The organism is Streptomyces sp. NPDC052109 (assembly GCF_040680195.1).
Taxonomy (GTDB): domain Bacteria; phylum Actinomycetota; class Actinomycetes; order Streptomycetales; family Streptomycetaceae; genus Streptomyces.
The window spans coordinates 113,899-163,113 of the sequence record NZ_JBFAWF010000021.1 but is presented as its reverse complement, the minus strand read 5'-3'; the positions used below and the strand labels follow the sequence as shown (position 1 = coordinate 163,113).

The window sequence follows — 49,215 nt, the reverse complement described above, 5'->3', positions numbered from 1 at the left end:
ACCCCCACCGCCGTCTCGTTCCACTCCACCAACACCCGACGACGCTCACCCGCATCCAGCACCCCGACCGCACCCAACGCGATCTCCGAGCCGCCCGCGGCGGCACGCTCCAGGGCGACCAGCAGGTTCCACGTCGTCGTGCACAGCAGGGAGATGACGAGCCGCGGGTCCACGGAAGGCGCCACGTCGACGGTCACCCGCATGGCGTCATCGTCGTCGTCGACGTTCACCGCGAGCGGGTAGTTGGTGTACTCGCGGTAGTAGCGCAGTTCGACGCCGTCGAAGAGGGCGCCGCTCTTGCTGACGGAGCGGTCGTTGTGCCGAAAGTTGAACATGGAGGCGAACAGGGGGCTCTCGCCGTCCACGCCGCTGGCGTTCTGCGCGACGGCGAGCGGTGCGTGCTCGTGTTCGAGCAGTGCGGCCAGCTGGCTCCGCACCGCGCCGACGGCGGCGAGCACACCCAGGTCTCCGGTCTTGACGCGCACCGGCAGCAGGTTCATGAAGGGACCGAGCTGCCGGTCCGCCTCGGCGTCGGCGTTCATCCGGCCGAACAGCGCCGTGCCGAAGACCACGTCGTCGTGGCCGCTCACCGCCGCGAGCACCCGTGCCCAGGCGACATGCATCAGCGTCGCGGGGCTGGCGCCGACCTTACGGGCCACCCGGCGGAGCTTGCGCTCCAGGTCGGAGGCGATCCGGGTCTCGGCCTCGACCGTCTCCGTCCCGGGGCCGCGCGTCTCGAACAGCCCGAACGGCGCGGTCGGTTCGGTGACATCTCCCAGCAGCTCGGAGAAGAAGCGTTCGTGCGCTCCGCCGTCGAGGCCGGCCCGGGCCTGCACAACGACGTCGCGGAAGGGCAGCGGCTGCGGCAGCTCGGTGCCCCGCCCCTGCATGATCGCCTGGATCTCGGCGAGCAGCACCTCGACCGTGGTGTGGTCCTGGACCAGGTGGTGCAGCCGCAGCAGGGCCAGTCGGCGGCCGTCCGCGGTCTCCGCCGTGTGAAGTCCGAGCAGCGGGGCGCGGGTGAGGTCCACCGTGCGGTCGACCGCCGCCGCCAGTTCGGCCACGGGGTCGGTGGGCTGCGGGGCGAGGGACACCTCGGTCACCGGCAGCTCGGCGCGCCGCCACACCACCTGGACGGGTTCCGGCAGCCCTTCCCAGACGATCGCCGTGCGGAAGATGTCGTGCCGGTCCAGCACCTGCTGCAGCGCACCGGCGAAGGCGTCGAGCCGCCCTCGGGAGTCGAATTCGAGCACGAACGAGGCCAGATAGGTGTCGTCGTCCCCGTCGGCCATGAGGTGGTGGAACAGCAGGCCTTCCTGCAGCGGAGCCAGCGGGTAGACATCGGCGATGTTCGGCGCGCCGCCCTCGACGGTGGCCACCACGCGCGCCACCTCGTCGGCCGTGAGGTCGACGAGCGGCAGCATCTCCGGGGTGATCTCGACCGCGTCGGCGGGGATCAGGTTGGCCGGCACGGCGACCTCCCCGGCGCCCACGGAGCGGGCGAGGCCGGCCGGCGTCGGGGATTCGAAGAACGCCCGCACCGAGACGGACACGCCGAGCTTGCGGATCTTCCCCACCAGGCGGATCGCCATCAGGGACTGGCCGCCGAGCTGGAAGAAGTTGTCGTCGACACCGACCCGCTGCAGACCGAGGACCTCCGCGAACGCGGCACAGAGGATCTCCTCGCGCGCGTTGGCCGGGGCACGGCCGGTTCCGGCCCGGGCACCGAAGTCGGGAGCGGGCAGGGCCTTGCGGTCCAGCTTGCCGCTCATGGCCAGCGGCAGGGCGTCGAGGACGACGACGGCGGTCGGGACCATGTGCTCGGGCAGCTGCCCGGCCGCGAACGACCGGACCTGCTCGGCCAGGTTCTCGGCCGCGCCCTCGGGCACCACATACCCGACGAGCTGCACGTCGCCGGGTGTGTCCTCGCGGGCGATCACCGCGGCCCGGGCGACGAGCGGATGGGTGGTGAGGACGGCCTCGACCTCGCCCGGCTCGATCCGGTATCCGCGGATCTTCACCTGCTCGTCGGCACGACCCAGGTACTCCAGCTCGTCCTCACGCGTCCGACGTACGACGTCGCCGGTGCGGTACATCCGCGCGCCCGTCTCGAAGGGGTTCGCCACGAACCGCTCCGCCGTCAGCCCCGGACGCTGCACATAGCCGCGCGCCAGCTGCACACCCGCGATGTAGAGCTCGCCGGCGACACCGGGCACCACCGGCCGCAGGCAGTCGTCGAGAACGTAGAGCCGCATGTTGGCGATCGGCCGGCCGATCGGCACCGAATCGCCGAGCCGCTGTCCGGCCCGGACCTCGAACACGGAGCAGCCGACGACAGCTTCGGTCGGTCCGTACTCGTTCACCACCACGGACTCCGGAGCCCGCTCCAGCCAGTCCCGCACCACGGGACCGGGCAGGGCCTCGCCGCCGACCACCCAGGTGGCCGCCGCGGTCTCGACCTGAGTGCCCGTCAGTGTCGCGGAAAGCATGGGCAGATGTGCGGGGACGGCCTTCACCAGACCGAAGTTCCCGCCTGTCCGCAGTACGTCCGCGAGTCCCTCGGCACCGCCCTCGCGGCTCACCACGACAGGCGCTCCGGATATCAGCGGTATGACGACGCTGGTCACCGTCAGGTCGAAGGCGAGCGAGGAGTGCAGCGGCGCACCGCCCTCCGTGCCGTACGAACGGGTCGCCCACTGGGCGTAGTTCGCCAGCCCGGCGTGTGTGACGGCCACACCCTTCGGGCGGCCCGTCGATCCCGACGTGTAGATCACGTAGGCCAGGCCGTCCGCCGTCAGGGGTTCCTCGGGCGCCGTCGCGGGCAGGGCGGCCAGCCGTGCGGCCACCGGTGCGCTGTCCAGCGCCACGATGCCCCGGACGCCCGGAAGTTCGCCGAGCCGTGCCGTCGCGTCCGTGAGTGTGACGGCCGCGGCGCTGTCGGCCAGCAGATGGGCGATGCGCTCCGCCGGGTACTCCGGGTCGATCGGCAGGTAGCAGGCTCCTGCCTTCCACGCCGCGAGGATCGCCACGACCGCGTCCACGCCCCGCGGCAGGCAGACGCCCACCACGGACTCCGCGGCGGCCCCCTCGTCGAGCAGGAGGTGCGCCAGGCGGTTCGCGCGGGCGTCCAGTTCGGCGTACGACACCTCCGCGCCGTCCGCGACCACCGCCACGGCGTCCGGCGTGCGGGCGGCCTGCGCCGCGAACAGCTCCGGCACCAGGCTCGGACCGAAGTCGGCTGCGGTGTCGTTCCACTCGACGAGCACCCGCCGGCGCTCGTCCGCGTCCAGCAGGACGGAGCGGCTGACGCGTTCGTCGGCCCCGGCGGAGACGAGCCAGGTCGCCAGGGCGAGGAAGCGGCGGTACACCTCGTCCCCCGGCGCGAGCCCGGCCGCGTCGGGGTTGACGTCGACGGCGATCTCCAGTCCGGACCGGTCGTAGACGTCGATCCGGGTGCCGTCGACCGGCCCGCTGGCCAGGTTGTGCGCGGTGACGGTGCAGTCCCCGAACGGCAGTGCGTAGATGTCGAAGGACATCACGTTGATCATCAGGTCCCACAGGTCGCCCTCGCCGAGCGCCGCGTCGTGGAGCATCTCCTCGTAGCGGTAGCGCTGGTGGCGCAGGCCCTGGAACACCGCGCGGGTCGTACGCCGCACGAGGTCAGAGACGGTCGTGTCCGGGGTGATCTCCACCCGGATGGGCAGGACGTTGTTGGTCATGAGCGGAATCGCGAGATCACGTGTTCCGACGCGACCGCTGACCGGCACACCGACGACCACGTCCCGCCGGCCGGTGAGGTGGTGCTGGTAGAGCACGGCGGCGCTGATCATGAGTCCGGCGAAGTTGGTGCCCAGCCCGCGGGCCGCCGCCTTCAGGGTGGCGCCGACCGAGTCGTCGACGTCCTTCATGAACCGGACGGGGGCCCGCTGGGCCCGCCCCGCGTAGCTCCCGCCGAGGCCCTCGGCCTCCGGCAGCCCGGCCAGGACGCCTTGCCAGTACTCCCGGTCCGCCTCGTAGTCGGCGGAAGCCCGGTAGTCGCGTTCCGCCTCCATGAGCACGGTGCTGGACGGGAGGGCGGCCTCGTCCACCGAGCCGCCGTTCAGCAGGGCGTTGTAGATCTGCGAGAGCCGGCCGACGATCAGGCCGATGCTACGGCCGTCCAGGATGACGTGGTAGGCGCGCTGGTACCACAGGGTCAGCCGGGGGCCGGCCGTGAAGATCCTGATGCGGTAGAGGGCGCGGTCGGCCGCCCCCCGCTCCTGGCGGATGTCCTCCCACATCAGCCGCTCGGCGGCCGCACGCGGGTCGGCCTCGCCGCTGACGTCGACGACGTCCACCGGGTAGTCCGCCACCTCGTGGAAGTACTGCTGCGGCTGTCCGTCGACCTCGCGGATCCGCAGCCGAACGGCGTCCGCCTCCTCCATCAGGCGCCGCGAAGCCTGTACCAGGACGCCGAGATCCACGGCTCCGTCGAGCTCCAGGTACTCGCCGCCGTTGAAGTACGGGTTCTCGGGCGCGAGCTGATGGCTGTACCAGATCGCGAGCTGACCGGCCATCAACTCCCGGAGTCCACCCTCAGACGTAGCCATTCCCGCGCACTCCATTCGGTTCGACTTATCGGCCGGCAGGCGAAAGCACAAACCTCAAGCAGTACGCCGGTTCGACCGACACCCTGCGATGCAGTCATGAGGCGGGCCAGCCGGAACTGAATACTCGGCGTCCCGATGGAATCGCGAATGCGGACCTCTGCCGCAAAAGGCGTCCTCGACGCCGAACACGCTTCCCCCGGCACGCTCTCTCCACCGCCCGGGACGTGATCCACTATGGCTCAGGGACGCTGATGCGATCAATGAGCCGGGACCGTCCGAACGGCCCTGCCAAGCACGTGACATGGCAGGTCCGGGCAAGGACGTTCAACTGCGCCGCCGCGCCGGTTGAACACGGCCCCCACGTACGGCCCGAACACGGTTGACAGGTCGCAGGAAGGCACTTCCGCGTGCTTCGGCCGAGAGATCGGACGGCATTCCGCCAGCCCCTGGACCACATGCATGATATTTCGGTCTCGAATTCCGACGAACCTGTGAGGCATTCCATGCACAATGCGCCGGCCGAAACGGCCCCGCCGATCAATCTGGTGGACCCCGCACTGTATTCGCACGGCGATCCCTTTGTGCAGTGGCGCTGGCTCCGGGCCAACGATCCGGTGTACTGGCACCCCGCCACGGACCTGCCCGGCTTCTGGGCGCTGACCCGCTACGAGGACGTGCGCACCGCCTACCGGGACGCGGAGACCTTCAGCTCGGCCCAGGGAATCCTGCTCCGGCCGGCCGAGCACGGTACCGACCCCGGCGGCGGCCGTACCCTGGCCCTCACCGACGCGCCCCGCCACCGCCGGCTGCGCGGCCTGGTGGACGAGTGGTTCTCGGTGCGGTCGGTGCGCTCGCTCGAGGCGGAGATGGCGGGCATCACCAAGGTAATCGTCGACAAGGCACTTCAGCAGGGCGGTTGCGACTTCGTGGCGGACGTCGCCGCTCGCGTTCCGCTCTATGTGATCTGCAAGATGATGGGGGTGCCGGAGTCCGACTGGGAGTACCTCTACGACCTGACCAGCCAGGCCTTCGCGGCCGGCGACCCGCTGGACCGCCGCTTCGCCCATCTGAACATCCTCGGGTACTTCGAGACGCTGCAGGCCGAGAAGGCGCGGCGGCCGACGGACGACCTGGTGAGCGTGCTGGCGACGGCCACCGTGGACGGTGAGCGGCTCGGTGCGGAGGACGTCATCCTCAACTGCGACAACCTGCTGGTCGGCGGCACCGAGAACACCCGGATCTCCGCGGCCGGGGGCATGCTGGCCTTCCTCGAACACCCCGAGCAGTGGCGCAAGCTGGTCGAGGACAGGGAGCTGCTGCCGTCCGCGGTCGAGGAGGTCCTGCGCTGGACCTCGACCGCCACGCACATCATGCGGACGGCCACCCGGACCACCGAGATCCACGGCAAGTCGATCGAGGCGGGTGACCGGGTCGTCTTCTGGCTGCCGTCGGCCAACCGCGACGAGACGGTCTTCGACGACCCCGACACCTTCACCGTCACCCGCAAGCCCAACCGGCACCTTGCCCTCGGGTTCGGCGAGCACTTCTGCCTGGGCAGCGTGCTGGCCAAGGTGGAACTTCGGCTGCTGTACGGCGAATTGCTCGACCGGTCGGTGCGGGTGGAGGCGGCCGGCGAGCCCACGCTGTTGGACTCGATCGTCGTCAACGGCCCCGAGCGTCTCCCGGTCAGGCTGACCACGGCCTGACCCGGCCCATGGAGTGACACGACGGACGAAGGGCCGCCGGCAGAACCGGCGGCCCTTCGTCCGTCGTGCGCCTAGCGGTCGGCGATCAGCGGGGTGAGGGCGTCCGCGAGCGGGCCGATGGCGGGGTGGTCCCAGAGCAGGGTGGGCTCGACCTCGATGCCGTAGCGGTCCTCGATGTCGGCGCACAGGCCGAGCACATACACCGAGTCGAGGCCGTATTCGGACAGCGGAGCCTCGAAGTCGATGTTCTCTGCGGGGACCCGGACGCTCGCGGCCACGCAGCCGCGCAGCCACTGACGGATGTCTTCCGTGTCGACGGCGTCCGCGTGGTCGGTGGTCTCGGCCATGGAATCTCCCTGGTTGTCGGTTGTGAGAGTCGTCGTGTCGTGTGTGTGGGGTCGCGGATCCGACCGGATCACGCGCCGGTGGGGCGGGATGCGTGGTCGAACGTGAGGCCGGCGTCGTGGCGCCGGAGGAGCTCCGCGTACAGGCGCTCGGTGAGCGGCTCGGGCAGTGGCTCGTGGTGGCGCCCGGCGTGGGCGCCCAGCCGGTGCAGCGCGGCCAGGACCCAGGCGGGCTCGGCGCCCAGGCCCTGCCCGTCCTGCGGCCTCTCCCACCACAGGCCCAGGCAGGCCGCCGCGGCGAGCGCCGACGCCCACCGGGTTGTCAGGTCGAAGGCCTCGGGCGCTGCTGCGGGGCCCAGCTGGTCGGGGGTGAGCAGCGCGGCCTCGGCGGACAGCGCCCGCACCTCGGCGGCGTACTCCGCAGCCTGTACGGCGATCGCCCGGTCCTCGCCGGTGCGCCGCTCGGCTCCCTGGAGGAGGGTGCGGGAGAGCGGATCGCGTCCGCCGGCGGTGATGGCCAGAGCGCCGAAGTCCATCGGCGGCAGGGCCTCCCCGGGCCGGAAGGTGGCTGCGGGCAGGGCCGGGCCGTCCTCCTTGCTCCAGGTCCGTCGGGCGGTCAGCGGCAGTTGAGGCAGCAGCGCGGACTGGCAGGACACCCGCGAGGCGTGGCCGAACGCCGAGGGCAGCACGTCACGCTGCAGCTTCTGGAACAGCGGCTGCTCCGCGTCGCGCAGGTAGAACTGCGAGCCGAGCAGGTCGCCGAGCCGACGTACGGCCGCCATCAGCAGTGCGGGGACGAGGAGTTTGACCGCCGAGGCGTAGACGGAGCACTGGGCGGGGGCGGTGTGCGCGGCGCGGGCGGCCACCGTGACGAACGCGTCCGCCAGCAGCAGGTCGGCGAAGGCTTCGGCGAGCACCGTCCGGGACAGGGCCAGGTCGGCGGCGCTCCCGCCGTACAGCCGGCGGCCGAGGGCGCCGCGCAGGGCGGTGCGCAGCGCGGTGTCAAGCAGGCCGGCGGTCATGCCGGGCAGGGCGATCCGGGTGATCTGGAAGGAGCGCTGGGCGGTCTCCAGTCCGTGGCCGCCAGTACCGACCACGGCTTCGGCCGGGACGGGACAGTCGGTGAACTCGATACCGCCGAGCGGCACTCCCCGCATTCCGGCAGTGCCGAAGCGAGGCAGCCGGGTGACGGTCTCGGGGGGCAGCCGGTCGGTCTCCAGCAGCAGCTGTGAGTGACTGCGGCTGCCGGGGGCGTCGCTGGTGCGGGCGAAGAGCACGATGGCCTCGGCCCGGGCGATGTTGGCCACCACCTCCTTGCGGCCGTTGAGGAGCAGCCGCCCGTCCGGACCGGGCAGCGCGGAGACCTCGGCGCGGGCGAAGTCGTTGCCGTGGGCCAGTTCGTGGTAGCCGCAGGCCACCCGATCGCCGGAGAGCAGGTGCCCGGCGAGCCGCGCCTGCTGCTCGGCGCTGCCCGCGGTCCAGACGTTGACGGCGGCCATGAAGGAGCCGACGCCGTAGCCGAGGCCCAGGCAGGGGTCGCGCCGGTAGACGGCACGCATGACGGCTATGAGCTCCTCCGGCCCGGTGAAGCGGCCGCCCAGGGCCTGCGGGACGAAGTGGGCATTCAGGCCGAAGGCGGTGAGCATCTCCTCGCCGGCCGCGAGCGGGGTGTCCTGGGCGTCGGCGGCGAGCACCGCGGTGCGGCCGACCGGGTTGGCGGGGTCACCGGCGTCGCCGAACAGGGCCTCCAGCCGGTCGCTCGGGGCGGCGGCTGCGGGGAGGGGGCTCCCCGCAGGGTCGACGAGGGTCATCGGACCGGTTCCTCCACGGAGTGCGCGAGTGGCGGGACGAGGGGCTCGTAGGCGTCGGAAGGCGGACGGTGGCCGGGCACCAGCAGCTCCAGGCACCGCTCGAGGGCAGCGGTCAGGGTCACCGCGCGCTCCCGGCCGCCTGGAGAGGCGAGCAGGTGGAGGGCGGCGCCGCCGGCGAAGCACAGCTCGAAGCGCCGAGCGACGGCGAAGGCCGCGGCCGGAGCGTTCCCCGCGCTCGGCGGCAGTTCGGCCATCGCGTCCGCGAGCGCCCGCGTCTGCGCCGAAAGCGCGGTGGCCAGTTCGCCGGCGCGCTCCGGCAGGGAGCCGGCCGCGGCCGGCGCGGCGATCCGCCCGGCGACGTCCGGCACCGCCTGCACAATGCTGCAGCCCGTGCGGCTCACCAGGCGCAGGGTCCGGAAGTCGAGATCGGGCAGCGGGGTCTTCCCGGTGACCGCGGCGAGGCCGGCCGCGTCGTGGGCGCCGGTGCGGATCATCCTGGCCAGCAGGGGGAACTGGGCGATGAGCAGTGAGCGGTTGACCGCCGTGCTGCCGTCGAAGACAGCCACGATCCGATGGTCGCGTTCCAGCTTCTGGAAGGCGCCGTCCGCGTGCTGGTCCGTCAGGAAGCCTCGGGCACCCATGACTTCGGCGAGGTCGTCGACGGCCTGCTGGACGATCCAGGGCACCCCGGCCTTGACCGCGGCCGAGACGGTGCTCATCTCGCCGGTGAGCCCTTGGGCGCAGCGCGCCGCCAGCAGGGTCGCGGCGTCGGCGAGGGCCAGTGAGGCGGCGGCCCGGCCCAGCGTGCGCCGGGCCAGCGGCAGAAGCAGCAGCCGGGTGCCGTACAGGGCGCGCCCGGCGGCGAACTCGGTGGCCAGGCGCAGCGCGTGCTCGCCGGCGCCCAGGGAGAGCGCCACGCACATGGTGCGGGTGAGCTGCAGCGCGCTGAGGACGATGCCCAGGCCGTCGCCGGTCCTGCCGATCAAAGCGTCGGCAGGGACGGGCGCGTCGTTCAGACGGATCCCGCTGATGTCCGCGCCGCGGATGCCGTGGGTGGGCTCCTTGGGCAGGGGCTGCCAGGCACCCGCCGGAAGAGTGGACTTGTCGACCAGGAAGAGACTGAAGCCGCGCGGTCCGCCGTCCGGGCCGGTACGCGCGAGGACGCAGAGAAACCGGCCCCGGGTGGCGTTGTTGATCGGCCACTTCTCGCCGGTGAGCCGCCATCCGCCGCCCGGTGCGGGCGTCGCGGTCAGGTTGCCGGCCAGCAGGTCGCTGCCGATGCCCGGCTCGGTCAGGCCCCAGGCGACCACCGCGTGCTCGTCGAGCACCAGGGCGGCAAGGGCCCGCTGCTGCTCCTCGGTCCCGGCGATCCAGGTCGACACGGAACCGAGGAAGGTCTTGCCATGGGCCACGGCGGCAGTGAGGTCGCGGGCGGCCACCACACGCAGGGCGTCGACCAGTTCGGGCAGGCCCCCGGGGGCTCCGCCGAGCCGGGCCGGTACGTAGGCGCGGGGGAAGCCGGCCGCGTCCAGCAGGGCACACTCCTGGTCGGGGAACGCCTCCGCGGCATCCAGCTGCGCGGTGCGCCGCCCGCTGAACGGGCCGCCCGCCGCGGCCGCCACGTCCATCGCCTCGGCCAGCCGCGCGGAAACGCCGACGGGCCACTGCGGCACGTGCGCGCTCACCCGGCCGCTCCCGCCAGGGCCGCGCTGACGCCGGGGGCCAGGTCCGCGTACAGCGGCGAAAGGTCCCCCGCCAGGAACAGGCCGCGCATCTCGCCGCGTTGAACCTTGCCGCTGGTGGTCTTGCGCACGGCGCCGGGCCGCAGCAGCACGATGCCCGCGGCGTGCACGCCGAACTCGCGGTGCACGGTGGCGCGCATGGCGACGGCGAGCTCGCGCAACTGCTCCTCGGTGAACCGGCCGCGGACCTCGTGCACCACCACGACCTCCTCCTGCGGCACGGGCACGGTGAAGGCGGTACCGGCCAGGGACGCCAACTGCCGGTGCTGCAACCGGAGTTCGTGTTCGATGTCGTGCGGGTAGAGGTTGCGGCCGTGCACGATGAGCAGGTCCTTGGTGCGGCCGGTGACATAGATCTCGCCGTCGACGAGCGCGCCGAGGTCGCCGGTGCGCAGATAGGGTCCGTCGCCGTCGGCGGTACGGGCGTGGAAGATCTGCTCGGTCGCGTCCGGGCGGTGCCAGTAGCCCCTGGCGGCACTCGGTCCGCGCAGCCAGATCTCGCCGGTCGTGCCGTCGGGCAGCACGGTTCCCTGCTCGTCGACGATGCGCACGTCGAAGTCCGGTACATCGCCGCAGCCGACGAGTTCGCGCACCGGGGCCCCCGGCTCGGGGTCCTGTACGAGGTGCTTCTCCAGCGCCTGCGCGTCGACGGCCCGGAAGACCGGCGGCCGTGTCGCACGGGCGGAGATGAACACGGTGGCCTCGGCCATCCCGTAGGAGGGGGCGAAGTGCTCGGCCCGGAAGCCGGCCGGGGCGAAGCGTTCGGCGAACTCCCGCAGCGTGCTGGCCTGGATCGGCTCGGAACCGTTGCAGGCGAACCGCCAGCGGGACAGGTCGAGTCCGGCTGTCTGCTCCTCGGTGACCCGCCGGGTGCACAGTTCGTAGGCGAAGTTGGGCGCCGCGGAGAGGCCGATGTCGTAGCGGTCGATCAGCCTCAGCCAGTGGTGCGGACGTTTGAGGAAGGCCATCGGCGACATCAGCACGACCCGGCTGCCGAGGAAGAGGCCGGGCAGCGTCTGCGCCATCAGGCCCATGTCGTGGTAGAGGGGGATCCAGCCACCGAAGTTGGTCTCCTCGCCGAAGCCGAGGGCCGCACCGAAACTGGCCGCGTTGTGCAGCAGGTTGGCGTGGTCGACCATGACGCCCTTGGGGTCGCCGGTCGAGCCGGAGGTGTACTGCAGCAGCGCCAGGTCCTGGACGGTCGCGCCGTGGTCGCGCCAGCTCGCGCCGTCGCCGAAGTCGGGGGCGTCGCTGGCGGCGACCGGCAGCTCGAGCCCGCTGTCGGCGGCCCACTGCTGCGCCTCGTGCAGCTGGCCGAGGTCGGTGAGGGCCACGCTCAGATCCGCGTCGCCGGCGATCTTCGTCACCCGGCGCTGCTGGTACTGGAACTGGCCCGGCATCGGCGAGGGGACCGCGACGACCCCTGCGTACAGGCAGCCGAGGAAGGCGGTGACGAAGGGCAGCCCGGCCGGGTGCAGCAGCATCGCCCGGTCGCCGGGCGCACATCGCTCCTGCAGCCAGGAGGCCACCCGGCGGGCCTCCGCGTCGAGTTGGGCGTAGGTCAGGCTCTGGGCGCCGTCGGGCGCCTCGTGGTCGGCGACGTAGGTGACGGCCGTCCGGTCTCCCCGCTCTGCCGCGTGACGGCGCAGCAGATGGACCACGCTGGTCTCGTGGGTCAGGTTCACTGGGCTCTCCTCTCCGCGCGGGCCGCACCACAGGGGCGTGCCCGCGTACCGGTCGTAGCGGCCCGGGCTGCGCAGCGGAGGACCGCACCGGGCAAGCGGGGAAGGACTGGCCGGCACCGGAACACCGGGGGGATCCCAGCGGAGCACTGCGCACCGGTGTCGTGACGGACGTCGCGGAACGTCTCCGCGCTACGGGCGGAAGGGCTCGGCCATGGCGACCGCGATGCGGCGCGGGCCGGTGAACGGCTCCCGGCCGTGCGAGGTCAGCATGTTGTCGATGACCAGCACATCGTGCTGTCGGTAGTCGAAGCGCGCGGTGGCGCCCCGGTAGCACTCCCGTACGTGGGCGATCACGTCGTCGGGGATGCTGCCGCCGTCGCCGAAGTAGGTGTTCGTCGGCAGGTCCGGCTCGTCGAACATCTCCAGCAACCCGTCGCGGATCACCTCGTCCAGGGTGGTGACGTGGAAGAACGCCGCATGGTTGAACCAGACCTGCTCGCCGGTCACCGGGTGGGTGTGCACGGCCTGCCTGACAGCCGTGGTGCGCAGGCCGTCGCCCGGCAGCCAGGCCGCCCCGATGTCGTTCGACGCGCAGTACGCCTCCACGGCGGCGCGGTCGTCGGTGTTGAACACATGTTGCCAGGACAGGCCGATCCCGGGGTGGAAGTTGCGGACCACCTGCCAGCCCCGCCTGGTGAATTCCTCGCGCACCGAGTCGTCGAGCCCTGCGAGCACCTCGCGGGTGCCGGCCAGCGAGGTCGCTCCCAGTGTCAGCGGGGGCTGTACGCAGTAGAAGTACAGCGCCATGGGCCATGACCGCTGGTAGGAGTTCTCGTTGTGGAGAAAGATCTCCTCGTTCGGCGGGTAGTCGGTGGAGGTGTACACCTGGCCCTGGATGGCATGGCGCGGTGAGGAGCGCTCGGTGTAGGTCAGCGGATCACCCGACAACCCGCGGACGACGGAGTCGAAGGCGGTCACGTCCGGAACCGAGAAGCCGCGCAGGAGCAGGGCCCCGTGGTCGAGCAGGGCGGCCCGCAGCTCGTCCCGCTGCGCCTCGACCCGCTCGGCGAGACTCTCGTTCCCGTCCGACTCGATCACGAGTGGAAGTGCTCGGCTCTGACTCATGCGTCGGGTGGTCCCTTTCGAATCGGTGCGCGACGCGCCGGCATGGCCGCACGCGGATGCCGGCCGACGTGGCGGGTGTCGTCCGCGGAAGCCCGGTATCCATGTCATCGACGACCGTTGGACAGGAGCGCGAGCCGTGGGTCTGGCGCGTCGGCGGGGCGGGGCGGGCCAGGGGCTCGGCTCTCCCGGAGTGTGCCCCAGCGGGCCGACGGGCCGCCACCTCCGCCGTGCTGATCAACTGCGGCCCCGCCCCGGTTGAACGCGGGCCCCGGTCCGGAACACCGCACGGCCGGCGGCCACCCCCTGGGTTCGCGTCGTCACGCGTCGGAACGACGGACAGGGACCTGCGCCCCCTTGACGTCCAGCAGTCAGGGCCGCAGGAACGCGAGCCCTGTGGTCCCCGACCGGTCCACGCAGGGCGGCCGGGTGGGACGCTGCGTCGCGGGTGCGGGTGCGGGCTCGGCGTCCGGGGCTCGGGAAGACCGCGACGGGGGCGAGCGCGAACAGGCCCGGCAGGCCCACGCAGACGAGAGCACAGGTCCCCGGGAAAGAACAAGAGGCTGTTCCGGGTCTCCCCGAAACAGCCTCCGACCTGCGTCTTCACAAGTCGGGACGACAGGATTTGAACCTGCGACCCCTTGACCCCCAGTCAAGTGCGCTACCAAGCTGCGCCACGTCCCGGTGCCGTTTGACCTGGGGTTTCCCCGGTCGAAACGCGCATGGAAACAATACCGCACTCCGCTCGGTGGTCGCGCACCCGTTTCCCGGTTGACCTCAAGTTTGGTTGAGGTTGCACGATCTTCGGCATGACGACGACGGCGGCCGAAAGCCGCACCCACGGGTACGAGAACCTGCCCGGCCTGATGAGTCTCATGACCGGCGACGAGAAGCACGGACCGGCGGCCACCTCCACTCTCGACGTGTTGTGGGTGCTCTACGACCGGGTGCTGCGGGTGACGCCGGAGCGGCTGGCCGATCCGGCCCGGGACCGGTTCCTGCTGAGCAAGGGGCACGGCCCCATGGCGTACTACGCGGTGCTGGCCGCGAAGGGGTTCCTGCCGGTGGACCGGCTGCCCGGCTTCGGGTCGTACGACTCGCCTCTCGGGCACCACCCGGACCGGGTGCTGGTGCCGGGCGCCGAGATCGGCAGCGGCTCGTTGGGGCACGGGCTGCCGATCGCGGTGGGCAGCGCGCTGGGGCTGCGGGCGCAGGGGCTGCACGACCCGGCGGTCTGGGTACTGATCGGGGACGCCGAGCTGGACGAGGGCAGCAACCACGAGGCGATCGGCTTCGCCGGGCCGGCCCGTCTGGAGCGCCTGCACACGATCGTGGTCGACAACTCCTCGGCCAGCCACGCCCTGCCCGGCGGGATCGCCGCCCCGTTCGCGGCGGCGGGCTGGTCGGCGGTGACCGTCGACGGGCGCGATCACGAGGCGCTGTACACCGCGTTTACCGCGCCCCATCCCGGGCGGCCGCACGTGGTCGTGGCCCGCGTCGAGCCGAAGAACGCCTGACTCTCCCCGCTCATCGGAAAGGGCACCCTACATGGACACCATGCGTGACCGTTTGGCCCCCGTCGTCTCCCGGCTGCTGGACGAGGACCCGCGGGTCGCGGTGGTCCTAGCCGAGATCGGCAAGGACGGCTTCCGCGAGGCCATGGTCCGGCATCCCGACCGTGTCGTCAACGTCGGCATCCGCGAGCAGCTGCTGGTGGGGGCGGCGGCGGGGATGGCGCTGACCGGGCTGCGGCCCGTGGTGCACACGTTCGCCAGCTTCCTCGTGGAGCGGCCGTTCGAGCAGGTCAAGCTGGATCTCGGGCATCAGGACGCCGGGGCGGTGCTGGTGAGTGCGGCCGCCTCCTTCGACTGGCCGGCCGGCGGCTACACACACATGGCCCCGGGCGACGTGGCGCTGCTGGACACCCTGGACGGCTGGACCGTGCATGTGCCCGGGCATCCGGACGAGGCCGAGACCCTGCTGCGCCACGCGGTCGCCGCGGGCGACGACAAGGTGTACGTACGGCTGTCCGTGCAGGCCAACCGGCAGGGACGGGTGATCGGCGGCAAACACCTCGTCACGGTCCGCGAGGGCCGCCGCGGCGTGGTCGTCGCAGTCGGCCCGATGCTGGACCCGGTCCTCGCCGCCACGGAGGGCCTGGACGTGACCGTGCTGTACGCGACGACGGTACGGCCCTTCGACGCGGCGGGGCTGCGCCGGGCCACGGAGGCGGCCGGCACCGACGTCGTGCTGGTCGAGCCGTATCTCGCGGGCACCTCCACGACGGCGGCGAGCGAGGCCCTGTCCGACGTGCCGCACCGGGTGCTGGGCCTCGGCGTGGGCCGCCGGGAACTGCGCCGTTACGGGACCATCGAGGAACACGTGGCCACGCACGGTCTGGATCCGGCGAGCCTGCGGGCACGGTTCGGACGCTTCACGGGGTAGCTGCGGGCAGTCGTGCCGCCGGGGCCGGCACCGGTGGGCGCTCGGGGACACCCCCTGGGGAAGGCACCCGGCAAGCACCGGGCGAGCGACCCGACCGCGGCCGGCACCAGCGCGGGGCATCCGCACGGGCCTGTGCGCTCAGTGCGCCTGTGCATCCGCCCGGACCAGGTCCCGTATCGCCGGGACAGCGAGCAGGGCCACGGCCACCGCCAGGCTGGTCGCGGCGGCGATGAGCAGGACGTGACCGGCGCCCAGCGCGTCGGCCGCCGGGCCTGCGAGGGCCTGGCCCACGGGCATCATGGCGAGGGAGCCCGCCACGTCGTAGGCGTGGATGCGGTTGAGGACGTCGGGCGGGACCTGGGTCTGCACGCTCGTCGCCCACATCACTCCCCAGAACGACATCCCCGCGCCGGCCACGGCCGCTCCGGCGGCCATCGCCGGCACGCCGAGGCCCGCGCCGACCGCCGCCGGAAAGCCGAAGAAGGCGAACAGGGAGAGCGCGCCGGCACGCAGCATCCGGCGGGGCCGCAGCCGGAGGGCGAGCAGGCCGCCGACGACCGTGCCCGCGCCGAGGGCGGAGTTGACCAGGCCGTAGGCTCGCGGACCGTGCTGCTGAACGACCTCCGTGGCCACGAGCGGCACGGTCGGGCCCCACACGGCGATCATGTACAGGCACCAGACGGCGATCACGCCCCACAGCCAGGTCCGCGACCGGAACTCCCGCCAGCCCTGGACCAGATCGGCCCGGAAGGCGCGCATCCCGCGACCGGTGGCGGCACGGGCGCCCTCGGGCAGCGGTGGCAGCCGCAGGAGCAGCAGGCACAGGGCGCTCGTCGCGTAGGTGGCGGCGTGCGCGGCGAACACTCCGCCGGGTGAGGCGAAGCCGACGAGGAGGCCGGCGACGGCCGGGCCGGCGAGCTGGGCGGCGGACTCGGCGATCCGGATGGCGCCGTTCGCGCCCTGGATGTCGGCGGCCAGCCGGGGCACCGTACTGGCCACGCCCGGCTGGAACACCGCTCCCGCCACGCCGTTGACGACACCGATCGCGCAGACCTGCCACAGCACCACGTGCCCGGCGAAGAACAGGCCGGCGGCGAGGGACTGGGTGACGAGCCGGACCAGGTCGGCACCGATCATCAGCCTGCGGGTGCTGAACCGGTCGGCGATCACCCCGCCGAAGACGACGAGTCCGGCGAACGCGGCCGCCGTCGAGGCCATGGCGAGGCCGACGGCGCCCGCGCCGTACCCGTGCTCCAGCAGACCGGCGGCGAGCGCCACGGGCAGCATGGTGTCGCCGAGCCGGGCGACGGCCCTGGCCACGAAGAACAGGGCGAAGTCCCGCGACCAGACGGTCTGTGCGCCGGCCTCGGGCCGGCCCGCCCCCCTCGCGCTGATGTCGTGCCGTGCGTCCGTACCCGTCATCGCGGATGCTCCCTCCCCGCCGCCCCCTGCGGTGTCGCGCCCCGTCTGCGCCGCGCGGGATCATGCCACGCCCCGGCTCGCGCGCACGGGTATTTTCACTCCCCGGGCGGCAGTCCCAACTCGGGATGGGCGTCGAGGAGTCGGGGCGGGGCCGCCTGACGCCAGGAGTCGGTGAGGATGTCCCGCAGCTCGCCCTCGTCCTCCAACGCGCCGAGTCTCGCCCGCACCCAGGCGAACTGGGCCTCGTGATCGGCGATCCAGAACTTCTCCGGCTCGGCCAGCACCAGTTCGTCGCGTTCCTCCTTGGGGCAGCGCACGGCGATGGACGTCTCGTCCTCGGGCAGGGTCGCGAACATCTTCCCGGCCACCCGGAACGTGGGCATGCTCCAGGCGGTCTTCTCCGTGGTGTCCGGCAGGGACAGGGCGATACGGCGTACGTCTTCGGCATCCGGCATGCAACGCACCGTAGACCCTGGCACTGACAGTCACCCTCCGAGCCGCTTGAAATACAGCGTCGTCGGCCGCAGCTCGCCCGCGGGGTTCGCCGCGTAGTCGGGGATGACGCCGGCCCGGGTCCAGCCGGCTGAGCGGTAGAGGTGCTCGGCGGGGCTGCCGGTCTCGGTGTCGAGGTGGAGCAGGGTGATGCCGGAGGCAGCGGCGGCGGCCTCGGCGGTGTCGAGCAGCCGGCGGCCGAGTCCCCGGCCGCGTGCCGAGCGGTGCACCATCAGTTTCACGAGTTCCGCGCGGTGGCGGCTGTTGGGCTTGTCGGGGTGGGCCAGGCTCACGGTGCCGGCCGGTCGGCCGGTGGCGTCGAGGGCCGCCCACACGGTGAGCCGGCCCGCCTCCGCCGCCTCCGCCCGCTCCCGCCACCAGGCGGCGGCCTCCTCATGGGCCGGCGGAGCGAGAAAGCCGACCGAGGCGCCGCCCGCCACGATGTCGGCCAGCAGCTCCCCCAACTCACCGGCCTGCTGCCGCACTTGCGCCGCGCTCCAGCGCTCCACCCTCACGGTCGCACCACCGCCAGCACGTACCGCGCCTCGACGGGGCCGGCGCACCGGAACCGGGTCGGGCCGAAGACGCGCATCCGCAGGCAGTCTCCGGGCTCCAGGTGATGGACGTGTTCTCCGTCGGTCACCTCCAGGGCGCCGTCGAGCACCCACAGATGCTGTTCCAGACCGGTCACGGGCGGGCGGTCGTAGGAGATGTCGGCGCCCGGCGCGAGGCGGCCCTCGACCAGTTCGCCGCGGAGTCCGGCATGCGGCGGGGACACCGACCTCCGGACGAAACCGGAGTGGGGGTCCTCCCATGTCCGCTGCTCGGCGGCCCTCACCAGCGGCGCGGGTGCCGCCTCGACCTCGCTGAGCAGCTGTGACATGGTGCGGCCGTAGACATGGCAGAGGCGGTTCAGCAGGGCGGCGGTGGGACTGGTCTCCGCGCGTTCGGCGCGCGACAGGGTCGACCGGCTCACTCCGCTTCGCTCGGCCAGCTCTCCCAGGGACCAGCCGTGCTGGGTGCGCAGTTCGGTCAGCCGGGCGCCGATCCGGGTGTCGAGGGCATCCTCGGGGCTTCTCATATCCGGGACGCTATCCCGGATATGAGACGCGCGGGTTACGGAAGCCTCACGTCCCCTGCCCCGCCTTCGCCAGCGCCTCCAGCACCGGCCGGATCAGCGGGTGCCCCTCGGCTCCGCGCCGTACGGCGGCGAAGACGCGGCGGGTGGGGGCCACGCCGTCGACGGGGCGCACGACCACACCGGTGAGGTCCATGCCGTTCAGCGCGGAGCGCGGTACGAGGGCCACGCCCGCGTCGGCCGAGGCGAGGGCGACGACGGCGCGGAAGTCGTCGGAGGAGTGCTCCAGACGAGGCTGGAAGCCGGCGTTCTCGCAGGCGAGGACGACCACCTCGTGGCAGGGGTTGCCGGGGTACGGGCCGATCCAGGGGTCCTTGGCCAGCTCGGCGAGGGGGACCTCGGCGGTGTCGGCGAGCCGGTGACCGACGGGTACGACCGCGTCGAACGGCTCGGCGTAGAGCGGGACATGGGCGAGCCGGGGGTCGTCGGCGGGCGGGGCGCCCCGGTACTCCACGGCGACCGCGACGTCGACCTGCCGGTCCAGCACCATGGGCAGGCTCTCGTCGCCCTCGGCGTCCTGGACGCGGATACGGATGCCGGGCGCTGTGTGGGCGAGCCGGGCCACGGCCGGGGCCACGACCTGGGCGATGCCGGTGGCGAAGGCGGCCACGGTGACCGTGCCCGCCTCGCCCGAGCCGTACGCGGCCAGCTCCGCCTCGGCCCGCTCCAGCTGGGCGAGGACCGCGTTGGTGTGGCTGAGCAGGATCTCGCCGGCGGCGGTGAGCCGTACGCCTTTGGCGCTGCGCTCGACCAGGCGGTGGCCGGTCTCCTGCTCCAGGGCCGTGAGCTGCTGGGAGACGGCCGAGGGGGTGAGATAGAGCGCGGCGGCTGCCGCCGTGACCGTGCGGTGGTCGGCCACCGCACGGAGGATGTGGAGCCGCCGTGCCTCGATCATGCCCTCCATTATCCCAGGGGATCCCCCCTGGTCAGGCCCCCAGCTCGGCGCGCGCCGCGACGAACGCGTCGACCGCGCGGTTGACGTCGTCCGTGGAGTGCGCCGCGGACAGCTGGACGCGGATGCGGGCCTGGCCCTGCGGGACGACCGGGTAGGAGAAGCCGATCACGTACACACCGCGCTCCAGCAGCAGCTCGGCCATGCGGCCCGCCTCGGCCGCGTCGCCGATCATGACGGGTGCGATGGCGTGGTCGCCGGGGAGGATGTCGAAGCCCTCCTCGCTCATCCGGCGGCGGAACAGCGCCGTGTTCTCGCCCAGCCGGACGCGCAGGTCGTCGGCGGACTCCAGCAGGTCGAGGACCTTAAGGGAGGCGGCGGCGATCACCGGGGCCAGGGTGTTGGAGAACAGGTACGGCCGGGAGCGCTGGCGCAGCAGGGCGACGATCTCGGCGCGGGCGGCGACGTAGCCGCCGGAGGCGCCGCCGAGGGCCTTGCCGAGGGTGCCGGTGATGATGTCGACGCGGTCCGTCACGCCGTGCAGCTCGGGGGTGCCGCGACCGGTGGGGCCGACGAAGCCGACGGCGTGCGAGTCGTCGACCATGACCATCGCGTCGTAGCGGTCGGCGAGGTCGCAGATCTCGCGCAGCGGGGCCACGTAGCCGTCCATGGAGAAGACGCCGTCGGTGACGATCAGCCGACGCCGCGCGTCGGACGCCTCCTTGAGCTTGGCCTCCAGGTCGGCGAGGTCGCGGTTGGCGTAGCGGAAACGGCGGGCCTTGGACAGACGGATGCCGTCGATGATGGAGGCGTGGTTGAGGGCGTCGGAGATGACCGCGTCCTCCTCGCCGAGCAGCGTCTCGAAGACCCCGCCGTTGGCGTCGAAGCAGGAGGAGTACAGGATCGTGTCCTCCTGGCCGAGGAACGCGGACAGCCGGGCCTCCAGCTCCTTGTGCACCTCCTGGGTGCCGCAGATGAACCGGACGGAGGCCATGCCGTAGCCCCAGCGGTCCAGGGCCTCGTGGGCGGCGGCGATCACCTCGGGGTGGTCGGCGAGGCCGAGGTAGTTGTTGGCGCAGAAGTTGAGGACCTCGCCGGGGCGGCCGCCGGCGGTGACGCCGACGGTCGCGGACTGGGGGGTGCCGATGACCCGCTCGGGCTTGTGCAGTCCGGCGGCGCGGATCTCGTCGAGGGTGGCGCGCAGGTCGTCGCGGACGGTGTCGAACATGGGGGTGCTCTCCTGAAGGTGCTTGCGGGTGAGGGGAGTTACGCGGTCCAGTCGAGGATGACCTTGCCACCCTTGCCGCTGGCGGCATCCGCGAACGCGGCCTCGAAGTCGCGGTAGCCGTACCGGCCGGTGATCACGGGGGCGAGGTCCAGGCCGCCCTCCAGCAGCACCGACATCGCGTACCAGGTCTCGAACATCTCGCGGCCGTAGATGCCCTTGACGGTGATCATCGAGGTGACGATCCGGGCCCAGTCGACCGGGAACTCCTGCGCGGGCAGGCCGAGCATGGCGATCCGGCCGCCGTGCGTCATGTTGGCGATCATGTCCCGCATGGCCTCGGCGCGGCCGGACATCTCCAGGCCGATGTCGAAGCCCTCGCGCAGACCCAGCTCGCGCTGGCCGTCGGCGATGGTGGTCTCGGCGACGTTCAGGGCGAGGCTCACCCCTATCTTGCGGGCCAGCTCCAGGCGCTCCTCGCTGACGTCGGTGATGACGACGTTGCGGGCGCCGGCGTGCCGGGCGACGGCGGCCGCCATCAGGCCGATCGGGCCGGCGCCGGTGATCAGCACGTCCTCGCCGACCAGCGGGAAGGAGAGCGCGGTGTGCACGGCGTTGCCGAACGGGTCGAAGATCGCGGCCACGTCGAGGTCGACGGGGACGCGGTGCACCCACACGTTGCTCGCGGGCAGGGCGACGTACTCGGCGAAGGCGCCGTCGCGGCCGACGCCGAGGCCGACGGTGGCACGGCACAGGTGGCGGCGTCCGGCCAGGCAGTTGCGGCACTTGCCGCACACCAGGTGGCCCTCGCCGCTGACCCGGTCCCCTATGCGGATGTCCGTCACGTCCCGGCCGGTCTCGACGACCTGCCCGACGAACTCGTGCCCGACCACGAGCGGGGTGCGGATCGCCTGCTGCGCCCAGCCGTCCCAGGCACGGATGTGCAGGTCGGTGCCGCAGATACCGGTCCGCATGACCTTGATCAGTACGTCTCCGGGGCCGATCTCGGGCTCCGGGACGTCCGTCAGCCAGAGTCCCGGCTCCGCCTTCTCCTTGACCAGCGCCTTCACGCGTGCGGCTCCTGTGGGTGAGGTCCCGGACCGCGGGCATGCCGAATGAGCCCGCACCGGGTCAGAGGGGTGGAATCACCCTGCAATCTGCCGTATGCGCGGGCCGCTGGTCCATCGAGCTTTTCTTAACCGCCGCCTCAGCTTTCCTTCACGCCGCAGGTGCGGGAAGCGAAGGCGCGCCGTAGCCCGTCACAGCGGCAGGCCGTCCTCGGCGCTCCGTTCGAGGCGTACGACGAGATCGGCGGCCAGCGCCTTGATGGTCTCCAGGCCGGATCTGCCCCAGGCCCGGGGCTCGGTGTCGGCGGCGCAGACGGTGCCGAGCGCCATGCCGGAGCTGTCGATGAGCGGGGCGCCGAGATAGGAGCGGATGCCGTACTCGTCCACGACGGGGTTCCCGGCGAACCGCGGATAGTCGCGGACGTCCTCCAGGACCAGGGCCTTGCGGCGGACCACCACATGGGGGCAGAACCCGTGGTCGCGCGGCAGGATCCGGCCGAACTCCGGTGCGGTGCCGTCCTCCCGCAGGAAGGGCGCGGCGGCGGGGACGCTCAGGCCCGCGAAGAACTGGTGGTCCTCTCCGACGAAGTTGACCATGGCGTGGGGCGCGCCGGTGAACCGGGCGAGGTGGTCCGCGAAGGTGTCCAGCGCCGGGTCGGGACGGTCCACCAGGCCGAGCAGGCGCAGGCGGTGGACGCGGGCGGGTGCCTCCTTGTCCTCGGGGGTGAGCAGCAGACCCCGGACCGGACGGGGCGGCTCGTAGGTCATGGCCGGGCTCCAGCGCTGTGGGCGTACCTCATATGGCGGCTCCGTGGGCGGTTGGGCGGGTTCACATGTGGGCGCCATGGCTCGGCGCGTGCGCCGGGGCGTGGGCGAGGAGGTGTCGTACGAGGGTGAGCAGGGTCTGCACGCCGGAGCTGGAGATCCGGGCGTCGCAGCGGACGATGGGGATCTGTGGGTCGAGGTCGATGGCGGCCCGCACCTCCTCGGGGTCGTAACGGTGGGAGCCGTCGAACTCGTTGACGGCGATGATGAATCCGAGTCCGCGTTCCTCGAAGAAGTCGACCGCCGCGAAGCAGTCCTGCAGTCGGCGGGTGTCGGCGAGGATCACCGCGCCGAGCGCACCCTCGGACAGCTCGTCCCACATGAACCAGAACCGCTCCTGCCCCGGTGTGCCGAACAGGTACAGCACGTGGTCCTGATCGAGGGTGATCCGGCCGAAGTCCATGGCGACCGTCGTCTCCATCTTGTTCTCCACGCCGTCGAGACTGTCGGTGCCGACGCTGACCGTGGTGAGCAGCTCCTCCGTGCTGAGCGGCGCGATCTCGCTGACCGCGCCCACGAAGGTCGTCTTGCCGACCCCGAACCCGCCCGCCACCAGGATCTTCAGCGCGGTCGGGAACGGGTCAGAGCTGTCGTCGTAGTCCATCGAGCACTGCCTCCAGCAGAGACCGGTCGGTAGGTGTGTGGTGGAAGGCGGGGGGCTTGGTGGTCAGGGCCCCGCAGTCGACGAGGTCCGAGAGCAGCACCTTGGTGACGACCGCGGGCAGTTTCAGATGCGCGGCGACCTCGGCGACCGACACGGGTGCCCGGCTCAGGTCGAGCGCCTGGGCGTGCTCGGGGCCGAGGTAACCGAGCGGGGTGACGCCGGTGGCCATCACCTGCGACATCAGGTCCAGCGCGATGCTGGGCTCGGTGCGTCCGTTGCTGACCGTGAAGGGGCGCACCAGCCGCCCGGCCGCGTCGTCCAGCCAGGGCCCGTCGCCGGCTGCGGCCACGCTCAAGGCCTCGTCGCCGTGGAGTCGACAGGGTGCTGCCGGGGTGCCGTCACCAGATAGGGCCGGACGCTCTTGACGAGCATGGCCATCTCGTAGCCCAGGACGGCCGCGTCGGCCTCGCGTCCCGCGAGCACCGCGAGACAGGTGCCGGATCCGGCGGTGGTGACGAACAGCAGGGTCGAGTCGAGCTCGACGACGACCTGGCGTACGTCCCCGCCGTCGCCGAACCGGACTCCCGCACTGCGGCCGAGGGAGTACAGGCCGGAGGCCAGGGCCGCCATGTGGTCGGCGCTGTCGATGTCGAGGCCGTGCACGGACTTCACCAGCCCGTCGCAGGACAGGAGCACCGCGCTGGTGGTGTGCGGTACGCGCTGCACGAGGCCGCTCAGCAGCCAGTCGAGGTCGGATGCGTGGGCGGTCGGCGCATCGCTCGCCATGGTGGATCGACTCCTTGGGTGTCTGCGGGAGCGCTGGGGCTGGGGGTGGGTGTTCGGTGGTGGGGGTCGTACGGTGCGGGCGGTCAGCCGGCCGGGGCGCTCCCGTCGGACCGGCCGGCGCCCTGGGCACCGTCGGATGCGGGCGCGTGGGCGCGCCCCTGGCGTATGGGGGTCGGGGCCATGTGGTCCGGACCCGCGTGGTCCGCGGTCCTGTGTGCTGGGCCCGGAGGCTGGGGTCGCCTACGTTCCGGCTCGGAGGACTCCGTTACGCCGGAGGGAATGTGATGACCCGACAGATGAGTCGTGGATTCCATGTGCACGGACTCCATGGGGACCGGCTCCATGGGGACCGGCTCCATGGAGACCGGCTCCAAGGGGACTGGGCCCATGTGTACGGAGTCCAGGTGGCCGGCGTTCCTGTGTGCGGGCTCCTGACTCTCCATGTGCTGCTGCGCCTCGGCGAGTCCGATACCGCGCTGGAAGGCCGCCATCAGCCCCGGATCGTGGCCGGGGACGGTGTCGGCGTCCTGGCGGGGTGCGGGGCCACCGCGGAGCTGGGGGACGATGTGCTCCTGGGCCCGGCGGCGGGGCAGTTGCGGCTTGGCCATGGTGCCGCGCACGGTGCCGGCGCGGGGTGTCGGCAGGACGCCGGAGTGCGCCTCGACCGCCGCCCGGTCCGCGGCCCCGATGCCGGGTACGGCCTCGGCGGGGTTGGGCCGGTCCTGCCCGGCGCCGCGCACGGGGAGCGGTGTGGGGGCGTCGGCGTCCCGTCCGCCGTCACCGTTCTCCGGGCCACGCCGTCCGGTCCCGCCCTCGGCGCCGCGCCGCCCACGCTGGGCGTGCCGCCGCCGTCCGGTCACCGGGGCCTGCCCGGCACCCGAGCCGGCCTCGCTCCCGGAGTCCTCGCCGTGCGAGGCGTCCCCGGCCGCTCCCCCGGCCTCGGCTCCCGCTCCGGACGGGACCCCGGCGCCCTGCCCGGCACCGCCGTGGACGGGGCTCGTTCCCCCGGACCGGACGTCGGGGGCGAGTGCGGGTGCGGGCACGTGACCCCGTGCCTGCCCCGCCCCGTGTCCCTGGGCGAGCCCGTGCCCGTACCCCTGCCCGGGCTGCCGCACCTGCGGCGAGGCGCCGGTGTCCACCGGTTCCTGCGGCTGGGGCAGACCAGCGGCGACCGTGCCGGGCGCCGTACCCAACAGCGCCTGGGGGACGACGAGTACGGCCTGCACACCGCCGTAGATGTTGGTCTGCAGGCGCACGTGGATGCCGTGCCGCCGGGCGAGCTGGGAGACGACGTAGAGGCCGATGCGGCCGTCGGCCAGCAGACTGGCGACGTTCACCTGGTCGGGGTCGGCGAGCACGGCGTTCATCCGGTTCTGTTCCCCGACGGGCATCCCGAGCCCGCGGTCCTCGACCTCCACGGCCAGTCCCGAGGTGACCAGGGTGGCGCGCAGCAGCACCTGGGTGTGCGGGGCCGAGAACACCGAGGCGTTCTCGATGAGTTCGGCCAGCAGATGGATGACGTCGGCGACCGCGTGGCCGCGCAGTTCCCCGTCGATCGGCGGGACCAGTTTGACCCGGGAGTACTGCTCGACCTCGGCGATGGCCGAACGCAGCACCTCGGTCATGCTGACCGGGTTGCTCCACTGCCGCCGGGAGACGGCGCCGCCGAGGACGGCGAGGTTCTCGGCGTGCCGCCGGATGCGGGTGGCCAGGTGGTCCACGTGGAACAGGCCCTTGAGCAGGTCGGGGTCCTCGATCTCGTTCTCAAGGTCGTCGAGGATCGAGATCTCCCGGTGCACGAGCGACTGGAGCCGGCGCGCGAGGTTGACGAAGACCTCCAGCTTCTGCTCGCTGCCCGCCTGGCTGGAGAGCTGGGCGGCGCGTACGACGGCGGTGACGGCGCCGTCGTGCGCGCGGGCGAGGTCGGCGGCGAGCAGTTCGAAGTCGTCGGCGTCCTCGGGCGGCCTGCGGCGCGACGTGCGGTGCGGCGGGGCCTCACCCTGGCGCAGCGCGTCGACCAGGGCGTGCAGGTCGGCCTCGCCGCGCGCGGCGGCGCGGCGCAGCGCGTCCACGCGGTCGGAGACCGAACGGGCGGCCCGGTCGGCGGCCACGGCGGCGATGAGGACGCCGGCGACGGTCACGGCGACCGCTCCGGCGAGTACGGCCCAGAGCGTGGGGCCGGTGCGGGCGCCGGTGGAGCGGATGCTGAACAGGACCGCCGCGGTGGCGCTGAGCGCGACCGCGAGAGGCGGCAGCACGGCGAGCCGCATGAGCTGGGGCCGTATGTGCGTCTCGGGCAGTGCGGGAGCGGGACGGGCGACCGGTCGCCCGTGCCGGCCGCCCTCCCGGCGGTCGGCTCGGGTGGCCGGTGCTCGGAGGTGAGACATCTGCGTCCTCGTACTGATCCCTCGGGCCTGTCCGCGCGCGGGGCGCGAGGCGGGCATGCGTCATCGCGGTGTCGGCGACGGAACCGGAGAGCCCGGCCTCGCGGCGCGACGGGCACTCACAGTAGTTGCCGGAGCATCATGTGCGGTGGGCAGTTGACAAAGTCACCCGAGGAGCGTCCCGCTCTGGTATGAGGCTTCGTACGAAAGACCGATTACCCGGCCGGACAAGGGAGTTGAACCCGAAAGGGATCGATGGGATCCGTTCAGGATCGAGCACGGATGGACATCGACAATTCGGGCATCACGGACGTCGTCATCGCGCTCACCGAAGAGCCCCGCCGGTCGAATTGTCACGCAGAGTATGCGCTTTGGCCCTGACCCGAGGTTGCGCGGCAGAACGGCACCAGCCCGGCGCCGACGGCCGGGACGATGCTCTCCGTCTCCGTCGACGCCGGGTGAGATCGGGTGACCCACTCCACGGTGAACCCGAGGATCCCGCCCTTCGCGATGCCCGTACGGACGTGCCATACGGCTTGTGGGGCCTTGCGTCAGCCAGGGAGCCGGTGCGCGGTCAGCCGCGGGCGGGCGGCTCGGCGACGAACGCTCCCACCGAGCGCCACGTGCGCCGGACCTCGCCCGCCACGCCGCGCCACCACGCCTCCGCGGGAAGCTTGCCCGCGGGCTCGAAGGGCTCGCCGGGGCGCGGCAGGGCGACCGCCTGGCCCGCCTCCTCGGCCGCCTCCTTGGTCCATTCGCCCGGCTCGGCCCAGGGGTGCGGGGCGAGGTTGAAGGTGCCCCAGTGGATCGGCAGCAGCGCGCCGTGCGGGGCGCCGCCCTGCAGGTCGAGGTGGGCGCGCAGGCCCTCCCCGGGAGTCATGTGGATGTCGGGCCAGAACTCGCTGTAGGCGCCGATCTGGATCATCGTGGCGTCGAACGGGCCGTGGGCCGCGCCGATGTCCTCGAAACCGTCGAAGTAGCCCGTGTCACCGCTGTGGTAGATCCGGTGCTCCTCGCCCGCCACGACCCAGGACGCCCAGAGGGTGTGCTGGGTGTTGCGCAGGCCGCGGCCGCAGAAGTGGCGGGCCGGGGTGGCGGTGAGGGTGAGTCCGGCGACCCTGGTGGACTCGTGCCAGTCCAGCTCGCGCAGCCGGTCCGGGGAGACTCCCCAGTGCTCCAGGTGGGCGCCGACGCCGAGCGGCACGGCGAACACGGTGTCGGTGCCGGCCAGCGCCTTGATGGTGGGCAGGTCGAGGTGGTCGTAGTGGTCGTGCGAGATGACGACCACGTCGACCTCGCCGAGCGCGGTGAGCGGCAGCGGCACGGGGTGCAGCCGCTTGGGCCCGGCGAAGGGGAACGGGGAGCAGCGCTCGCCCCAGACGGGATCGAACAGGACCCGGTGGCCGTCGATCTCCGCGAGGACGCTGGAGTGACCCATCCAGGTCAGCCGCAGCCCGGTTGCGGGAGGCTTGGCCAGGTCGGCGAAGGTCGTGGGATGCACCGGGACGGTGCCCTTCGGGGCGCGCAGGGGCCGGGTGTCCTTGTCCAGGAACACCTTCGCGAGGTCCAGCATGGAGCCGGACGGCCGGGTGCGCGCCGTACCGCCCGGATTCTGGAAGACGCCGTCCTTGAAGTGGGGGGAGCGGCGGATGCGTGCCAGGCGCTCACCGCCCGGATCGGCGCCGAAGGCCGCAGGCCGCAGCGCACGGAGCCCGGAGCTCGAGGAACGCAGTCCGGTCACGGTACCTCCCGGTGAAGTGGGTGAGGCTCCCCATTATGGTCGGCCCCTCGGACAGCCCGGGACCACCGGGGTGCCGCTGCGGTCCCCGCGCTGTCTACTGAACCTCCGTTCAGCACGTTGACAGGGTGCCAACCCGCTCCGGATACTGACTCACGATTCAGTAAAGCTCAGTGCACGAACTGCCCGGCTCCCTTCGCCGACCCCCGTCCGCGGCCGCCTTGGAGGCACCATGTCCGACCTCCCCACCGAGCTGGTCCCGCTCCGCCCCGAGCAGCGCGACGTCGTCGATCTCGCGCGCGCCTTCGCGCGCGAGGAGATACGGCCACGCGCGCGTGCCGTGGACGAGGCCGACGTGGAGACACCCTGGGACCTGTGGCGGAAGGCGGCCGCGGTCGGCATCGCCGGCTTCATGCTGCCGGAGGAGTACGGCGGGGGCGGCTTCACGGACGTCTTCACCCAGTGCCTCGTCCAGGAGGAGCTGTGCGTGGGCGACCTCGGTATCGGCAATCTTTTGTGCTCCAACGGCTTCTTCGCCGATCCCGTCCTCGAACTCGGCACCGAGGACCAGAAGCGGGAGTGGCTCACGCCGCTCACCGGCCCCGACGCCCCGATGACGGCGCTGGCGACGACCGAGCCCGGCGCCGGCTCCGACGCCGCGTCGATCGTCACCACCGCGCACCGCGCGGCGGGCGGCTACCGGCTGCGCGGGCAGAAGGCGTGGATCTCCAACGCGGGCGAGGCCGAGAGCTACGTCGTGTTCGCCAAGACCGACCCCGCCAGGCGCTCGCGCGGGGTGAGCGCGTTCCTGCTCCGCAAGGGCACCGAGGGCATGACCTTCGGCGAGCCCATGCGCAAGATGGGCCAGCGGGCGATCGTCTGCCGGGAGATCTTCCTCGAGGACGCGTTCGTGCCCGAGCGGCACCGGCTCGGCGCCGAGGGCGAGGGCTTCGTCGGACTGATGCGGACCTTCGACATCTCGCGTACGGTCCTGGGCGCGGCGGCGACGGGCGTGGCCCGGGCTGCGTACGAGTACGCGCGTGACTACGCCCGTGAGCGACGGCAGTTCGGCAAGCCGATCATCGAGCACCAGGCGGTCGCCTTCCGCCTCGCCGACATGCGCACGCGCGTGGAGCAGGCCCGGCTGATGACCTGGCGGGCGGCCCGGCGCCTCGACGCCGGCCTGGAGGCGACCGCGGAGGCCGCGATGGCCAAGCTGACGGCGTCCGAGACGGCCGCCTACTGCACCTGGGCGGCCGTGCAGACGCTCGGCGGCTGGGGCTATTCGCGGGAGTTCCCGGTGGAGCAGTGGATGCGGGACGCCAAGTTGGAGGAGATCGAGGAGGGCACCTCCGACATCATGCGGCTCGTCATCGCGCGGAGCCTGTGATGGACGGCTCCGCCCGGCCGGCGTCCCAGGGCGCCTCCGACGGCCTCCTGACCGGCGGGGAGGCTTTGGTACGGGCCCTGCGGGCGCACGGCGTGACCCGGGTCTTCGGCATCCCCGGCACCCACAACCTGGAGGTCTACCGGCACCTTCCGGCCTACGGCATCGGCCATGTGGCACCACGTCACGAACAGGGAGCGGGGTACGCCGCCGACGGGTACGCGCGCGTGACGGGCCGCCCGGGTGTCGTCCTCACCACGACCGGGCCCGCCCTGCTCAACGCGGCGGCCGCCGTCGGCGAGGCCTACGCGGACAGCGTGCCGCTGCTGGTCGTCTCGCCGGGCATGCCGCTCGCCCATCCGCGGCTGTCCACGGGCGCGCTGCACGAGATGCGCAGCCAGACGGAGGCCCTGCGCGGGGTCGCCGCGTTCAGTCACCGGGTCTCGTCGGTCGCCGAGATCGACACGGCCGTGGCCCGGGCGTTCACCTTGTTCCGGACGCGGCGCCCGCGCCCCGCGCACATCGAGGTGCCGCTGGACCTGCTGACGGCCGCGCAGGTGCTGGGGCCCGTCCGGCGCGCCCCGTCGACCCCGCCGCCCGCCCCCGCCCCTGAAGCCGTACGGCGGGCCGTCACGGCCCTCTGCGAGGCCCGCCACCCCGCGCTGGTGCTCGGCGGCGGCGCCGCCGGTGCGCGGGCGCAGTGCCGCGCCCTCGCCGAGCGTCTCGGTGCGCCCGTCGTGACCACGGCGGCCGGCAAGGGCACGGTCGCGGAGACCCATCCGCTGTCGCTCGGTGTGTCCCTGCACAGCCCGGCCGTGCGGAAGTGGCTCGCCGCGCGCGACGCCGTCCTCGCCGTCGGCACCGAGCTGTCCGGGTCCGACTTCTGGACCGACCCGCCGGCGCTGGACGGCACGCTCCTGCGCGTCGACCTCGATCCGGACCAGATGTACGCGGGGGCCGCGGTGGACGTGCCTCTCGTGGGCGACGCGCGGCTCGCCCTGGAGGCTCTCCTGGCGCACCTGCCGGGCGACCGACACCCGCGCACACCCCGGAGAGCGCCACACGCGCGCGTGGACGTCGTCCCCGACGGCAGGCACGCGCGCGGGGCCGCACACTCCGAAGCGGCAGGTTCCGAGGCCGGCTACGCGCGCGTGGCCGACGAGGTCGCCGCCCTGCGCGCCGCGCGGGACGCCGAGACCGCCGCGCGGGACGCCCGCTGGATCCCGTACCTGCGGGCGGTCCGCGAGGTGCTGGCGGCCGACGCCGTCATCACCTCCGACAGCGCCCAGTGCTGCTACTACGGCGCCCTCCCCCATCTCCCCGTCGGCCCGGAGGGCCGCTTTCTGCACCCGACCGGATTCGGCACCCTCGGCTACGCGCTCCCGGCCGCCCTGGGCGCCAAGGTCGCCGCGCCGCACCGGCAGGTGCTCGCGCTCAGCGGCGACGGCGGGCTGCAGTTCACCGTGCAGGAACTGGCGACCGCCGTGCAGCTCCAACGCCCCTTGCCCATAGTGGTGTTCGACAACGGCGGCTATGGCGAGATCCGCGACGAGATGCGAGCCCGCGGCGACGTCCCGGCCGCGGTGGACCTGCCACCGGTCGACCTGCCCGCCCTGGCCCGCGCCTATGGAGGACACGGCACGCGCGTGTGCGACCCGGCCGCACTGGCGCGGGCCGTGACCGAGGCTCTCGACCGGCCCGGCCCCACCCTGATCACCGTCCCCGAGGAGACCCCATGACCGCCCCCCTGATGTCGCTCGTCTGGACCGACCACGTCACCGGCCGCCAGGGCTTCCTCGTCGTGGACCGGCTGGTGCGCGGCGTGGCCAGCGGCGGGCTGCGCATGCGCCCCGGCTGCACCCTGGAGGAGGTGGCGGGGCTCGCCCGCGGCATGACGATGAAGGAGGCGCTGCACTACGACCCCGAGGCCCGCTACGTGCCCCTCGGCGGCGCCAAGGGCGGCATCGACTGCGATCCCCAGGACCCGGGGGCGTACGGGCTGCTGGTCCGCTATCTGCGCGCCATGCGGCCGTACATCGAGAGTTTCTGGGCCACCGGCGAGGACCTCGGCCTCACTCAGGACCTGGTCGACCGCGCCGCCGCCGAGGCCGGGCTGGTCTCCTCCATCCAGGCGGTGTACCCGCTGCTGGACGACGAGGCGGCGGCCCGTGAGCGGCTCGCGGACGCCTTCGCGGTCGAGGTGGACGGCATCGGCCTGGACGAGCTGGCCGGCGGCTGCGGGGTCGCCGAGTCGGTGCTGGCGGCGCTGGACCGGGCGGGCGTGCCCTACCCGGGCACCCGGGTGGCCGTGCAGGGCCTCGGCACGATGGGCGGGGCCACCGCACGATTCCTCACGCGCGCGGGGCTGACGGTGGTGGCGGTCGCCGACATCAAGGGCACGATCGCCAACCCGGCGGGGCTGGATGTCGAGGCGCTGCTGGCCGCGCGGGACGGGTACGGCACCGTCGACCGCCGCGTGCTACGGGAAGGCGACCGCGAACTGCCCGGCGACGCCTGGCTGTCCGCCGACGCGGAGGTGCTCGTGCCGGCGGCCGTGTCGTACGCGGTCGACACCACCAACCAGGGCCGGATCCGCGCCCGCTGGATCGTCGAGGCGGCCAACATGCCGGTGCTGCCCGAGGCGGAGGAACTGCTGGCGGCGCGCGGAGTGACCGTGCTGCCGGACGTCGTGGTCAACTCCGGTACGAACGCCTGGTGGTGGTGGACCCTGTTCGGCGACGTCGGCGCGGCTGCCGAGGAGGCCTTCGCCCACGTCCGGCGCTCGATGCGCGCCCTCATCGAGCTGATGCTCGCGCGTGCGGAGGCCGACGGGACGACCCCGCGCGCGGCCGCCCACGCCCTGGTGACCGACCGGCTGCCGGTGATCGCGGACCGGTTCGGGTGGTACCGGTGACCGGCCCGGACCAGCCCCCGGACGCACTCTTCGACCCCGCCTCGGTCGCCGTCGTCGGCGCCTCCGCGCAGCCCGGGAAGTGGGGCTACTGGCTGGCCAAGGGGGCGCTGACGGGGCGGGGGCGGCGGCAGGTGCACCTGGTGAACCGGCGCGGCGGCAGCCTGGACGGCGTGCCGTTCCGGGCCGGGCTCGCCGGGCTGGCCTGCGAGCACGTCGTGGTGGCCGTACCGCCCGCGCAGGTGCGGCCCGTGGTGACGGAGGGGCTGGCGGCCGGCGCCCGCTGCTTCACCGTGATCACGTCCGGTGGCGAACCGGCCGAGGAGCGGGCCCTGGCCCGCGAGGTGACCGCCCGTGGCGCCCGGCTGCTCGGACCCAACTGCATGGGTCTGGTCGACACGAGCAGTGAACTGCGGCTCAGCTGGGGCGAGTTCCCGGCCGGTGCGGTGGGGCTGGTCTCGCAGAGCGGAAACCTCGCCCTGGAGATCGGGCGGCTGCTCGGCCGCGCGGGCCAGGGCTTCTCCCGGTTCGTCTCGCTCGGCAACCAGCGGGACATCGACGCGGCGGAAGCCCTGGAGACGCTCGTCGGTCATGCCCCCACCCGGGTCCTCGCCGCCTACGTGGAGGACTTCCGCGACGGCCGCCGTCTGGCCGGGGTGCTGGCGGCCGCGCACGCGGCGGGCAAACCGGTGCTGCTGCTCACCGTCGGCCGCAGCCCAGCCGCCGCGGGCGCCGCCGCCTCGCACACGGGCGCCCTGGTCAGCTCGTACGACACGGTGGCAGCCGTATGCCGCGACAGCGGCGCACTGCTGCTGGAGTCGGCGGGCGAACTCGTCGACACCGCGTTGTGCCTGCTCGCCACGCGTGGATGGCCGACGGACGGGGCCGCTCCCCGCGTCGCGGTCGTGGGCGACAGCGGCGGTCAAGGCGCCCTGGCCGCCGACGCGTTCGCGGTGCGCGCGGTGCCGGTGCCGGAGCTGTCCGCAGACGTCGCACGCCGCCTGGCCGAGGCGCTGCCGCCCGGTGCCGGTTGCCGCAACCCCGTCGACCTGGCGGGCGCGGGCGAGGCCGATCTCGGCAGTTACGCGCGCGTGACGCAGACGCTGCTGGACAGCGGGGAGGCCGACGTGGTGGCCCTGACCGGTTACTTCGGCGACTACGCGAGCGCCGACCCGCAGCGGACGGCCCACGAGTGCGCGGTGGCCGGCGCGCTCGCCGACGCCGCGGCCCGCACCGGACGCCCGCTCCTGGTGCACACCATGGCCCGTGACACCCCGGCCCTCGCCGTGCTGCGCGAGCGCGGAACGCCCGTCTACGAGCGCATCGAGCAGGCGGCCGCGGCCCTGAGCGGTGCCGCACGGCTCGCCGCCGCGGCACCGGCCGACCCGCCGTCCCTGCCCCGCCCCGCGCCTCCCGCTGCGGACGGCGGCTACGAGACCGTCCGCGCCCTGCTGGCCACCCGTGGACTGGCCTTTCCACGGGCGGAGTTCGTGACGGACGCCGAGGAGGCGGTGGCGGTGGCGCGCCGCGTCGGCTTCCCGGTGGTGCTCAAGGCGATGGGCCTCGCGCACAAGACGGAGGCCGGCGGGGTCGCCCTGGCCCTCGCCGACGCGGACGCCGTACGCGCGGCCCTGGCCCGGATGCGCGCGTCCACCGGCGCCGCGCGCTATGCCGTGGAGGCCATGGCGGCACCGGCGCACGCCCACGAGCTGATCGTCGGCGTCCGGCACGACCCGGCGTTCGGCCCCGTCGCCCTGGCCGGCATCGGCGGGCTCACCGCGGAACTCCACCCCGACACCGGGCTCGCCCTGGCCCCACTCACTCCGGCACGCGCGCGTGCGCTGCTCCTCGGGCTGCGCCACGCACCCCTGCTGACCGGCTGGCGCGGCGCCCCGGCGGTGGACCTGGAGGCCGCCGCGACCGCCCTGTGCGTGATCGCCGACGTGGCCGCCGCGCACACGGAGTTCACCGAGCTGGAGGTCAACCCGCTGCTGGTGCACCCGGGCGGCGCCCTCGCCCTGGACGCGCACGCGGTCGTCAGGGGCGTGTGAGAGGTCACCCGACTACAATGGACCGATCAGTCCATTGTCGAGGGCGGTCATGGGCGGGAAGCTGACGGCGAAGGGGAGGGCGACGCGGAGCCGGATCGTCGAGGGGGCCTCGGCGGTCCTGCGGGAGCGGGGAGTCGCCTCGGTGACGCTGGACGACATCATGGCGCGGACCGGCACGAGCAAGAGCCAGCTCTTCCACTACTTCCCGGCCGGCAAGGACGAACTGCTCCTCGCGGTGGCCCGGTTCGAGGCGGAGCAGGTCCTCGACGACCAACAGCCCTACCTGGGCCGCCTCGACTCGTGGGAGGCCTGGGAGCAGTGGCGGGACGTCGTGATCAGGCGCTACGAAGCCCAGGGGGACCAGTGTCCGCTGGGGTCGCTGTTCTTCCAGATCGGACGGTCGACTCCTGGGGCGCGGGCGATCGTGGTCGAGCTGATGCACCGCTGGCAGGAGAGCCTGGCGGCGGGCATCCGGGCGCTGCAGGCCTCCGGCGGACTGCCGCCGGACGTCGACGTCGACGTGCGGGCCGCCGCCCTGCTGGCTGGGATCCAGGGGGGTGTGTCGATCCTCCTGTCGACGGGCCGGTCGGCCCATCTGCGCGCCGCTCTCGATCAGGGCATCGCCGACCTGCGCCACGCCGGCGACGGCGTGGGGTGACCTTCGCGCCCCGGCATGAGCCGTGGGGCGCCCTTCGCGCCCCGCACGGTCAGCCGGCGACGACCGCGGCGCCGGTGCGACCGCCGTCGCCGTCGAGCACGATGCCGTGCACGAACGAGGACTCGTCGCCGGCCAGGTACACCGCGGCGTTCGCGATGGCGTCGGGCGTGCCCATCCGGCCCGCCGGCGTGCCCTTCACCATGGCCTCGGCGGGATGGGCCTCTCCCGGGACGGGCGTCAGCACCACGCCCGGGGAGATCGCGTTCACCCGAACCCCCTGCGGCCCGAACTCCGCCGCCCAGGCCCGGGTCAGGGTCTCCATGGCCCCCTTGGTCGAGCTGTAGAGCGCGCCGATCGGAAGGCCCAGGCGCGCGACCCAGGAGCCCAGGTTGACGATCGCCCCGCCCCCTGCCTCCGCCATCGCCGGGGCGACTGCCGCGGTCAGGAAGAACGGGGCCTTCACATTCACCGCGTAGACCTGGTCGAAGGTCTTCTCGTCGGTCGCCGCCGTGGTGTCGCCGGGGTAGATGCCGGCGTTGTTGACGAGCACGTCGATACGGCCGTGGAGGACCCGCGTCGCCTCCTCGGCCAGCGCCCGCGAGGCGGCGGCGCTTCCGTCCAGATCGGACCGCACGAAGTCGGCGCGGCCGCCGCGTGCGCGGATCCCCTCGACCACCTCCCTGCCCCGCTCGGCGCTGCGGCCCGAGACGACGACGTGCGCCCCCTCGGCCGCGAAGACCTCCGCGATCGCCCGCCCGATGTTGCTGGTCGCGCCGGTCACCAGCGCGGTCCTGCCCGCAAGTCGCATCGACATGGTCCACTCCGTCGCCAGTCGTTCCGCCTGAACCCGAACGCCGGGGGCGCATGCCGCGCCGGCCGGACGGGGCCCCGGGGTGCCGGGGCAGTGCCACTGTGCGGCGGAAAAAATGGACTGGCAAGTCCAGAAAATGGGGCGGCCCGGACCGGCGGTCAGCCCTTCTCCCTGCGCGTTCGGGCCCCGGCCGCGTAGAAGGCCAGCCCGATGACCACGAAGAACACCAGCGGCGCGACCTGGCTGAGGGTGTAGGCGGTGCGCTGTCCGGCGAAGGAGTGCGGGAGGGAGTCCGCGGGGCTGCCGCCGGTGCCGAACCAGCCGACGCCGAATCCCGGCCAGACCAGGACGACCACCGTGAAGGCCACGAAGACGGTGGCGAGTCCGCTGACCAGACGGGCGCCGAGCAGTCCGCCGGGCACGGCGTAGGGGCGGGGCACGGCGGGGTGCTTGCGGCGCAGGACGGCGAGGCTCGGGAAGGTGATGACGTAGGAGATGAACGTGGTGGAGATGGTCAGCCCCAGGCCGGCGGCGAAGTACTTCTCGCCGTCGCCGCCGGTGAGGCCGAGGGCCGTCACGAACAGCGCGGAGGCGAGGACGGCGGAGAGCAGGTTCACCCGGACCGGGGTGCCGTACCGCTCGGATACGTGGCCGAGCCAGGCTGGACCCGCGCCGTCCGCGCACGCCACGGCCTGGGCCCGGTGGGCGCCCATGGCCCAGGTGACGCCGGAGGTGAGCAGTCCGACGATGAGCCCGGCCGCCGCGATCCCGCCGCACACCGCGCCGAAGCCGGTGAGGGTGACCGTGCCGTCCGCCGCGACCGAGCCTCCGTAGACCGTGAAGACGGCCTTGCAGGCGTCGATGAACCCGCCCAGACTGCCGATGCGTTCGCCGGGCAGGACGAAGAGGATGCCGAGGATCGGGCCGCCGTAGAGCACGAGCGCGGCGAGGCCCGAGCGGAGGATGGACAGCGGGATGTCCCGGCGCGGGTTGCGCATCTCCTCGGCTGCGGAGCTGGGCAGTTCGAAGCCGACGTAGTTGAAGATCAGGACGGGTACGAGCGCCACGAAACCGGCGTACGTCGGGGTGAAGCCGCCGGCGGGCAGGTCGTGGACGCCGTTGCGGACGGCGTAGACGACCACCGAGACGAGGAAGAAGCCCAGCAGCACGATCCGGGCGACGGCACCGGCGATCGGCACCCACTTGCCGATCCGCACCGACTGGACGACGGCCAGCGCACCGCCCCAGATGAACACGAACCCGGCCACGTACTTCCAGGCGCCGGGCAGCGGGGTGAAGAACTCCTCCCAGGTCGTTAGGGCGATGATGCACAGGCTGCCGCCCACCCAGACCGGGTTGGATATCCAGTACAGGAGCTGGTTGACCCCGGCCGTGAGCCGCCCGAAGGCCAGCCGGGTCCACACGTACGGGCCGCCCTGCACCGGGAAGGCGGAGCCGAGTTCGGCGACGAGCAGGCCGTACGGCAGGAAGAACGCGAGGGCGAGAATCGCCATCCAGGTCAGGCCCTGCGGGCCCTGGGCGGCCACCGAGCCGATGGTGTCCAGTCCGACGAGCGTGCAGATGAGGAAGAACAGCACGTCGAGCCGGCGCAGATCCTTGCGGAGCCGGGTGCGTTGCTCGCCCCAGCCGGCGGAGAGATCGGGCGTGTCCGGGCCTTGTGCGTGCGCGGAGGTGGTCTGGGCGTGGGTCACGGGCGGACTCCTACGGGCGCGGGCTGACTCCTACGACGGCGGGGGGCGGTGGCACTGTGCCCAGCTGTGGCGGCGGACCGCTTGCCGGCACGAACTTACTGACTGAACGAGCAGTCAGTAGTGCGGTACTGTGGCCCCGGTCGCGCAGGGGTGTCAAGAGGTCGTCGGCAGCTGTCGGGGCGGCTGTGTAGGGTGACCGCGTGGCGAGAGTGCGGTTGAGCGTGGCCGAGCGGCAGGAGGAGCTGCTGCGGGCCGCCATCGGGCAGATCGAGGCGCGGGGCGTGGCGGCGGTCAGGATCGCCGACGTGGCCGCGGCTCTCGGCGTGAGCAACGCGCTGGTGCTGTACCACTTCTCGACGAAGGAGAAGCTGGTCGCGGCGGCGTTCACCTACGCGGCTCAGGACGATCTCGCGCATCTGCGCAAGCTGCTGGGCCGGCGGACGTCCGCGCTGCGCCGGCTGCGGGCCGCGGTGCGCTGGTACGCGCCGACCGGGCAGGCCAAGGGCTGGCGGCTGTGGATCGAGGGCTGGGCCGTGGCCCTGCGCGAGCCCGCCCTGCGGGAGGTCACGCGGGACCTGGACAGACAGTGGAAGGCGGCGATCACCGAGGTCATCGCCGAGGGGGTGGCGGCGGGCGAGTTCACCTGCGCCGACCCTTCCGGCGCCGCGCTGCGGCTGACCGCGCTGCTGGACGGGCTGGCCGTCCAGCTGACGTCGTACCCGGGAGCCGTGCCGCGGACGCGGGCCCAGGAGTGGGTCGACGACGCCCTCGCCCGGGAACTTGGCCTGGAACGGAGCGCGTTGACCGAGCGGTAGGCCCTGTCGTCGCACTCCCGTCGTCCGCCCGCCAGGGCGGCCCTCGCCGGGTCGGGGGCATGCTCTCGGCAGGCCGGGCCCTGACCCTCGTACGTGGATGTACTCGGGCCCGGGCGACGAGAGTGGGTGCACGGCGTCGCGGCGCAGGCGGGAGTTCGGCGACAGGGCCTGGGCCCGCCTGCGGAAGCACGCGGCCGGAAGGCGCCGGGCACCTCTGGAGGCCTGTGGTACAGCGGATGTGCCCGTCCGCACCGGCGCTTGCGGTGACTCGGCCGGCGTCGACAGCCTGATCGGCAGCCCGCGGTGCGCGAACCCGGCCGGGGCCGGCCAGGGCACAACCAGCTTCTTGGCCGTCCGCGGACCAGCTCCGCACCACAGGACCCACCCTCGGAGCCGCCCCGCGACAGACACCGCCGGCCTCACCGAGCATGGCCTCCGACGAGGCCCCCCCTGCCTCCCGGGGCGGGGCGGAAAGCAGGCAGCACCGGCGCCGGCCGGGCAGCCGTCGCGCCCCGAGCCCCCCACCGACCCCGCCGCACGACAAGCGCCGCTGTGCCGCCCAGGTGCCGGGACAGCCGTGTCCCGCGCCGCAAGTCGCGCGGTGCGGGGCACGGTTGTGCGGGTCAGGCCACCGAGGCGATCCGCATCTTGATGTCGTCCGGGGACAGCGTGCCCTTGGCCGTCACGTGGTCGCCGGAGGACTCGCCGCGCAACCGGCGGCCGATCCACGGGACGAGGTACTCACGGGCCCAGTGGACGTCGTCGCGGCGGATGTCCAGGGTGCCCCGGGGTGGCAGCGGCGGCCACGGCTGCTCCGGGTCGGCCGGGACCTCGAGACCGAGGGCCTGGCCGGCGCGCAGCGCCACGCGCGTGTGCCCCTCGGGAGAGAGGTGGAGGCGGTCGTTGTCCCACGCCCTGCGGTCCTGCACGGACTTCAGGGACCACAGGTCGAGGACGGGGCAGCCGTACCGGTCGGCGATCGCGCGGACGTGTCCGTTGTACGTGGCGATCTTGCCGCGCAGATGCTTGAGCACGGGAACGCCGCGAGTGTCGAAGCCGGTCGTCACCAGGACCGTGCCGGCCACCTCGGCCAGCCGGGCCACGGCCCGCTCGAAGCGCTCGGCCACCTCGTCCGGGTCGGTGCCGGGGCGGATGATGTCGTTGCCGCCCGCGCAGAAGGAGACCAGGTCCGGGGCCAGTTCGACGGCCTGCGGGAGCTGGTCCTGCATGATCTGGTCGAGCAACTTCCCGCGGACCGCCAGATTGGTGTACTCGAAGTCGCCCTCGGGGCGCCGGTCGGCGAGCAGGACCGCGAACCGGTCGGCCCAGCCCACGAAGGCCCCGTCGGGCCCGGGGTCGCCGACGCCCTCGGTGAAGCTGTCCCCCACCGCCACGTACGACCCGATCACTGATCTGTTGTCACTCTTCGAATCGTCTGCCACGTCGGACCATGATTCACCTTCGGATGTGACCTACGCGACCGTAAGGAGGGATTGACGAACGGTGAGATGTGACACTCTTAAATAATTTGCCATCCGGGAATAGGGCCGCACGGCACACCGGGGGACGGACTCGGCCGGTGGTCAGCCGACGGCGACGCCGTGCCCGGCGGAGGTGGCCGACCGGGTCGAAGTCCGGGCCGTGGTTCGGCGTGGCCCGGATCTCGAAGTGCGGGTGCCGGCCGGCGACGTCGCCGGCGGCGCCGACTCAGATGCGGCGCAGCCGGAGAACCGCCGCATCCAGGTCGCCTTTCAGCCCGGTGCGCAGTCCGTGGTGCAGCAGAACGGCTCCTCGGTGCACGTCCCCCGTTTCCCGGCATTCGTAGGACGCCGTCGGGTCGAGTCCGCGCAGCCGCAGTGCCGGCACCGGCTCACCGTAGCTCTGCGCCTGGAGCCAGGCGAGGACCACCGCCTCCGCTCCCCGGACGTACTGGACGGCGCTCAGGCCGCCGGCCGGGGGCCGCAGCCGGTACAGCTCGCCGTGCTGGACGACGGGTCGGATCTCCTTGTAGAGGGCCACCCACTCACGCGCCTCCGCCAGGTCCTCCGGCGTCCACTCGGTGAGGTCGCCGCCGACCCCGAGCACGCCCGCCATGGCGCTGGCGAAACGGAACCGCAGAGAGCTGACCCGGCCGTTGAGCTGGGTGTTCGGGCTGTCGGTGACCCAGGCGGCCATGACTGTGGCGGGGTGGACCTGGGTGAAGCCGTGCTGGATGGCGAGCCGGTCGAGCGGATCGGTGTTGTCGGAGGTCCACACCTGGTCGGTGCGGCTCAGTACGCCGAGGTCGATCCGGCCGCCACCGCCCGAGCAGGACTCGAAGGCGACCCCCGGATGGGCCGCGCGCAAACGGTCCAGCAAGGCGTGGAGGGCGCGGACGTGGTCCACCCACAGGCGCTGCGGGTACGGCTCGCCGGGCCAGCCCGCGTCGGTGAAGCAGCGGTTGAAGTCCCACTTCACATAGTCGATCGGGGCGCTGGAGAGCAGGGTGTCCAGTTCTTCCCAGAGGTACTCCTGGACGTCCTCGCGGGCGAGGTTGAGGACGAGCTGGTTGCGGAGTTCCGTCCGCTTCCGTCCCGCTTGGTACTGCACCCAGTCGGGGTGCGCGCGGTACAGATCGCTGTCCGCGTTGACCATCTCGGGCTCGACCCAGATGCCGAACCGCATGCCGAGGCCGTGCACCTGGTCGGCCAGCGGCTTCAGTCCCTGCGGGAACCGGTCGGGATTGGGGGTCCAGTCGCCGAGCCCGGCGCGGTCGCTGGTGCGGGCGCCGAACCAGCCGTCGTCCACCACGAACAGCTCCACGCCGATCTCGGCGGCCCGGCGGGCGAGCGCGAGCTGCTGCTCCTCGGAGATGTCGAAGTTCGTCGCCTCCCAGGAGTTGAACAGCACCGGCCGGTCCCGCTCGGCGTCCGGGATGACGTACGCGCGCTGGTAGGCGTGCCAGGTCCGGCTCGCACCGCCGAAGCCGCCGTCGCTCCACAGGCCCGCGAAGACGGGGGTGGTGTACGACTCCCCCGGCTGCAGGAGCAGCAGGCCCGACTCGTCGTAGCCGGCGCCGCCCGTGATCTGCACACGTGCGTCCGGGAGTTGGGCGACGGCGATACGCCAGGAGCCGGACCAGCCGAGCGCGCAGCCGTAGACCTCGCCGTGCTCCTCGGTGGCGTCGGTGTCGAGCGCCACCCAGGGCAGGTGCTGGTGACCGGTGTGGCCGCGGCGGCTGGCGATGACCTTCTCGCCGTAGGTGAGCGGGGCCGTGGTGAGGCGGGACTCGGCGGCCCAGCGGCCGTGCAGCTGGGACAACCGCCAGCCCTCGCGGTCGGGCAGGGTCCAGGTGGCCGCGTCGGCGCGCAGCAGCTCCACGCGCGCGTGCGAGCCGTTCGCCACGGTGACCCAGCGCTCGACGACGTCACCACGCATCCGGTAATGCAGGGTGACGGCGATGCCGTCGTCGTCGAAGCTCAGCCGCAGCTCCTCGCCCTCGGTCTCGTACGCCTGGAACCTCCACTCCGTGCCGCGACGCTCGTCGGTCCGCACGGACAGGGCGGGGCGGACGAAACGGGGGCCGCCCTCGACGGGGTACTCCTCGCGGCCGTCGAGCGGGGACTCGAAGGGCCAGTAGCCGGGCAGCGGGTCCTCGGCCAGGGCCTCCGCGTCCGCGAGGGCGACACGTGGCCCCCAATGCAGATGGAGCAGCTCGTCCGCGTCGGTGAGATGCAGGGCATAGCTACTGGTGGGCCCCGAGAGGAGCCAGGTACGACCGTCTTCGGCGATGTCCACCACGTAAGACCTCACAGGTGCCAACAGATCCGCTCAAGTGCCAACATCATCAGGTGCGCAGCCCCAGGTGACAATGCCTGTGGACAACTCCTTGCCCGAGGAAACCGATGTCGTATGGTCGACAGAGCGCCCGCCGGCGAGACGCGACGGCGGGTCCGACCCGGGAGGAGCCCCCGTGACGCAGCAGGTCCCGTCGACCGAGCCGGAGCTGGCCGGAGTGCGCAATTTCCGCGATGTCGGCGGGCTGCCGACCGCGGACGGACGGCGGGTGCGCCACGGCGTGCTGTTCCGCAGCGGGCATCTGGCGCACGCGACGGAGGACGACGCGGCCTTCCTCTCCTCCCTGGGCCTGCACACGATCTTCGACTTCCGCAACGCGGCCGACCACAAGCTGGAGGGCCCCGATGTCGAGCTCCCGGGCGTGCGGAACGTGAACCTGCCGCTGAGCGACCCGGCGGACGGCGCCGAGTTCTGGAAGATGGTCCGCGACGGCGACCTCGACCAGCTGCGCGGGATCCTCGCCGACGGCAAGGGCGCGGCCCGGATGATCTCCTCGTACCGGTCGATCGTCAAGGAACGCACCGCCGAGCACTCCCGGGTGCTGCACGCACTCGCCGAGGACAGCGTGCCCGCCCTGATGCACTGCGCGGCGGGCAAGGACCGCGCGGGCATCTCCATAGCCGTGACGCTCCTCGCGGTGGGCGTGGAGCGCGAGGCGATCGTCACCGACTACCTGGAGTCCAACGCCAAGCACCGGCGCTACAAGGTCCGCCGCAGCGGCAGCGCGGAGTCGGCCTACACCCCGGAGATCATGGAACTGCTCAGCCCGCTCTTCGACGCTCGCGCCGAGTACCTCCGGGCGGCGTTCGAGACCATCGAGCAGACCTGGGGCGGCGTGGACACGTACCTGGAGCAGGGCCTCGGCCTCACCCCGGCGGCCCGGGACCGGCTCCGCGAGCGCCTGCTGGACTGAGGCGCCCGCAGGACCGACCGGACCGCTCCCCCTCTGCACCGCCCGCGCCCGTCAGCCCTTCGCCCCCACCGCGAACAGCAGGTAGAGGAAGCCTGCCAGGACATGACCGACGGCGATGTAGATGATCAGGCGGATCCACAGGGCACGGGGGAACTTGGTCTCGAAGTCGCTCATGGCAGCTCTCCGGTCAGCGGGCCCAGGCACAGCGTGGCCGTGGGGCTCTGCAGCAGGGTGTGGACGAACAGCAGCTCGACGCCGTCGTGGTCCTCGGCGGCGAGGCGGTGCGGGGTGAGCGAGTCGAAGTGCGCGCTGTCGCCGGGCGCGAGCAGATGCGCGGTGTCACCGAGGCGCAGCCGCAGCCGGCCCCGGAGGACGTAGACCCACTCCTCGCCGGGGTGGACCCGCACGATGTCGCCCTGCGAGCCGTAGGGCACCCGTACGCGCAGGGCCTGCATGCCGCGGCCCGGCGCCCCGGCCTGGAAGTACGTCCAGCCGCCCGCCCGGGTCGGCTCCATGTCGCCGGCCCGCACGATCGCGTCACGGTCGGCGACCGCCTCCCCCAGCAGGTCGGAGACAGTCGTACCGTAGATGCGGGCGAGAGCGAGCAGCATCGGCAGCGACGGTTGCCGCTGCCCGGTCTCCAGCCGGGACAGGTGGGCCGGTGAGAGCCCGGCGGCGCGGGCCGCGGACTCCAGGGTGAGCCCGGCGCGGCGGCGCAGTGAGCGCAGCTGCGGTGCGACGGCGGGAAGCTCGCCGCCCGCGTCCGCCGGTGGCGCGGCGTCTGAGGCGTTCATGCCTCCATTCAGCCGGATTTTTGCCCGAGCGGCAATTTCCTTGCCTCTGAGGCAAAACCCACACGCACACGCAGAGCCCTGCTGGCATCAGACACACATTTTGAACACGTTCAAAAGGGGGCCTTGTGGCAGAGAGCACCAGACCTGACGGAGCCGACTCACCCGCGATCCTGCTCGCCCCGACCGCGCTCGGGCTGGGCATCGCGGCCGCGGCGGGACTGTTCCCCTGGCTCACCCTCGGCCTGACACCCGTGATGCTCGTCGCGGGCGCGCTCGCCTTCACCTTCGGCCTCACGGGCATCCACTACGCGCTGCGCGGCATCGGCCGGCTGTGGATGGCCGCGACCGGGGCGGTCCTCGGCGCCCTCGGATTCATCTGGCCCGTCGTGCTGTTCACCGGCTACCTCTGGCCGGGGCCTCGGCTCCTGTGAACGACCCGCGCCCCGCGCCGAGGGGTTTCGGGGCGGGGCGCGGCGCGAGGCGGCGGGGTCAGCGGCCGGCCACCGCCTGCTTGATCAGCGTCTTGCCGAAGTCCCACATCAGGCCGCCGCCGCTGTGCGCGTCGTCCATCACGGCGGTGAAGGCGTCCACGAAGCGCTCGACGTCCGCCTCGTCGATGATCAGCGGCGGGATCAGCTTGATCACCTCCAGGTGGTCGCCCGAGACCTGGGTGAGGATCCTGTGCCGCTGCAGCAGCGGTACGACGACCATCTGCGCGAACAGACCCTTGCGGGCGGCCTGGAGCATGGTCCAGCGGCTGCGCAGTTTGAGCGAGGACGGCCTGCCGAACTCGATGCCGACCATCAGGCCCCGGCCGCGGACGTCCGCGAGCAGCTCGTACGTGTCGATCAGCGCGGTGAGCCGGGACTTCAGCAGCTCGCCGGTCCTGCGCACGCCCGCGACGATCTGCTCGTTCTCCATGACCGACAGCACGGCCAGTCCGCAGGCCATGGCCGGGGCGGCGGAGCCGAAGCTCGCCGAGTGCACCAGCACGCGGTCCATGGACGAGTAGACCTTCTTGAAGATCCAGTCCTTGCCGAGCGTGGCCCCTACGGGGACATAGCCGCCGGACAGGGCCTTGGCCACGCACACCAGGTCGGGTTCGACGCCTTCCTCGTGCTGGTGGGCGTAGAAGTCGCCGGTGCGGCCGAGGCCGGTCTGCACCTCGTCGGCGATGAGCAGCGCCTTGTGCTGGTGCAGCAGTTCCTGGGCGGCCCGCAGATAGCCGGGCGGGGCCTCGTGCACCCCCTTGCCCTGGATCGGCTCCACGATCAGGGCGGCCACGTCGCCCTTTTTCAGCTCCCGGGCGAGGGCGTCGAGGTCGCCGAGGGGTACGGCGGTGTCCGGCAGCAGCGGGGCGAAGCCGTCGCGGAAGCCGCTCTCGCCGTTGACCGACAGGGAGCCGGTGGTCAGGCCGTGGAAGGCGTGGTCGCAGTAGAGGACGCGGGGCCTGCCGGTGGCGTACCGGGCGAACTTCAGGGCCGTCTCGACGGCCTCCGTGCCGCTGTTGCCGAAGAACACCCGGTCCAGGTGCGGGCTGTGGGCGAGGAGCCGCTCGGCGAGCAGGCCGGGCAGCGGCTGGCAGTCGAAGCGGGTGAGGTCGGCGAGGTCGAGGTCGAGGACGTCGTGCAGCGCCTTGCGGACGACCGGGTGGTGGCGGCCGAGGCCCATCACCCCGAACCCGGCGAGCATGTCCAGGTAGTCGTTGCCGTCCGCGTCGAAGAAGTGGGCCCCCTCGGCCCGCTCGTAGACCTTGTCGAAGCCGATGGTGTGCAGCATGCGCGGGAGCTGCGGATTGAGGTACTTCGTGTGCAGCTCGTATCGTTCGGCTCCACGCTCGGCCAGCAGCGCGCCGAGGTCGAACTCCGTGCTCATTCAATCTCCTTGTCAGCGCCCCCAACAGGCGCGAGGCCCTATCGATGTGCGGCTACCGCCGCGATGGGGCTCCCCCCGGGTTCGAGCGAAGCCGAGAATTCGGGGGCGCGACCGGCCCCGCCTGCGCCGCAGACGTGATACGGCCCTTCTCGCCACGTCCGTCCGCGCGCTCGGCGTCCCGCACCGCGAGACTCGCGCTGATCCGCCCGGCGATCTCGACGGACGTGAGACCGATGTCCGCCAGCACCTCGCCGCGCTTGGCGTGCGCGAGGAACTGCTCCGGGATGCCGAACCGCCGTACCGGCACGTCCACGTCGGCGTCGCCGAGGGCCAGCGCCACGGCCGAACCGACGCCCGCGGAGCGGCTGTTGTCCTCCACCACGGCCACCAGACGGTGCTCGGCGGCGAGCCCCGGCAGCGAGGGATCGACGGGCTTGACCCAACGGGGGTCCACCACCGTGCAGTCGATGCCCCGCGCCGCGAGCAGGTCGGCGGCCTGCAGGCATACCTGGGCCATCACCCCGACGGCCACCAGCAGCACCACGGGGCGTTCCGCGCGGTGCAGGACGTCCAGGCCGCCTACGCGGTCGACCGCCGGGATGTCCGGACCGACCGACTCCTTCGGGAAGCGGACCAGGGTGGGCGCGTCGTCCACGGCGACGGCCTCGCGCAGCTGGGCGCGCAGCTGGCCGGCGTCGCGCGGGGCGGCGATCCTGAGGCCGGGCACCACCTGGAGTACGGACATGTCCCACATGCCGTTGTGCGAGGCGCCGTCGGTGCCGGTGATGCCGGCCCGGTCCAGCACGAAGGTCACTCCGCAGCGGTGCAGGGCGACGTCCATGAGCACCTGGTCGAACGCGCGGTTGAGGAAGGTGGCGTAGACGGCGACGACCGGGTGCAGCCCGCCGGTGGCGAGGCCGGCCGCGGAGACGGCGGCGTGCTGCTCGGCGATGCCCACGTCCCACACCCGGTCGGGGAAGCGCTCGGCGAACTTGCCGAGCCCCACCGGGTGGAGCATGGCCGCGGTGATGGCGACGACATCGTCCCGCTCCTCGCCGATGCGCACGATCTCGTCGCCGAACACCGAGGTCCAGGACGGGCCGTTGGAGGGCGCGAGGGGCTCGCAGGTGCGCGGGTCCATCACTCCGACGGAGTGGAAGTGGTCTTCCTCGTGGTTCACGGCGGGCTCGTAGCCGCGGCCCTTCTCGGTGAGGCAGTGGACCAGGACCGGGCCGTGGAAGCGTTTCGCGCGGCGCAGCGCCGACTCGACGGCCTTCACGTCGTGGCCGTCGATCGGGCCGACGTACTTCAGGCCCAGGTCCTCGAACATGCCCTGCGGGGCGAAGGCGTCCTTGAAGCCCTTCTTCGCGCCGTGCAGGGACTCGTAGACGGTGTTCCCGACGACCGGGGTGCGCAGCAGTACCTCCTTGCCCCAGGCGAGGACCCTCTCGTAACCGTCGGTGGTGCGCAGGGTGGCCAGGTGGTTGGCGAGGCCGCCGATGGTCGGGGCGTAGGAGCGTTCGTTGTCGTTGACGACGATGATCAGCGGGCGGTCCTTGGCGGCCGCGATGTTGTTCAGCGCCTCCCACGCCATGCCGCCGGTCAGCGCGCCGTCGCCGATGACGGCGACCACATGGCCCTTCTCCCCCTGCACCTGGTGGGCCTTGGCGAGGCCGTCGGCCCAGCCGAGCGCGGTGGAGGCGTGGCTGTTCTCGATGACGTCGTGCTCGGACTCCTCGCGCGAGGGGTAGCCGGACAGGCCGCCCTTGCCACGGAGCTTGGAGAAGTCCTGACGTCCTGTCAGCAACTTGTGGACGTAGGACTGGTGGCCGGTGTCCCACAGGATGCGGTCGACGGGTGACTCGAAGACCCGGTGGAGCGCGATGGACAGTTCCACCACCCCCAGATTGGGCCCGAGGTGACCGCCGGTCCTCGCCACCGCGTGCACCAGGAACTCACGTATTTCCTCGGACAGTTCACCGAGTTCCGCCTCGGACAGCGCCTTCAGGTCGCGTGGTCCCCGGATGTTCTCCAGAATGGTCACGCTGGGCCCCCTCTCGGTCCGTGCCGTGCTTGCTCAACTCACTTCGTCTGCCGGGCTCGTCCGCTCGGCGAGCTTCATGGCCTCCTCGATCAGGGTCTCCACGATCTTTGACTCGGGGACGGTCTTGATGACCTCGCCCTTCACGAAGATCTGGCCCTTTCCGTTGCCCGAGGCAACTCCGAGGTCGGCCTCGCGCGCCTCGCCCGGACCGTTGACCACACACCCCATCACCGCGACCCTGAGCGGTACCTCCATGCCGTCCAGGCCTGCCGTGACCTCCTCGGCGAGCTTGTAGACGTCGACCTGGGCGCGGCCGCAGGAGGGGCAGGAGACGATCTCCAGACGCCGCTGCCTCAGGCCCAGCGACTGCAGGATCTGGATGCCGACCTTGACCTCCTGCGCCGGCGGCGCGCTCAGGGAGACGCGGATCGTGTCGCCGATGCCCCGCGACAGGAGCGCGCCGAAGGCCACCGCCGACTTGATCGTGCCCTGGAACTCCGGGCCCGCCTCCGTCACGCCGAGGTGGAGCGGATAGTCGCACCTCTCGGCGAGCTGCCGGTAGGCCTCGATCATCACGACCGGGTCATTGTGCTTGACGGAGATCTTGATGTCCCGGAAGTCGTGCTCCTCGAAGAGTGACGCCTCCCACAGCGCGCTCTCGACCAGCGCCTCCGGGGTGGCCCTGCCGTACTTCTGGAGCAACCGCCGGTCCAGGGAACCGGCGTTGACCCCGATCCGGATCGGCGTGCCGTGGTCCTTGGCGGCGCGCGCGATCTCCTTCACCTGGTCGTCGAACTTCTTGATGTTGCCCGGGTTCACCCGGACCGCGGCACAGCCGGCCTCGATCGCCGCGAAGACGTACTTCGGCTGGAAGTGGATGTCCGCGATCACCGGGATCTGCGACTTGCGGGCGATGGTGGCGAGGGCGTCCGCGTCGTCCTGCGTGGGGCAGGCGACGCGGACGATCTGGCAGCCGGACGCGGTGAGTTCCGCGATCTGCTGCAGAGTGGCGCCGATGTCCGACGTACGGGTCGTCGTCATCGACTGCACCGACACCGGGGCTCCGCCCCCGACCGCCACCGGCCCGACGTGGATCTGCCGCGACTGCCGCCGCTGCGCGACCGGCCGGGCCGGTACCTCGGGAACGCCCAAGGGAACGGCGGTCATCGCGTCACTCCCGGTTTCCGGAGACGGTCTCGCGCATGGCCCGCAGCGACTCCTTCAGGGAGCCCATGGTGGCGAGCACCGCGGTGGGCTCGTAGCCGCAGTGCGCCATGCAGTTGGCGCAGCGCGGGTCCTTGCCGCGGCCGTACTTGTCCCAGTCGGTCTCCTCGATCAGTTCGCGGTACGTCGGCACGTACCCGTCGCTCATCAGGTAGCAGGGACGCTG

General features: G+C 72.6%; 40 protein-coding genes, 1 tRNA gene and 1 pseudogene (1 of these 42 only partly in view). 11 read left to right on the top strand and 31 right to left on the bottom strand.

The features are described 5' to 3' along the window. Window positions 1-4,589: amino acid adenylation domain-containing protein (locus AB0L59_RS32805; protein ID WP_365590278.1), on the bottom strand; the 4,589-nt coding region annotated here is incomplete at its 3' end. Between the two features lie 545 nt (window positions 4,590-5,134). Here AB0L59_RS32805 and AB0L59_RS32800 point away from each other — a divergent pair. Then, window positions 5,135-6,295 (top strand): cytochrome P450, encoded by a 1,161-nt coding sequence (locus AB0L59_RS32800; RefSeq protein ID WP_365590277.1) that lies wholly within the window; start codon window positions 5,135-5,137, stop codon window positions 6,293-6,295. Window positions 6,296-6,366: 71 nt separating this feature from the next. On the opposite strand, the gene AB0L59_RS32795 is transcribed toward AB0L59_RS32800, so the two are convergent. From AB0L59_RS32795 to AB0L59_RS32770, 6 genes are all read right to left on the bottom strand, one after another. Next, complete coding sequence (locus AB0L59_RS32795; RefSeq protein WP_365590276.1) at window positions 6,367-6,642, bottom strand: acyl carrier protein; 276 nt, start codon at window positions 6,640-6,642, stop codon at window positions 6,367-6,369. A gap of 68 nt (window positions 6,643-6,710) precedes the next feature. Then, a complete protein-coding gene (locus AB0L59_RS32790) occupies window positions 6,711-8,450 on the bottom strand; it encodes an acyl-CoA dehydrogenase family protein (RefSeq protein ID WP_365590275.1) in 1,740 nt (579 codons plus the stop codon). Then, window positions 8,447-10,135: an acyl-CoA dehydrogenase family protein gene (locus AB0L59_RS32785; protein WP_365590274.1), complete on the bottom strand. Its 1,689-nt coding sequence runs from the start codon at window positions 10,133-10,135 to the stop codon at window positions 8,447-8,449. The genes AB0L59_RS32790 and AB0L59_RS32785 overlap by 4 nt, the downstream gene beginning before the upstream one ends. Beyond that, window positions 10,132-11,877: a fatty acyl-AMP ligase gene (locus tag AB0L59_RS32780; protein ID WP_365590273.1), complete on the bottom strand. Its 1,746-nt coding sequence runs from the start codon at window positions 11,875-11,877 to the stop codon at window positions 10,132-10,134. Before AB0L59_RS32780 ends, AB0L59_RS32785 begins: the two co-directional genes overlap by 4 nt. Window positions 11,878-12,066: 189 nt before the next feature. Continuing rightward, complete coding sequence (locus AB0L59_RS32775; RefSeq protein WP_365590272.1) at window positions 12,067-13,002, bottom strand: TauD/TfdA family dioxygenase; 936 nt, start codon at window positions 13,000-13,002, stop codon at window positions 12,067-12,069. 607 nt (window positions 13,003-13,609) lie between these two features. Next, window positions 13,610-13,683 (bottom strand) — tRNA-Pro (locus tag AB0L59_RS32770). A gap of 125 nt (window positions 13,684-13,808) precedes the next feature. Between AB0L59_RS32770 and AB0L59_RS32765 the strand changes: the two genes are divergently transcribed. Further along, the gene (locus AB0L59_RS32765; RefSeq protein ID WP_365590271.1) at window positions 13,809-14,516 is read left to right on the top strand and encodes a transketolase; all 708 of its coding nucleotides are present in this window, start codon (window positions 13,809-13,811) and stop codon (window positions 14,514-14,516) included. 31 nt (window positions 14,517-14,547) lie between these two features. After that, window positions 14,548-15,444 carry a transketolase C-terminal domain-containing protein gene (locus AB0L59_RS32760; RefSeq protein WP_365590270.1) on the top strand — a complete coding sequence of 299 codons (897 nt, stop codon included), beginning with the start codon at window positions 14,548-14,550 and terminating at the stop codon, window positions 15,442-15,444. Window positions 15,445-15,582: 138 nt separating this feature from the next. Here AB0L59_RS32760 and AB0L59_RS32755 read toward each other — a convergent pair whose 3' ends face one another. The 13 genes from AB0L59_RS32755 to AB0L59_RS32695 form a co-directional block, all read right to left on the bottom strand. After that, the gene (locus AB0L59_RS32755) at window positions 15,583-16,866 is read right to left on the bottom strand and encodes an MFS transporter (RefSeq protein WP_365590269.1); all 1,284 of its coding nucleotides are present in this window, start codon (window positions 16,864-16,866) and stop codon (window positions 15,583-15,585) included. Window positions 16,867-16,961: 95 nt separating this feature from the next. Next, window positions 16,962-17,321 (bottom strand): MmcQ/YjbR family DNA-binding protein, encoded by a 360-nt coding sequence (locus tag AB0L59_RS32750; protein ID WP_365590268.1) that lies wholly within the window; start codon window positions 17,319-17,321, stop codon window positions 16,962-16,964. Window positions 17,322-17,351: 30 nt separating this feature from the next. Beyond that, the gene (locus tag AB0L59_RS32745; RefSeq protein ID WP_365590285.1) at window positions 17,352-17,867 is read right to left on the bottom strand and encodes a GNAT family N-acetyltransferase; all 516 of its coding nucleotides are present in this window, start codon (window positions 17,865-17,867) and stop codon (window positions 17,352-17,354) included. Window positions 17,868-17,869: 2 nt separating this feature from the next. Then, a complete protein-coding gene (locus AB0L59_RS32740) occupies window positions 17,870-18,439 on the bottom strand; it encodes a helix-turn-helix domain-containing protein (protein WP_365590267.1) in 570 nt (189 codons plus the stop codon). A 46-nt stretch (window positions 18,440-18,485) separates the two neighbouring features. Further along, window positions 18,486-19,391, bottom strand: coding sequence for a LysR family transcriptional regulator (locus tag AB0L59_RS32735; protein ID WP_365590266.1), 906 nt, complete (start codon window positions 19,389-19,391; stop codon window positions 18,486-18,488). A 31-nt stretch (window positions 19,392-19,422) separates the two neighbouring features. Next, window positions 19,423-20,616 (bottom strand): glycine C-acetyltransferase, encoded by a 1,194-nt coding sequence (locus tag AB0L59_RS32730; protein WP_365590265.1) that lies wholly within the window; start codon window positions 20,614-20,616, stop codon window positions 19,423-19,425. 38 nt (window positions 20,617-20,654) lie between these two features. Then, window positions 20,655-21,683 (bottom strand): L-threonine 3-dehydrogenase, encoded by a 1,029-nt coding sequence (gene tdh / locus AB0L59_RS32725; protein ID WP_365590264.1) that lies wholly within the window; start codon window positions 21,681-21,683, stop codon window positions 20,655-20,657. Between the two features lie 189 nt (window positions 21,684-21,872). Further along, window positions 21,873-22,448 carry a GAF domain-containing protein gene (locus AB0L59_RS32720; RefSeq protein WP_365590263.1) on the bottom strand — a complete coding sequence of 192 codons (576 nt, stop codon included), beginning with the start codon at window positions 22,446-22,448 and terminating at the stop codon, window positions 21,873-21,875. A gap of 61 nt (window positions 22,449-22,509) precedes the next feature. Further along, window positions 22,510-23,109, bottom strand: a complete 600-nt coding sequence (locus AB0L59_RS32715; protein WP_365590262.1) for an ATP/GTP-binding protein — start codon at window positions 23,107-23,109, stop codon at window positions 22,510-22,512. Continuing rightward, window positions 23,087-23,458 (bottom strand): DUF742 domain-containing protein, encoded by a 372-nt coding sequence (locus AB0L59_RS32710; RefSeq protein WP_228619280.1) that lies wholly within the window; start codon window positions 23,456-23,458, stop codon window positions 23,087-23,089. Before AB0L59_RS32710 ends, AB0L59_RS32715 begins: the two co-directional genes overlap by 23 nt. Window positions 23,459-23,460: 2 nt before the next feature. Further along, complete coding sequence (locus tag AB0L59_RS32705; protein WP_362121294.1) at window positions 23,461-23,895, bottom strand: roadblock/LC7 domain-containing protein; 435 nt, start codon at window positions 23,893-23,895, stop codon at window positions 23,461-23,463. Window positions 23,896-23,978: 83 nt separating this feature from the next. Next, a complete protein-coding gene (locus AB0L59_RS32700; protein ID WP_365590261.1) occupies window positions 23,979-26,282 on the bottom strand; it encodes an ATP-binding protein in 2,304 nt (767 codons plus the stop codon). 571 nt (window positions 26,283-26,853) lie between these two features. Beyond that, entirely contained in the window at window positions 26,854-28,020 is a 1,167-nt protein-coding gene (locus tag AB0L59_RS32695; RefSeq protein WP_365590260.1) for an MBL fold metallo-hydrolase, read from the bottom strand. Window positions 28,021-28,249: 229 nt separating this feature from the next. On the opposite strand from AB0L59_RS32695, the gene AB0L59_RS32690 reads away from it, so the two are divergent. Genes AB0L59_RS32690 through AB0L59_RS32670 form a run of 5 tightly spaced genes read left to right on the top strand, consistent with a single transcriptional unit; the run spans window position 28,250 to window position 35,024 of the window. Next, window positions 28,250-29,407 carry an acyl-CoA dehydrogenase family protein gene (locus AB0L59_RS32690; RefSeq protein ID WP_365590259.1) on the top strand — a complete coding sequence of 386 codons (1,158 nt, stop codon included), beginning with the start codon at window positions 28,250-28,252 and terminating at the stop codon, window positions 29,405-29,407. Then, window positions 29,407-31,143 carry a thiamine pyrophosphate-dependent enzyme gene (locus AB0L59_RS32685; protein ID WP_365590258.1) on the top strand — a complete coding sequence of 579 codons (1,737 nt, stop codon included), beginning with the start codon at window positions 29,407-29,409 and terminating at the stop codon, window positions 31,141-31,143. The genes AB0L59_RS32690 and AB0L59_RS32685 overlap by 1 nt, the downstream gene beginning before the upstream one ends. Then, window positions 31,140-32,318: a Glu/Leu/Phe/Val dehydrogenase dimerization domain-containing protein gene (locus AB0L59_RS32680; protein ID WP_365590257.1), complete on the top strand. Its 1,179-nt coding sequence runs from the start codon at window positions 31,140-31,142 to the stop codon at window positions 32,316-32,318. Before AB0L59_RS32685 ends, AB0L59_RS32680 begins: the two co-directional genes overlap by 4 nt. Further along, window positions 32,315-34,366 (top strand): acetate--CoA ligase family protein, encoded by a 2,052-nt coding sequence (locus AB0L59_RS32675; protein WP_365590256.1) that lies wholly within the window; start codon window positions 32,315-32,317, stop codon window positions 34,364-34,366. Before AB0L59_RS32680 ends, AB0L59_RS32675 begins: the two co-directional genes overlap by 4 nt. Before the next feature lie 49 nt (window positions 34,367-34,415). After that, window positions 34,416-35,024: a TetR/AcrR family transcriptional regulator gene (locus AB0L59_RS32670; RefSeq protein ID WP_365590255.1), complete on the top strand. Its 609-nt coding sequence runs from the start codon at window positions 34,416-34,418 to the stop codon at window positions 35,022-35,024. Between the two features lie 49 nt (window positions 35,025-35,073). Here AB0L59_RS32670 and AB0L59_RS32665 read toward each other — a convergent pair whose 3' ends face one another. Both AB0L59_RS32665 and AB0L59_RS32660 read right to left on the bottom strand, forming a co-directional pair. Further along, window positions 35,074-35,838: a glucose 1-dehydrogenase gene (locus tag AB0L59_RS32665; protein WP_365590254.1), complete on the bottom strand. Its 765-nt coding sequence runs from the start codon at window positions 35,836-35,838 to the stop codon at window positions 35,074-35,076. 155 nt (window positions 35,839-35,993) lie between these two features. Continuing rightward, on the bottom strand, window positions 35,994-37,547 hold the full coding sequence (locus AB0L59_RS32660) for an APC family permease (RefSeq protein WP_365590253.1): 1,554 nt from the start codon (window positions 37,545-37,547) through the stop codon (window positions 35,994-35,996). 200 nt (window positions 37,548-37,747) lie between these two features. Here AB0L59_RS32660 and AB0L59_RS32655 point away from each other — a divergent pair, with 200 nt between their 5' ends. Next, entirely contained in the window at window positions 37,748-38,362 is a 615-nt protein-coding gene (locus tag AB0L59_RS32655; protein WP_365590252.1) for a TetR/AcrR family transcriptional regulator, read from the top strand. A 623-nt stretch (window positions 38,363-38,985) separates the two neighbouring features. On the opposite strand, the gene AB0L59_RS32650 is transcribed toward AB0L59_RS32655, so the two are convergent. From AB0L59_RS32650 to AB0L59_RS32640, 3 genes and pseudogenes are all read right to left on the bottom strand, one after another. Continuing rightward, window positions 38,986-39,771 carry an SGNH/GDSL hydrolase family protein gene (locus AB0L59_RS32650; RefSeq protein WP_365590284.1) on the bottom strand — a complete coding sequence of 262 codons (786 nt, stop codon included), beginning with the start codon at window positions 39,769-39,771 and terminating at the stop codon, window positions 38,986-38,988. A 174-nt stretch (window positions 39,772-39,945) separates the two neighbouring features. After that, window positions 39,946-40,066, bottom strand: a pseudogene (locus AB0L59_RS32645) (peptidase); the annotation flags it as partial. A 3-nt stretch (window positions 40,067-40,069) separates the two neighbouring features. Beyond that, window positions 40,070-42,142 carry an alpha-galactosidase gene (locus AB0L59_RS32640; RefSeq protein WP_365590283.1) on the bottom strand — a complete coding sequence of 691 codons (2,073 nt, stop codon included), beginning with the start codon at window positions 42,140-42,142 and terminating at the stop codon, window positions 40,070-40,072. A gap of 172 nt (window positions 42,143-42,314) precedes the next feature. Between AB0L59_RS32640 and AB0L59_RS32635 the strand changes: the two genes are divergently transcribed. After that, window positions 42,315-43,112 (top strand): tyrosine-protein phosphatase, encoded by a 798-nt coding sequence (locus AB0L59_RS32635; RefSeq protein ID WP_365590251.1) that lies wholly within the window; start codon window positions 42,315-42,317, stop codon window positions 43,110-43,112. 51 nt (window positions 43,113-43,163) lie between these two features. On the opposite strand, the gene AB0L59_RS32630 is transcribed toward AB0L59_RS32635, so the two are convergent. Together AB0L59_RS32630 and AB0L59_RS32625 are read right to left on the bottom strand one after the other, a co-directional pair. Next, window positions 43,164-43,286: a DUF6126 family protein gene (locus tag AB0L59_RS32630; protein WP_365590250.1), complete on the bottom strand. Its 123-nt coding sequence runs from the start codon at window positions 43,284-43,286 to the stop codon at window positions 43,164-43,166. Continuing rightward, window positions 43,283-43,906, bottom strand: coding sequence for an XRE family transcriptional regulator (locus tag AB0L59_RS32625; protein WP_365590249.1), 624 nt, complete (start codon window positions 43,904-43,906; stop codon window positions 43,283-43,285). The genes AB0L59_RS32630 and AB0L59_RS32625 overlap by 4 nt, the downstream gene beginning before the upstream one ends. Before the next feature lie 125 nt (window positions 43,907-44,031). Between AB0L59_RS32625 and AB0L59_RS32620 the strand changes: the two genes are divergently transcribed. Next, complete coding sequence (locus AB0L59_RS32620) at window positions 44,032-44,337, top strand: hypothetical protein (RefSeq protein WP_365590248.1); 306 nt, start codon at window positions 44,032-44,034, stop codon at window positions 44,335-44,337. Window positions 44,338-44,395: 58 nt separating this feature from the next. On the opposite strand, the gene AB0L59_RS32615 is transcribed toward AB0L59_RS32620, so the two are convergent. The 4 genes in view from AB0L59_RS32615 to hpnH are tightly spaced (at most 52 nt apart) and all read right to left on the bottom strand, a layout consistent with a single transcriptional unit that may run on beyond the window. After that, window positions 44,396-45,781 carry an aspartate aminotransferase family protein gene (locus tag AB0L59_RS32615; RefSeq protein WP_365590247.1) on the bottom strand — a complete coding sequence of 462 codons (1,386 nt, stop codon included), beginning with the start codon at window positions 45,779-45,781 and terminating at the stop codon, window positions 44,396-44,398. A 52-nt stretch (window positions 45,782-45,833) separates the two neighbouring features. Next, window positions 45,834-47,825 carry a 1-deoxy-D-xylulose-5-phosphate synthase gene (gene dxs / locus AB0L59_RS32610; RefSeq protein WP_365590246.1) on the bottom strand — a complete coding sequence of 664 codons (1,992 nt, stop codon included), beginning with the start codon at window positions 47,823-47,825 and terminating at the stop codon, window positions 45,834-45,836. A gap of 33 nt (window positions 47,826-47,858) precedes the next feature. Next, window positions 47,859-48,992, bottom strand: a complete 1,134-nt coding sequence (ispG, locus tag AB0L59_RS32605; protein ID WP_365590245.1) for a flavodoxin-dependent (E)-4-hydroxy-3-methylbut-2-enyl-diphosphate synthase — start codon at window positions 48,990-48,992, stop codon at window positions 47,859-47,861. Window positions 48,993-48,996: 4 nt separating this feature from the next. Further along, window positions 48,997-49,215, bottom strand: partial view of an adenosyl-hopene transferase HpnH gene (gene hpnH / locus AB0L59_RS32600; protein ID WP_365590244.1) — the end only. 804 nt of this gene lie beyond the right edge of the window; the window shows 219 of its 1,023 coding nt (coding positions 805-1,023); the start codon falls outside the window, past its right edge; its stop codon occupies window positions 48,997-48,999.

Excerpts from the sequence above, each read along its gene's own strand:
- AB0L59_RS32705 (WP_362121294.1), bottom strand. The coding sequence starts at position 23,895 with ATGGCGAGCGATGCGCCGACCGCCCACGCATCCGACCTCGACTGGCTG.
- AB0L59_RS32665 (WP_365590254.1), bottom strand. The coding sequence starts at position 35,838 with ATGTCGATGCGACTTGCGGGCAGGACCGCGCTGGTGACCGGCGCGACC.
- AB0L59_RS32690 (WP_365590259.1), top strand. The coding sequence starts at position 28,250 with ATGTCCGACCTCCCCACCGAGCTGGTCCCGCTCCGCCCCGAGCAGCGC.
- AB0L59_RS32730 (WP_365590265.1), bottom strand. The coding sequence starts at position 20,616 with ATGTTCGACACCGTCCGCGACGACCTGCGCGCCACCCTCGACGAGATC.
- AB0L59_RS32790 (WP_365590275.1), bottom strand. The coding sequence starts at position 8,450 with ATGACCCTCGTCGACCCTGCGGGGAGCCCCCTCCCCGCAGCCGCCGCC.
- ispG (WP_365590245.1), bottom strand. The coding sequence starts at position 48,992 with ATGACCGCCGTTCCCTTGGGCGTTCCCGAGGTACCGGCCCGGCCGGTC.
- AB0L59_RS32625 (WP_365590249.1), bottom strand. The coding sequence starts at position 43,906 with ATGAACGCCTCAGACGCCGCGCCACCGGCGGACGCGGGCGGCGAGCTT.
- AB0L59_RS32670 (WP_365590255.1), top strand. The coding sequence starts at position 34,416 with ATGGGCGGGAAGCTGACGGCGAAGGGGAGGGCGACGCGGAGCCGGATC.
- AB0L59_RS32700 (WP_365590261.1), bottom strand. The coding sequence starts at position 26,282 with ATGTCTCACCTCCGAGCACCGGCCACCCGAGCCGACCGCCGGGAGGGC.
- AB0L59_RS32735 (WP_365590266.1), bottom strand. The coding sequence starts at position 19,391 with ATGATCGAGGCACGGCGGCTCCACATCCTCCGTGCGGTGGCCGACCAC.
- AB0L59_RS32740 (WP_365590267.1), bottom strand. The coding sequence starts at position 18,439 with ATGAGAAGCCCCGAGGATGCCCTCGACACCCGGATCGGCGCCCGGCTG.
- AB0L59_RS32765 (WP_365590271.1), top strand. The coding sequence starts at position 13,809 with ATGACGACGACGGCGGCCGAAAGCCGCACCCACGGGTACGAGAACCTG.
- AB0L59_RS32630 (WP_365590250.1), bottom strand. The coding sequence starts at position 43,286 with ATGAGCGACTTCGAGACCAAGTTCCCCCGTGCCCTGTGGATCCGCCTG.
- AB0L59_RS32615 (WP_365590247.1), bottom strand. The coding sequence starts at position 45,781 with ATGAGCACGGAGTTCGACCTCGGCGCGCTGCTGGCCGAGCGTGGAGCC.
- AB0L59_RS32760 (WP_365590270.1), top strand. The coding sequence starts at position 14,548 with ATGGACACCATGCGTGACCGTTTGGCCCCCGTCGTCTCCCGGCTGCTG.
- AB0L59_RS32685 (WP_365590258.1), top strand. The coding sequence starts at position 29,407 with ATGGACGGCTCCGCCCGGCCGGCGTCCCAGGGCGCCTCCGACGGCCTC.
- AB0L59_RS32680 (WP_365590257.1), top strand. The coding sequence starts at position 31,140 with ATGACCGCCCCCCTGATGTCGCTCGTCTGGACCGACCACGTCACCGGC.
- AB0L59_RS32720 (WP_365590263.1), bottom strand. The coding sequence starts at position 22,448 with ATGACCTACGAGCCGCCCCGTCCGGTCCGGGGTCTGCTGCTCACCCCC.
- AB0L59_RS32750 (WP_365590268.1), bottom strand. The coding sequence starts at position 17,321 with ATGCCGGATGCCGAAGACGTACGCCGTATCGCCCTGTCCCTGCCGGAC.
- AB0L59_RS32775 (WP_365590272.1), bottom strand. The coding sequence starts at position 13,002 with ATGAGTCAGAGCCGAGCACTTCCACTCGTGATCGAGTCGGACGGGAAC.
- AB0L59_RS32715 (WP_365590262.1), bottom strand. The coding sequence starts at position 23,109 with ATGGACTACGACGACAGCTCTGACCCGTTCCCGACCGCGCTGAAGATC.
- AB0L59_RS32755 (WP_365590269.1), bottom strand. The coding sequence starts at position 16,866 with ATGACGGGTACGGACGCACGGCACGACATCAGCGCGAGGGGGGCGGGC.
- AB0L59_RS32795 (WP_365590276.1), bottom strand. The coding sequence starts at position 6,642 with ATGGCCGAGACCACCGACCACGCGGACGCCGTCGACACGGAAGACATC.